Raw genomic sequence first — 57,467 nt, forward strand, 5'->3', positions numbered from 1 at the left:
CTTGGCAGGGTACTGGGCCTCGACCGCGGCGATCACCTCATTCACCTGCTCCGGGCGCAGCAGGGCGACCACGCAGCCGCCGAAGCCGCCGCCGGTCATGCGTACGCCACCCTGGGTGCCGATCTGTGCCTTGATGATCTCCACCAGGCCGTCGATGGCGGGCACCGTGATCTCGAAGTCGTCGCGCATGGCGACATGGGATTGACCCATCAGCTCGCCGAGGCGAACCAGATCGCCGCAGGCCAGCGCATCGGCGGCGGCCAGGGTGCGGGCGTTTTCCCCCACCACGTGGCGGGCACGGCGATAGCAGGCTTCATCCAGCCCGGCCTTGCCGGCCTCCAGTGCGGCCAGATCCAGATCCCGCAGCGCCTTGACCCCATAGTGGCGGGCGGCGGTCTCACACTGCTGGCGGCGGGTGTTGTATTCGCTGTCCACCAGGCCGCGGCGCACGTTGGAGTTGACGATCAGCACCGCCAGATCGGCGGGCATGGGGATGAGGCGGGTCTCCAGCGAGCGGCAGTCCAGCAGCAGGGCGTGATCCGTCTTGCCGCTGGCGGAGATCATCTGATCCATGATGCCGCAGTTGCAGCCGACAAACTGGTTCTCCGCCTGCTGGCCATTGAGGGCGATCTCGGCCTGGCTGATGTGAAGCCCCAGCGCCTCCTTGAAGGCCTGGCCTATGGCCACCTCCAGCGAGGCGGAGGAGGAGAGGCCCGTGCCCTGCGGCACGTTGCCGGAGACCACCAGATTGAGGCCGCGCAGCACATGGCCGCGGGCCTGCAGGTGCTTCACCACGCCGCGGATGTAGTCGCTCCAGCGCTGGTCGGCATGGTGTTCGATGGGCTGCGCGAGATCGAACAGATCGCGCTGGTTGTCGTAGTCGGCGGCGATCACCTGCACCAGGTTGTCGTCGCGCAGGCCGATGGCGACACAGGTCTCGTAGTCGATGGCGCAGGGCAGCACGAAGCCGTCATTGTAATCTGTGTGTTCGCCGATGAGGTTGACGCGACCGGGGGCGCGCACCAGCAGCTCGGGCGGCTGCTCAAACTGCTCGGCATAGACGGCGCTGACGCGTTGGCTGGGGGTCATACTGCTTCCTCTTTGGCTTGGTTGTAGTGAATGGGGCTGAGCGCGCGCAGCCGCTCGGCGGCTTGCTCCGGGGTCAGATCGCGCTGGGTCTCGGCCAGCATCTCGAAGCCCACCATGAACTTGCGCACGGTGGCGGAGCGCAGCAGGGGCGGGTAGAAGTGGGCGTGCAACTGCCAGGCGTCGGGGCAATCCGAGTTGGGCGGCGCAAAGTGCCAGCCCATGGAGTAGGGGAAGCTGCACTCGAACAGGTTGTCGTAGCGGCTGGTGAGCTCCTTGAGCGCCACCGCCAGATCCTGTTGCTGCTCGGGGCTGAGGCTCAGCAGAGAGGGCACATGGGCCTTGGGCAGCAGCAGGGTCTCGAACGGCCAGGCCGCCCAGAAGGGGACCACCGCCAGCCAGTGCTCGGTTTCCACCACGATGCGGGAGCGATCATTCAGTTCCCGCTCCACGTAGTCGACCAGCAGCGGGCGGCCATGCTCGGCCAGCCAGTCGCGCTGGTGCTGCTCTTCGCGGGCGATCTCGTTGGGCAGGAAGTCGCTGCCCCACAGCTGGCCATGGGGGTGCGGGTTGGAGCAGCCCATGACGGCGCCTTTGTTTTCAAATACTTGCACCCACTCCCATTGAGCGGAGAGCTCACTCACCTGATCCCGCCAGGTCTGGATCACCGCCTCGATGGCGGGCAGCGTCAGCTCGGGCAGGGTCTTGCCGTGATCCGGCGAGAAGCAGATGACCCGGCTGGTGCCACGGGCGGCTTCCAGTCGCAGCAGGGGATCCTGGGCGTCGCTGGCGGCCGGGGTGTCCTGCATCAGGGCGGCGAAGTCGTTGGTGAAGACGAAGGTCTCCTGATAGTCGGGGTTCTGGTCGCCGGTGACCCGGCGATTGCCCGCGCAGAGGAAACAGTCGGGGTCGTGGGCCTGGCTCGGGGCCTGGCTTATCTTCTCAACCTGACCCTGCCAGGGGCGCTTGGCCCTGTGGGGGGAGACCAGCACATACTGGCCGGTCAGCGGGTTGAAACGACGGTGGGGGTGATCAACCGGGTTGAACATCATCACTCCTCAATGCCTGGTGAAATGAAAAGGGTAGCCGCCGCAGGGGCGTTAATGGGGAAGGAGTGTGCCATCACGACTCATACCCCTGTGGATTGGTGGATTGCCAGCGCCAGCTGTCGGCGCACATGGCGGCGAGATCCCGGCTGGCGTGCCAGCCCAGCTCGCGCTCGGCCTTGGCCGGATCGGCCCAGCACTCGGCGATGTCGCCAGGGCGTCTCGGCTCGATGCGATAGGGCAGGGGGTGACCGCAGGCCGCCTCGAACGCCGCGACCATCTGCAACACGCTCTGGCCCAGGCCGGTACCCAGGTTGTAGGGGTGGACGCCACCCTTATGGGTGCAGTGCTGCAGCGCCTTGACGTGCCCCTCGGCGAGATCCACCACATGGATGTAATCGCGCACACCGGTGCCGTCCAGGGTGTTGTAATCGTTTCCAAAGACGGAGAGGCAGTCGCGACGGCCGATGGCGACCTGGGTCAGGAAGGGCATCAAATTGTTGGGAATGCCCTGGGGATCCTCCCCCATGGTGCCGGATTCGTGGGCGCCGACCGGGTTGAAGTAGCGCAGCAGCGTCATGCTCCAGTGGGGCTCGGCGGCCTGCAGATCCTCGAGGATCTGCTCGATGATCAGCTTGGATCGACCGTAGGGGTTGGTGGCGCTGCGCGGGAAATCTTCCCGGATGGGGGTGCTTGCCGGGTCACCATAGACGGTGGCCGAGGAGCTGAACACCAGGTTGTGGACGCCGGCGCGCTTCATGGCCTGCAGCAGGACCAGGGTGCCGCTCAGGTTGTTCTGGTAGTAGTCGAGGGGGATGCGGGTCGACTCGCCGACCGCCTTGAGGGCGGCGAAGTGGATCACCGCCTCGATCTCCTGCTCGGCGAAGATGCGATCCAGCAGGGCCTCGTCACGAATATCGCCCCGATAGAACAGGGGTTCACGCCCGCTGATAGCGGCGATCCGCGCCAGCACGCCGGGCTTGCTGTTGCACAGATTGTCTACCACCACGGGTTCCATGCCTGCGGCCTGCAAGGCAAGGCAGGTATGGCTGCCAATGTAACCACAGCCGCCGGTGACCAGTACTTTCATCCTCTTCTCCACTATCCGTTCCCCACATAGGAAAGCCTGAGCAGGAGTCTAGCCGAGGCACTCCCCCTCAAACTGTGAGCGGGCTAACATATTTGTGTAAACGATTACACAAAATTGTTGAGGGAAAAATGAACGACCTCGGCTTTTCCCCTGTCATCAGTGGGATTGCTCGGTATAATGGCCCCGTCCAAAACCGTGAAATAAGTGAAAACAGCATGAGTACCATCAAGGATGTCGCCCGTTTGGCCAACGTATCGGTGGCAACGGTTTCACGGGTGATGAACAACTCACCCAAGGCCAGCGCCGCCTCCCGCGAGGTGGTGCGCAAAGCCATGGCCGAGCTGGGCTACACCCCCAATGCCAACGCCCGGGCGCTGGTCAACCAGACCTGTGACACCATGGGTGTGGTGGTCGGCGATGTGGCGGATCCCTTCTTCGGAGCCCTGGTCAAGGGGGTGGCTGCGGTGGCGGTGGAACAGGGGTTACACCTGCTGATGGGTAACGGTTTTCACAGGGCACAGCAGGAGCGGGAGTCCATCGAGCTGTTGATCGGCAAACGCTGCGAGGCGCTGGTGGTACACAGTAAGGCGCTGAGCGATGAGGAGTTGATCGACTATGCCCTGCGGGTACCCGGCATGGTGTTGATCAATCGAGATATTCCGGCCCTGAGGGGGCGCTGCATCGCCCTCAACAACCGGCAGGGGGCCGCCACCGCGACCCGCCATCTGCTGGAGCTGGGTCATCGTCACATCGCCTTCGTCAGCTCGGATCATGCCATCGAGGATGCCCAGCAGCGCCTGCAGGGCTATCAGGATGCCCTGCTCGAGGCGGGTCTGAGTGCGGATCCCGAACTGGTCGAGAGCGGCATGCCCAATGAGGAGGGGGGGGAGCGCGCCATGCTCAACCTGCTGGCCAAGGGGCTCAGCATCACGGCCGTGGTGGCTTACAACGACGCCATGGCGGCGGGGGCCATCTCGGTGCTGGCCGACAATGGTCTCAAGGTGCCGGAAGAGGTCTCCGTGGTCGGCTTCGATGACATCATCTACGCCAGATACCTGAGGCCCAAGCTTTCCACCATGCGCTACCCCATAGAGCTGATGGCGGCGCAGGCGGCCAAGCTGGCGTTGCAACTCGCCGCGGGCGAGAGCGAGGTGGTGCAGAGCCGCGTCTACACCCCGACCCTGATCAATCGTCACTCGGTAGCTCCGGTCAGGGCCTGATTCTGCTTCTATGACGATTGAGCAGGAGATGACGGCCCGTCTGCACGCCAAGGCTGCTGCTCAATCGTCACTCCATGATTCCCGTCAGACCCTGATCCTGCCTCGATGACGATTGAGCGGGAGATGGCGGCCCCTTTACATGCACCCTGGTTGCTGTTCACTCCTCATTCTGTGATCCCGCCAGGCTCTGATCGTGCCTCAATAGCCACTCCATGACCCAAATGTGAGCCTGAACGAATCCCGCCATTCCGTTTTATCGTCGCCGTGAGTCCACTCATGGCGACGCTCGCCGTTTTTTACTCATCTTTAATCATTTTTACCCTGTTTTACTTAACATCTCCTGTGTAATCGTTTACACCTGTGTGAGCGAGATCGCCGTTTCGGGTGTGAAACTCTCCTACACTGCTGACGTGTTCAACGCTCATACAGGAAGAGAGAGGATGATCAGGGAGATCTTGGCCCGTCAGGACTGGCAGACCCAGGCCATTACCGCCGTCAACCGGCTGCCAGCCCATACCCAGCTGTCCAGCTGGCGCAGCGAGGCCGATGCGCGGAGCGGGCTCGCCTCGCCGTCACGGTTGTTGCTCGATGGCGACTGGCAGTTCTCCTTCTTCGCGGCGCCCGAACAGGTGCCCGATGCCTGGTTGCATCAGGATCTGCCGGAGGCGGCGACCGTCGCTGTGCCGGGCAACTGGCAGTTGCAGGGCTTCGATCGCCCCATCTACACCAATATCAAGTATCCCTTCCCCTGCGATCCGCCCAGGGTGCCGGCGGCCAATCCGACCGGCTGCTACTCCCGTGAGTTCGACCTGCCTGCCGACTGGCTGGCAGAGGGCCAGACCCGGATCATCTTCGGTGGGGTCGACAGCGCCTTCTATCTGTTCTGCAACGGTCGCTGGGTCGGTTACTCCCAGGACAGCCGGCTGCCCGCCGAATTCGATCTCAGCCCCTTCCTGCAGGCCGGTCCCAACCGACTGGCGGCGCTGGTGCTGCGCTGGTCCGATGGCTCCTATCTGGAGGATCAGGACATGTGGCGCCTCAGCGGCATCTTCCGCTCCGTCAGCCTGCTCCACAAACCCGAGCGCCATTTGCTGGACGTGCGGGTCACGCCGCTGCTGGATGCCTGCTACCGGGATGCCCGCCTCAAGGTGGCGCTGCAGGTCAACGATGGCAGCGGGCTGGCGGTGGAGGCGAGTCTCTATCATGGCGACGAGTTGATCACCCGCCGACGCCAGCCGCTCGGCACCGGGGCCATCGACGAGAAGGGAGCCTTCGGGGATCGCGCCGAGCTGTGGCTGGAGGTCGTCGCGCCCCATAAGTGGAGCGCCGAGACCCCTCATCTCTATCGCCTGACCCTGACGCTGCTGGACGAGCAGGGCCTGCCCATCGAGAGCGAGGCCCATGACGTGGGCTTTCGGGCGGTGGAGATCCGTGGCGGTCTGCTGCGGGTCAACGGCCAGCCCCTGCTGATCCTCGGCGCCAATCGCCACGAGCACGATCCCGCCCTGGGCCATGTGGTGACCCCGGCCGCCATGGAGCAGGATCTGCGGCTGATGAAGCAGCACAACTTCAACGCGGTGCGCTGCTCCCACTACCCCAATCACCCCGAGTTTTATCGACTGTGTGACCGGCTTGGCCTCTATGTGGTGGACGAGGCGAATCTGGAGACCCACGGCATGACCCCCATGGGGCGGCTGGCGCAGGATCCCGCCTGGAGCGGCGCCTTCCTGGAGCGGGTCACCCGCATGGTGGCGCGGGACTTCAACCATCCCAGCATCATCATCTGGTCCCTGGGCAACGAGTCCGGCTATGGCCCCGCCCACGATGCCATGTACCAGTGGGTCAAGCGCGCCGATCCGAGCCGCCCGGTCCAGTACGAGGGGGGCGGGGCCGATACCCCGGCCACCGACATCATCTGCCCCATGTATGCCCGCACCCACCAGGATCAACCCTTCCCGGCGGTGCCCAAGTGGGCGCTGGCCAAGTGGATCGGGCTTCCAGACGAGACCCGACCGCTGATCCTGTGCGAGTACGCCCATGCCATGGGCAACAGCCTGGGGGGCTTTGCCCACTACTGGCAGGCGTTTCGCGATCATCCCCGCCTGCAGGGCGGCTTTGTCTGGGACTGGGTCGATCAGGGGCTCGACAAGGCGACCGACGATGGCCGCCACTACTGGGCCTACGGCGGCGACTTCGGCGACATGCCCAACGATCGCCAATTCTGCTGCAACGGCCTGCTGTTCCCGGACAGGACCCCTCATCCCGCCCTGTTCGAGGCCAAGCGTGCCCAGCAGCCCTTCGTGTTGGCGCTGAAAAGCCAACGGCCGCTGGAGGTCGAGATCACCAGCGACTACCTGTTCCGCGCCACGGACAACGAGCTGCTGCGCTGGCGGCTGTGTGAGGATGGCGCCGTGCTGGCGCAGGGGGAATGCCCGCTCGGCCTGGCACCCCAGGCCAGCCTGAGCCTGGCTCTGCTGGAGCAGCTGCCGAGCTTCGCCGCGGGCTCTCTGGCCTGGTTGGAGCTGGCCATAGTGCAGCAGGGCGCCACGGCCTGGGCCGAGGCGGGTCACGAGGTAGCTCGCCAGCAATTTATGCTGCCAACACCGATGGCGATACCGGCGGCGTTTAACCCCGCCACGATAAAGGAGCAGCCGGATCATTGGCTCGTCTGTGCGGCTGGCAGCGAGTGGCAACTGGACAAGACCAGCGGCCGCATCCGCAGCTGGCAAAAGCAGGGGCAGGAGAGGCTGAGAGATGCCATCGCCGATCACTTCTACCGCGCGCCGCTGGACAACGACATAGGCGCCAGCGAGGCGGATCACATAGATCCCAACGCCTGGATCGCCCGCTGGCAGGAGGCTGGACTCAATGACCTGCAGCATCGCTGCCTGGGGCTGACGGTGAACCCGGACCAGGGGACAGCGCTGGTCCGGCACGGTTACTTCGTCGGAGAAGAGCTCAAGCTGCTGACCCACTGGCGCCACAGCTTCGGTGCCGATGGCGCCATGGCGCTTGCCATCGAGGTGGAGGTCGCCGCCTCCCTGCCGTCGCTACCCCGCATCGGGGCCAGGCTCTGGCTGGTTGACGAGATCGACGAAGTGAGCTGGCTGGGGCGAGGCCCCCATGAGAACTACCCGGATCGCCTGCTCGCCGCCGATCTCGGTCGCTGGCAACTGCCGCTCGATGCCCTGCATACCCCCTATGTGTTCCCGACCGACAACGGACTGCGTTGCGATACCCGCCGGCTGCAGCTGGGGGAGATCACCATCGCTGGCAAGTTCCACTTCAGCGTCAGCCGTTACAGCCAGCCGCAACTCGCCCTGGCCCGCCATCAGACCGATCTGGTGGCGGAGGGTGGGCTGCACCTCTGTCTCGATGGCTTCCACATGGGGGTTGGAGGTGATGACTCCTGGAGCCAGAGCGTGCGGCCAGAATATTGGCTGCGGCCAGGGAGCTACTATTGGAACTGTGTTCTACGCTGAATCTGACTCCCCCATGAACGCCAAAACGAATCGATTGAGTCTTGGTTGTGTTTAAGTGGTTAATATTTAACGAATTTGTTGCTGTGTAACAGAGTGTAAACGTTTTCATTTTGTCGTCAGGATCACAGAACTCCAGACAACAAACTGATTACATTAGGCTCGCGCCAGTTCACATGGTGTACAGCATTCCCTACAAAAACAGATATTAGAGATCGGAGCATAACAATGAAAAAACTCACGACAGTTGCCGCCCTGCTGATGGGACTGACGGCCGGTGCCACCGCCCACGCTGAAACCCGTATCGGTGTGACCGTCTACAAGTACGACGACAACTTCATGGCCGTGGTACGCAAGGCAATTGAGAAGGAAGCAGTGGCGAACCCAGGTGTCGAGCTGCTGATGAATGACTCCCAGAATGACCAGTCCAAGCAGAACGACCAGATCGACGTGCTGCTGGCCAAGGGTGTGAAGGCGCTGGCGATCAACCTGGTTGATCCTGCGGCGGCCCCTGTCGTGATTGAGAAAGCCCGTGGCGAAGATGTACCCGTGGTGTTCTACAACAAGGAACCGAGTGCGGCCGATCTCGCCAGCTATGACAAGGCTTACTACGTGGGTACCGACTCCAAGGAGTCAGGCATCATCCAGGGTCAGCTGATCGCCAAACATTGGAAAGCCCATCCGGAATGGGATCTGAACAAGGATGGCGTCATCCAGTTCGTGCTGCTCAAGGGTGAGCCTGGCCACCCGGATGCCGAAGCCCGCACCACCTATGTCGTCAAGACCCTGAATGATGGCGGCCTCAAGACCCAGCAGCTGCACATGGATACCGGTATGTGGGATACCGCCATGGCTAAAGACAAGATGGATGCCTGGATCTCCGGCCCCAACGCCAACAAGATTGAAGTGGTGATCGCCAATAACGATGGCATGGCAATGGGCGCTGTTGAATCCCTCAAGGCCCAAGGCAAGACCGCCATTCCGGTGTTCGGTGTCGATGCGTTGCCCGAGGCGCTGGCCATGGTCAAGAGCGGTGCCATGGCGGGTACAGTGCTGAACGATGCGGCCAACCAGGCGAAAGCCACCTTCGAGCTGACCAAGAACCTGGCTGAAGGCAAACCGGCCGGTGAAGGCACCAAGTGGAAGATCGACAACAAGGTCGTCCGCGTTGCCTACGTGGGCGTAGACAAAGACAACCTGGCTCAATTCGAGTAATTCCCTCCTCCTGGGCAAGGTGACCCCTTGCCCTCTATTTCAACCCGATGTGATGGCTGATATGACAACACGGCAACAATCAGAATGGCTGTTGGAGATGATTGACGTCAGTAAGAGCTTTCCCGGCGTCAAGGCACTCGATAATGTCAATTTACGGGTCCGTCCTCATTCTGTGCATGCGTTGATGGGCGAGAATGGCGCGGGTAAATCCACGCTGCTCAAGTGCTTGTTCGGCATTTATGAGAAGGATGAGGGCAAGATCTTCTTCAAGGGCGAGGAGGTCAACTTCACCTCGTCCAAAGAGGCGCTGGAGAACGGCGTCTCCATGGTGCACCAGGAGTTGAACCTGGTCTTGCAGCGCACCGTGATGGACAACATGTGGCTCGGCCGCTATCCCACCAAGGGCTGGTTCGTCGACCACGGCAAGATGTACCACGACACCAAACATATCTTCGACGAACTGGATATTGATATCGATCCTCGGGTCAAGGTGGGCACGCTCTCCGTGTCCCAGATGCAGATGATCGAGATCGCCAAGGCGTTCTCTTATGATGCCAAGATTGTCATCATGGACGAGCCCACCTCCTCCTTGACCGAGAAAGAGGTCAATCACCTCTTCAAGATCATCAACAAGCTGAAAGAGAAGGGCTGCGGCATCGTCTACATCTCCCACAAGATGGAAGAGATCTTCCAGCTGTGTGACGAGATCACCATATTGCGGGATGGGCAGTGGGTGGCGACTCAGCCGCTCAAGGGCATGACCATGGATCAGATTATCGGCATGATGGTCGGTCGTGAGTTGACCCAGCGCTTCCCGGAGAAAACCAATCAGCCGAAAGAGGTCATCCTGGAGGTTGAGCATCTGACGGCGAAGAACCAGCCATCCATTCAGGACGTCACCTTCGACCTGCACAAGGGTGAGATCCTCGGTATCGCCGGCTTGGTGGGCGCCAAGCGCACCGACATCGTCGAGACCCTGTTTGGCATCCGCGATCGCAGCGGCGGCGCCATCAAGCTGCATGGCAAAGAGGTGGCCAATCACAATGCCCACGAGGCGATCCAGAACGGCTTCGCCCTGGTCACCGAGGAGCGGCGCTCCACCGGTATCTACTCCCGTCTCGACATCGCGTTCAACTCCCTGATCGCCAACATGGACAGCTACAAGAGTTCCATGGGGCTGCTCAGCAACAACAAGATGAAGAGCGACACCCAGTGGGTCATCGACTCCATGCGGGTCAAGACCCCGACCCAGCAGACACAGATTGGCTCCCTGTCCGGTGGCAACCAGCAGAAGGTCATCATCGGCCGCTGGCTGCTGACCCAACCTGAGATCCTGATGCTGGATGAACCGACCCGGGGTATCGACGTCGGCGCCAAGTTCGAGATCTACCAGCTCATCCTGGAGCTGGCCAAGAAGGACAAGGGCATCATCATCATCTCCTCAGAGATGCCGGAGCTGCTCGGGATCACGGATCGCATCATGGTCATGAGCAATGGCCGGGTCGCCGGGATCGTCAACACCAAAGAAACTGACCAGAGCGAGATCCTACGCCTGGCATCTCTGTACCTATAGACAGGAAGATATTTATGGAGTCGGCTAAAAATTTCAATCTGATGCAGGCGCTCAAAGAGAACGGCATCTATGTGGTGCTGCTGGTGTTGCTCATGGTCATAGTGATCAAGGAGCCCTCCTTCCTGAGCCTCACCAACTTCAGCAACATCCTGACCCAGTCCTCGGTGCGGGTCATCATCGCACTCGGGGTGGCGGGCATCATCATCACCCAGGGCACCGACCTGTCGGCCGGTCGTCAGGTTGGCCTGGCCGCCCTGATCGCCGCCACCATGTTGCAGGCGCTGACCAACGTCAACAAGGTGTTCCCCAGCCTGGGTGAAGTGCCCATTCCTGTGGTGATCCTGCTGGTCTGTGCCGTGGGGGCCCTGATTGGTCTGCTCAACGGTCTGATCGTGGCCTATCTCAATGTGACCCCGTTTATTACCACCCTGGGTACCATGATCATCGTCTACGGCATCAACTCGCTGTACTTCGATTCCGTGGGTGCCTCGCCGGTAGCCGGCTTCGATCCTCGCTTCTCGAGCTTCGCGCAGGGGTTCATCAAGCTGGGGGGGTTCAAGCTATCCTATCTCACCTTCTACGCCGCCATTGCCAGCGTGTTCGTCTGGGTGCTGTGGAACAAGACCCGCTTCGGCAAGAACATCTTCGCCATCGGTGGCAACCCCGAGGCCGCCAAGGTGTCCGGCGTCAACGTCGCCGTCAACCTGGTGGTGATCTATGCCCTGGCCGGGGTGTTCTACGCCTTCGGTGGCATGCTGGAGGCGGGCCGTATCGGCAGTGCCACCAACAACCTCGGCTTCATGTATGAGCTCGACGCCATCGCGGCCTGCGTGGTGGGCGGGGTCTCCTTCGCCGGTGGTGTGGGTACAGTGGCCGGTGTCATCACCGGGGTGCTCATCTTCACCCTGATCAACTACGGTCTGACCTATATCGGTGTCAGCCCCTACTGGCAGTTCATCATCAAGGGCGGCATCATCATACTGGCGGTCGCGCTGGACTCCATGAAGTACGCCAAGAAGAAGTAAGCATTGGCAGAGAGGGCCGGGAGATACCGGCCCTCTCTCTTTGGAGGGATCCATTCCATGCCATTTAAAGTCAAGTTCAACGTCCTCCTGCTGCTCGCCATCCTGGTCACCATCGGCACCGCCTGGCTCAGCGTCAATCACTTCATCAGCGGCTACATCCGCACCCAGGCCACCCAGAACATCAACGAGCAGATCACCCTGGTCAAAGAGAAGCTGGCGGGGGACATCAATCAGAAGGTGCTGCTGGCGGCCAATCTCAACCTCGGGGTGACCAGCGTCAAGAAGGCCCTGCAGGAGACCGGATTCCACAACATCGTCAAGCTGATCGGTGACATGGCGTTCGATGTGAACGGGGTCATCAATGACCCGGCCAGGGTCGAGGCGCTGCGCAAGCTGATCCCCGCCGCCAACAACCAGATCACCGTCAGCCCGCTGCAGCAGCTGGATGGCAAGCCCGTCATCTCCATCCTGGTGCCCAGGGGCGCCGACTCCGCCTACCTCTATTACCTCGACATGAGCGAGTTCAAGCAGTTGCTGGCCAAGGTGAGCGGCGAAGGGCGCTACTTCTCGCTGGCCGACAGTCAGGGCAAGGTGCTCTACGACAGCAAGCCGCAAGGGGAGAGTGAGGCCCGCCCCAACCAGCTGGATATCCGGGGCAGCCAGTGGACGCTGACCGGTTACGTGGATCTCGACTATATCCAGACCATGACCCAGGCGCTCAATGGCAAGATCACCCTGGCCCTGTTCGGGGTCGCGGCGCTGGTGTTGCTGCTGTCCATGGTGGCGCTCAATCTGGCCTATCGCCCCATCCTCTCCCTGCGCGACCTGGTGCTGGAGCTGTCGCAAGGCAATGGTGACCTGACCCGCCGCCTGACGGTGACCGGCAAGGACGACCTCAGCCAGATCTCGGCCGGTATCAACCGCTTCATCGAGCGTCTGCAGGAGATGATGGGGGAGGTGAGGGAGGCCAGCGGCCAGCTCAATGACGGCATCGCCGGCCTGGCCAGACAGACCGGCTCGGCTCAAGGGTTGCTGGCCGAGCATGTGCGCGAGACGGAGCAGGTCGTCACCGCCATCAACGAGATGAGCCGCACCGCAGTGTCGGTATCCGAGAGTGCGGCCAGCACGGCCCAGTTGACCGGCCAGAGCCAGCAGCTGGCGAGCCAGTCGCGCCTGGTGGTCGATCAGGCCATGGCCAGCGTGACCGCGCTGGTGGCTGAGGTGGAGAGCACGGCCCGGTCCATCGCCGCCATGCAGCAGGATGTGCAGCAGATAGGATCCATTCTCGGGGTCATCGGCAGCATCGCCGAGCAGACCAACCTGCTGGCGCTCAACGCGGCCATCGAGGCCGCCCGGGCCGGCGAGCAGGGCCGCGGTTTTGCCGTAGTGGCCGATGAGGTGCGCTCCCTGGCGGGGCGTACCCAGCAGAGCACTGCCGAGATCCAGACCATGCTGAGCAGGCTGCAGCGGGGCACCCAAACCGTGGTGGAGGCCATGGGCAATACCCGGCAGAGCTGCCAGGATGCGGCCGAGAACACGAACAGGGTGAATGCGTCACTGGATCTGATGGCGGGAGAGGTGGTGGAGATCAACGATCTCATCAGCCACATCGCCACCGCTGCCGAGCAGCAGAGCGCCGTCGCCGAAGAGATCAACCGCAACATCAGCGCCATCGCTGAGGTGATCACCCAGCTCAAGACCAATGGTGAGCAGACGGTGGGCAGCTCGGTGTCCATGCGGCACACCTATGACAGGTTGAATGACATCGTAGGGAGTTTCAGGCTGGAGTAGTAGCCGGTGGCCGAGGCAAAAAATGGCCAAAAAGATGGGGGCGACTCGCGTCGCCCCCGGTAGTCTTATCGCTCAGATCCTTGAACGAAGTTGCTCCCTGCAATCCCTGACTGTTTACCTCTTCCTTTAGGTTTCCCCTTCCCAATCCTTTGGGGTGTCCTTTAGCCATCTTGGCCTGACGAGTCATCCATTCCCGTCGCACTTTCTCCGTCCTGGGAGGTGTCCTTTACCACATCCTGTGGTGAGTCCATTTGCCTAACCCTGGCAGCCTGTCTTCCTGACCGACTTCTACTGCGTCCGTGCAGGAGTAACTATAAGGATTTCATGGCGGACGACAACGGCATGCTGAAAAACGTTTTTACACAACTCGTTTCTCAGGAAACCGTAATGCAACTTTATTGTTATAAATCATCGCATTGAAATTTATGTGTGCAGGTTTTTTGATCCTATCTTCCGACTATGGCGGGAATTTTATGGGCGTTTCACTTACGCCAGCTATGGCGAATGTCTCACGCTTCGTTTAACTGAGGTTCAGAAAAGTCACAGAGACCAGAGCCGTTCGCAGATGCCGGGCGCTCGCCACGCAAGATCGGCAGGCATGAATGGTCCTGCCACATCGACTTGGCGGCCGGCGTCGCGAGCCCGGAGCGGATGAATGTTCGCAAGGCTGCCTGTCTAGCTCCATGGGGCGTGAGGGAGAGATAAAGGGAGCAAGGGTCAGGCGCCGGCTATCGACGTCTCATCAATGAGCCTGCGGGTGGAGGAAGCGAGGTACATATAGTAGAGGGGTGGACCGCCTGGTGATGGTGCCTGCCGGCCTAGCCAAGAGGAGGAGGCCTCCCCTTGGGCTTCGGCTTCAGTCGTACTGCTCGCCGCCATACTGCTGGCACAGATACTCGGGGACCAGCATCTGGGGTGCCTGGTCGACGTGGCACACCACCTCGGGCACGGCGGGAGCCCCCTCGGCGCTGACCAATGCCGGGCTCATGGACAGAGCCAGGGCGATGAGCAGCAATTTGATCTTCATGGATATCTCCTTGGTGACAGGATTCGGTGTGATCCGGATCACTTTTTGAGTTAAGTCGAGTCGTCTTGCGACGCAAGGCGCCCGGATAAATTCAACTAATGAAAAAAGATTAAAACCGGGAGGAGGTGACAACGCGGCGGGAGGCGTGACCAAGATGCGCTAGGAATGCATATCCATATAAAAGAGATAGCCTCATCGCTGTCATCCGAGGCCTATCCCAGGCGGGCTGGCGTCAATGCCATGATCTGGGACAAGAGATGGATTATTCAGCCAGGATTGTGATTGTGACTATTTATGTGGCCATTCTCCCCCACACCAGCGCGGAGAAATTCACTCTACTGCATATTAAATTCAATTTAAACTTGATGTTTTTATATCTTATTAATTTTAAACACTATTTAAGTTTTGCATTATCCCTTTGTAGATAGGGTAAATGAATGGAATTGGTCATTTTTTGAAATAAAACCATGGGTTTTTGATTATTAATGCGTCTATAGGAAATGGCTAAATGTCATTTATGTAAGCCCTATCAAAAATTAAGTCATGAATTTATTCAGTTGAAGTTGAATGTGATCAATGTCTGGTTTTAGCGTCATATGCAGGTCTAACCTCGGTCTCGAAAGGCAAGGGCAGGATAGAACACAAGCTGAGTACCCTACATAAAGAATATCCCGCCTTAGCCACGAGCATGAATAGAAGGAATCTATTCAATCACTCGCAGGGACCACTGCTAGACGGAATATAATCATGAGCAAATTTTATGTAGGTTCTGAAGTTGGCCAATTGCGCCGTGTCATGTTGCACCGCCCCAACCTCAGCCTGAAGCGTCTGACGCCTTCCAACTGCCAGGACCTGCTGTTCGATGACGTCTTGTCGGTTGAACGCGCCGGTCAGGAGCACGACAAATTCGCTCAAGTGCTGCGCGATCAGAATGTCGAAGTCTTCCTGCTGACCAACCTGCTGGCCGAAACCCTGGATGTGCCGGAAGCCAAAGCCTGGCTGCTGCAACATCAGGTCTCCGATTACCGCCTCGGCACCGCACTGGCCAACGACGTGCGCTGCTTCCTTGCCGACATGCCACACCGCGAGCTGGCCCGCATCCTCTCTGGCGGCCTGACCTACTCCGAGATGCCGTTCAGCGGCGTCAACATGGTAGTGGGCATGCACGCCCCGACCGATTTCATCATAGAGCCGCTGCCCAACCACCTCTTCACCCGTGACACCTCCTGCTGGGTTTACGGTGGCGTCTCCATCAACCCCATGGCCAAGGCCGCCCGTCGCCGTGAGACCAACCATGTGAAGGCCATCTACCGCTGGCACCCGCAGTTTGCCGGTCAAGACTTCATCAAGTACTTCGGTGACGAGGATCGTGACTACGACAACTCCACCATCGAAGGGGGCGACGTTTTGGTCATCGGCCGCGGCGCCGTGCTCATCGGCATGTCCGAGCGCACCACGCCGCAAGGGGTCGAGCACCTGGCACGCAGCCTGTTCAAACACGGCCAGGCCAAGCAAGTCATCGCCATGCAACTGCCGAAACACCGCAGTTGCATGCACCTCGACACCGTCATGACCCACATGGACATAGACACCTTCTCCGTCTATCCGGAAGTCATCCGCAAGGATGTGAACTGCTGGAGCCTGACCCCGGGCGGTGCCACCGGCATGAACATCAAGGAAGAGGGTTACTTCGTGACCGCCATCGAGAAGGCGCTGGGTGTGGATCAGCTCAAGCTCATCACCACCGGCGGCGACAGCTTCGAGGCCGAGCGCGAGCAGTGGAACGACGCCAACAACGTGCTGACCGTGCGTCCCGGCGTGGTCGTGGGCTACGAGCGCAACACCTACACCAACGAGAAGTACGACAAGGCCGGCATCACAGTGCTGTCCATCCCAGGTGAAGAACTGGGCCGTGGCCGCGGCGGCGCCCGCTGCATGAGCTGCCCGATGGAACGTGACGGCATCTAACAAGACGGCGTGGCGCCGGCAGAGGCTGGCGCCACACAGACCCCGAATCGAGATCAACCACTATGAAAAAACCAACTGTCGTCGTCGCCCTGGGGGGCAATGCCCTGCTCCGTCGCGGTGAGCCGCTTGAAGCGGATATCCAGCGCAAGAACATCGCCACCGCCGCCAAGACCATCGCCCAGATCGCCCAGGAATACAACGTGGTGCTGGTGCACGGCAACGGCCCGCAGGTCGGTCTGCTGGCCCTGCAAAACAGCGCCTATACCAAGGTGTCCCCCTATCCGCTGGATGTGCTGGGCGCCGAGACCCAGGGCATGATCGGCTACATGCTGATCCAGGAGCTGAAGAACCTGATGCCGAGCAGCAACGTCACCGCGCTGCTGACCCAGGTGCAGGTCGACCCCAAGGATCCTGCCTTCGCCAATCCGACCAAGTTCATCGGTCCCGTCTATGAAGAGGCCGAAGCCCGCGCCCTGGCCGAAGAGAAGCAGTGGAGCGTCAAGGCCGACGGCAAGTTCTTCCGCCGCGTGGTGCCGTCCCCGCTGCCCCAGCGCATCGTCGAAGGCGATGCCATCGAGACCCTGATTGCCCAGGGACACCTCATCATCTGTACCGGTGGTGGTGGCATTCCGGTGACCTGGGATGGCCTGCGTCTGACCGGCATCGAAGCCGTCATCGACAAGGACATGTCTGCCGCCTACCTGGCCAAGCAGATCAAGGCCGACGCCCTGCTGATCCTGACCGACGCCGATGCCGTCTACCTGGATTGGGGCAAGCCGACCCAGCACCCGCTGCGGGTCACCAGCCCGGCCGAGCTGGCTGGCGTCCAGTTCGATGCAGGCTCCATGGGGCCGAAGATCGAGGCGTCCTGTGAATTTGTCAAAGCGACCGGCGGCATGGTCGGGATCGGCTCCCTGGAAGATGGTCTGGCCATCCTCAGGGGCGAGGCTGGCACCAATATCGTCGCCACCCATACCGTGAATGCCTGAGTAACCGAGCAACTTTGTACTGTGTATGCGTAGTCAATAACACTGCCCAAATTGGTCTGAACAAATATAGAGAGAACTCATCATGGCTTTTAATCTGCGTAACCGTAACTTCCTGAAACTGCTGGACTTCACCCCGCGCGAAATCCAATACATGATCGACCTGGCCATCGACCTGAAGAAGGCCAAATACGGTGGCTATGAGCGCAAGCATCTGGGCGGCAAGAACATTGCCCTGATCTTCGAGAAGACCTCCACCCGCACCCGTTGTGCCTTCGAAGTCGCGGCCTTCGACCAGGGCGCCCAGGTCTCCTACCTCGGCCCAAGCGGTTCCCAGATTGGCCACAAGGAGTCCATGAAGGACACCGCCCGTGTGCTGGGCCGCATGTATGACGGCATCGAATACCGTGGCTATGGCCAGGAGATAGTGGAAGAGCTGGGTGCCTATGCCGGTGTGCCGGTCTGGAACGGCCTGACCAACGAATTCCACCCGACCCAGATCCTGGCCGACTTCATGACCATGCTGGAGCACGGCAAGGGCAAGCGCCTGGACCAGATCAAGTTCGCCTACCTGGGTGATGCCCGCAACAACATGGGCAACTCCCTGATGGTCGGTGCCGCCAAGATGGGCATGGACATTCGCCTGGTTGCTCCCAAGGCCTTCTGGCCGGAAGAAGAGCTGGTTGCCAAGTGCCGCCAGATCGCCGAAGAGACCGGTGCGCGCATTCACCTGACCGAAGACGTGAAAGAGGGTGTGCTGGGTACCGACTTCCTCTACACCGATGTCTGGGTTTCCATGGGTGAAGCGAAAGAAGCCTGGGATCAACGGGTGAAACTGATGACTCCCTATCAGATCAACATGGACGTCATCAACGCCACCAAGAACCCGGATGTGAAGTTCATGCACTGCCTGCCGGCGTTCCACAACGATGAGACCACCATGGGCAAGGAAGTGGCCGACAAATATGGCATGAAGGGTCTGGAAGTGACCGAGGACGTGTTCGAATCCGAGCACAGCATAGTATTCGACGAGGCCGAAAACCGGATGCACACCATCAAGGCAGTGATGGTTGCTACGCTGGGCGACTAAGGTCGCAGTAGTGGTGCCGGGGGGTAACCCCCGGCTTTTCGACCATGTGACGGCGGCATAATACCTCGAACCCTACGACCCGCAGCTTGCATGGATACCGCAGAAGGAAGCTGGACCATGACTAAATTCAAGTTCCCATCAGCCTACACGATATTGTTTGTGCTGATCGCCCTGGTGGCCGCCCTGAGCTGGGTAGTGCCGGCCGGCAAATACGACATGATAATGAACGACGCCCTCGGCAAGGAAGTGCCGGTGGCGGGGACCTACAAGCTGGTGGATGGCAATCCCCAGGGGATAGTCGACGTGCTGCTGGCACCCATTGATGGTCTCTACAACCACGACACCTATGAGGCAGGCGCCATCGACGTCTCCCTCTTCATCCTGATCATCGGTGGCTTCCTTGGCATAGTGACCAAGACCGGCGCCATCGATGCCGGTATCGAGCGCGTCACCGATCGGCTGCGTGGCCGCGAGGAGTGGATGATCCCGATCCTGATGGCGCTGTTCGCCGCAGGGGGCACCATCTATGGCATGGCCGAAGAGTCGCTGCCGTTCTACACCCTGCTGGTGCCGGTGATGATGGCCGCCCGCTTCGACCCCGTGGTCGCCGCCGCGACCGTGCTGCTCGGCGCCGGTATCGGTACTCTGGGCTCCACCATCAACCCGTTCGCTACCGTGATCGCCGCCAACGCCGCCGGCATCTCCTTCACCGACGGTATCTGGCTGCGGGTCGCCATGCTGGTGGCCGGCTGGCTGCTGTGCGTGGCTTATGTGATGCGTTACGCCAAGATGGTGCGCAACGACCCCAGCAAATCTCTGGTGGCCGACAAGTGGGAAGAGAACCGTGCCCACTTCCTCGGCAACAAGAGCGATGAGATGCTGGAGTTCACCCTGACCCGTAAAATCGTGCTCGGCATCTTCGTCGCCGCCTTCGCCGTGATGATCTACGGTGTGGCCGTGCTCGGCTGGTGGATGGCGCAGATCTCCGGCGTCTTCCTGGCCGCGGCCATCATAGTCGGCGTCATCTCCCGCATGAGCGAGGAGGAGCTGACCACCAACTTCATCGACGGTGCCCGTGACCTGCTCGGCGTGGCCCTGATCATCGGTATCGCCCGCGGTATCGTGGTGGTGATGGACAACGGCATGATCACCCACACCATCTTGCACAGCGCAGAAGGGATAGTGACCGGCCTCTCCACAGTGGTGTTCATCAACGTGATGTTCGTGCTGGAAGTGGTGCTCTCCTTCCTGGTGCCGTCCTCCTCCGGCCTTGCGGTGCTGACCATGCCGATCATGGCGCCCCTTGCCGACTTCGCCAACGTGGGTCGCGAACTGGTGGTCACCGCCTACCAGTCTGCCTCCGGCCTGGTGAACCTGGTGACCCCGACCTCCGCCGTGGTCATGGGTGGCCTGGCCATCGCCAAGGTACCCTATGTCCGCTGGTTGAAGTGGGTCGCCCCGCTGCTGGGTATCCTGACCCTGCTGATCGTGGTCTGCCTGAGTCTGGGAGCCATGCTCTCCTGAGTGAAGTAGCACGAGAAGACGAGTCGAATGAAACGGGAGCCTGCGGGCTCCCGTTTTTTATGGTGAGGGCAGTCAGAGCGTGGCCGCCGCGCTTGGTGGTCGGAGCGGTACTCGCCCTGAGGCAGAGGTGAAACAGCGTGGGCAAGCAAGACAGACAGTAAAAAGGCGACCCCGGGGTCGCCTTCTGTATTTGGGGGAGGGCAGTCAGCGCGCCTGCGCCAGGGTGCGCACCACGGCGGCGTGGGCCAGGCGGGTGCGGCTGATATGGCGGGGGGCGACCAGCACCACGTCGTTGCCGGCCACGGCGCCCAGGATCTCGGGATCGGCGTTGCGATCCAGCAGGCGGGCCACCACGGTCGCGGCGCCAGGGGTGGTGTGCACCAGCACCATCTGCTGGTTATGGACCACTCCGCGCACCATGTCGTGGATGGAGCGGGTGCTGCCGGCGGGCTCCAGCTGGTCGTCCACTAGCGTGTAGACCTTTTTGCCGTTGGCGTTCTGGGCCTTGGCCACGCCGAGGCGGCGAAGCAGGCGGGAGATGGTGGATTGGCTGATGTCGGCGAAGCCCCGTTCGGCCAGCTCACGGCGGATCTCTTCCTGGGTGCTGTAGCAGTGTTGGCCGATGATCTGGCGACAGGCATCCAGCTGGGCCAGGTCCGATTCTTGTTCAACGGGACGACTGGGGGTCTTGACCACGATGGCTTCCTTTGACTATGACCAATGGCTATCGAACGAAACCTGCCATCAGTGCTTTTAATAGCAAAAAACTCTGACTGTAAGGTGAGAGGCAGGGAATGAACGATGTCTAGCCGTTGCGGGATGGCAAATTATAACCAAAAGGGGAATGAGTGATGTGACAGGGGTCAAAAATGGGCCCCAGAGGGCCCAGCTGAATATCAATAACGTTCGCTGACGATGTCCTGGGTGAAGGACTTCTCGCAGTATTTGCACTTCATGCGTACCACTCCCTTCACCTCGCGCACCCGGAAGTAGCTGTCCACCGGTTCGTTGTGGGAGATGCAGTTGGAGTTGGGGCAGTGGAACACGCCCGTGATGAACTCCGGCAGCTCCAGCTGGTGCTTCTTCACCACGGCGAAGTCTTCGATGATGTTGACGGTCGCCTTGGGGGCGAACAGCGCCAGCTGGTTGGCCTGCTCTGCGGTCAAGCGGGTGTTCTCGATCTTGATCAGATCCTTCTTGCCGAGCGCGCCGGATTTCAGGTTGAAACCGACGGTGATGCGCTCCTGGGTCTCGATCAGCTGGAACAGCTTGAGGATCTTGATGCCCTGGCCGGCGGGGACGTGGTCGATGACGGAGCCGTGACGGATGGCTTCGACTTGCAGTTGGTTCTTGTCAGACATGATATTCCCCTCAGACAGTTTCATTCAGTACCAGTGCCAGCAGTGCCTGGCGCGCGTAGACCCCGTTTTCTGCCTGCTGGAAGTAGTAGGCATGGGGGGTCTTGTCGACCGCCACCTCGATCTCGTCGACGCGGGGCAGGGGATGCAGGATCTTCATGCTGGGCTTGGCCCCTTCCAGGGTCGCCAGCTCCAGCACGAACTTGGCGGCCATGTGCTTGTACTCGGTCTCGTCGAAGCGCTCTTTCTGGACCCGGGTCATGTAGAGGATGTCGAGCTCCGGCATCACCTCTTCCATGGTCTCGTGCACGCTGAACTGGATGCCCTTCTCTTCCAGCTCTTCGCACAGGTAGTCCGGCATCGCCAGCGCCTCCGGGGAGATGAAGAAGAAGCGGCAGTTGAACAGGCTCAGGGCTTGGGCCAGGGAGTGGACGGTGCGGCCGTACTTGAGGTCACCGACGAAGGCGACGTTGAGGCCGTCCAGCTTGCCCTGGGTCTCGTGGATGGAGAAGAGATCGAGCAGGGTCTGGGTCGGATGCTGGTTGGAGCCATCGCCGCCGTTGATGACCGGCACGCGGGAGAACTCGGAGGCGAGGCGGGCGGCGCCCTCCTTCGGGTGGCGCATCACCACGGCATCGGAGTAGGAGCCGATGATCTTGATGGAGTCGGCCAGGGTCTCACCCTTCTTGGCGCTGGTATTGCCGCCGTCGGCGAAGCCGATGATGTTGCCGCCAAGGCGCTGGACCGCGGTCTCGAACGAGAGGCGGGTGCGGGTGGAGGCTTCGAAGAAACAGCTGGCGACCAGCTTGTCTTTCAACAGGCGGGTGTCGGGTTCGGCCTTCAACCGCTGGGCGGTTGCGACCACCAGTTCCATGTCGGACCGGGTCAGATCCGAGATGGAGATGACGTGTTTGTTATAGAGTGGATTGGCCATCGTCTGCATTCCCTTTGACATCAATGAAGGTTTTTCGGGCACAAAAAAAAGCCCCTGAAACAGGGGCTCTTTTTAAAAATAATTGGGGATCTGTGGGTCGGGAACCGAAAACAACGGGGCCGCTCTGGTGCGCTCCACCCGTCTGCAAGGCTGTTTTCTTGTTCAAAAACTGCATCGTCATGTCCCGACCTTTTTCAAAACCGGACAGATTATAGAGTCGCTTTTCGAATTGTCAAAAATTTATTTCAAAGGCAAGATTTGCCCGTAAAAACGTTTAAGTGTCGTGAACGGGTCGGCAAACCCAGAGCTGGTGTCGATCCGACAGCGCCAAGCCATCTTCGGCCATGCTGCGCAGATAACCTAGCCTGTGATGCCCTTCCAGCAGGCAATAGGGTTGTGGCAGTGGCCGCCCGTCCGGGTAGCAGGCGTCCGCGGCGGGGGCGAGCACTATGATGGGCTCGGACCAGGTGCCCCGGCTCAGCATGTCCTCGCCGAGCCAGGAGCGGCGCACGTAGCGATTGTGGCGCAACATCTCGCCCCAGCGCTCGATCACCTCCATGTGGCGGGAGCTGATGTGGGTCACGACCTGCTCCGTGCTCCAGGATTCACACTCGAAGCGGTGGCGGGCGAGATCGATAAAGCTCCAGTTGGACTCAAAACCGCGCCAATGGCGGTAAATCCACTGGGTCAGTACGTTCTGGGGAATGAAGGGCACCAGCGGGGCGACCCGGTCTAGATAATCGGGCAGAGACTCGGTTTTGCGCTCATCCCTGAAGTTGAGTGGCGCAAGTTGTTGAAGTAGGCGGTAATTGAGCATGAGCATCCTCCTCTTGCCAACATCCACCCTACCCCCATTCGGGCGCCTTTCCTACCCAGGCAAGGCTGTAAATACAGCGAGTTACCCGGCCAGAACGGGCAAATTGGCGCGAGTTGCTCGTCATTTGTTCGATCGCATCGAAACTGAGAAAAAAAGCCTTTACCTTTGATCCCGGCTTTGTATAATTCGCCTCGTTTGTTGCAGGGGCGTAGTTCCAATTGGTAGAACAGCGGTCTCCAAAACCGATGGTTGCGGGTTCGAGTCCTGCCGCCCCTGCCATTTTTAGAGAGGCCAGCTCATTGAGCTGGCCTTTCGCATTTCTGCCTTTCCGGTTTTCTGCGGCGACCCCGCTCCGCTTCTCCTCCTGACGCCTTGGCTTCCCCTGCCTTTCAAGGGCTTGGCCCAGTTGCCCTTCGCTAGTCGCTATTGCCGCTTTCTGCCCTGTCGTTTCTGGCAGTCGTGCCGTCCGCATCCCTGTGCTACACCACATGAGCTGTGCCACGCGCTGCCTAGGGCGCGCGTGGCGGTTCGTCAGCATGGATGCTCAAGCTGTGGATTCTGGGCGTGGAGACAATGCGAGGAGATGAGTCATGAACAAGGCCGTTGAAACCCGATTGAACAAGTCCCGCCCCGGTGGCTGGGTGCCACAGGATCAGGCCCACATCACACGCTGGATCAAACGGCTCCAGCTGTATGTGGCGCAGCAACCGCGGCCGCTGGTGGCCCCCATCGCCCAGCTGCAGGATCTGGTCAGGTCGGATCCCCTGCTGCACGCCCAGGCCGACGCCATGTTCAGGGAGGCCTGGCGTCACGAGCACTTGACGCCGCTCGGACAGATCGAGCTGAAGAGCTTCGACGACTTCCTGATCCTGCTCAACGGCATCATGACCACGGCGCCCGAGGCCTATCAGGATATCCCGAGCCAGTCCCCCTCCGGGCTCATCGGCTTCCCCATCAACGCCCTGCTCGACTGGCCAATGGCGACCCGCTCCGGCTACCTGTTCTTTGCCAACGCCCTGATCAATCAACAATTCAAGAAGATCCTCGGCTACTGGGCGCAGTTTCTGCAAAGCCCGGCCTCGCGCTACGTGCTGACCGAGCCGGTCAGCCGGCTGGACAGGGAGACCCTGATAGTGCCCTGGCTCGGCAAGCTGGCCCAGGGCGAGATGATGCAGGTGGCCCGCTCCGCCCTGGGGGAGGGTGCCAACCCGACCCCGGACAGCTTCGATGCCATCTTCCAGTGCGATCCGGCGGCCGAATACCATGGCTTCGGCTGCTGGGATGAGTTCTTCACCCGCACCTTCCGCCCCGGCGTGCGGCCGGTGTCGGCGCCGGAGGACGACAATGTCATCGTCAGTGCCTGCGAGTCGGCCCCGCTGCAGGTGAAGAGCGGGGTGAGCCGCAGCGATCGCTTCTGGCTCAAGGGTCAGCCCTATTCCCTCGACAACATGCTCGACTTCGACGACACGGCGCCGCTGTTCGACGACGGCACCGTCTATCAGGCCTTCCTCAGCGCCTTGAGCTACCACCGCTGGCACAGCCCGGTGAGCGGCACCATCCGCAAGGTGCGGGTGGTCAACGGCACCTACTACCTGGAAAACCAGTACGAGGGTTTCCTCGATGCCGACGGTGCCGATCCCAGCGCCCCCAACAACTCACAGCCCTTCCTCACCTCGGTGGCGACCCGGGCGCTGATCTTCATCGAGGCAGACAACCCGAAGATCGGCCTGATGTGCGTGGTGCCGGTGGGGATGGCCGAGGTGTCGAGCTGCGACATCACGGTGAAGGTGGGGGACAGGGTGAAGAAGGGGGATCAGCTCGGCATGTTCCACTTCGGCGGCTCGACCCATTGCCTGGTGTTTCGCAAGGGGGTGGAGCTGACGTTCGACTTCCATGGCCAGAGCCCGAGCCTGGAGGCCACCAACCTGCGGCTCAACACCGCCATCGCACGGGTGAAGTGAGGATCATTCATATGGAAACAGGCCGCCTGCGGGCGGCCTGTTTGTTACCCTGCGATCAGGCCAGCGTCTTGGCCAGCAGGTCCAGATAGGCGCCTTCGATCAACTGGGACGGCTCCACACCGAGGCGCGCCATGATGTCATGGGCCTCCTGTATCCCCGCCTCGAGCGGTTCCTCATCCTCCAGCACTACCTCCAGCTCGAGAAAGTGGCCTAGCCCCTCCACCCGATCGAGATGGATCCGGGTCCTGCCGATCAGAAACAGGGTGCGCGTCTTCTGCACCCGGCCTATCTGGCCACAGGCCAGGCTGAGGGTCTCCCGCAGGCTGTCCGGCTCGCTCGTCGGAGTGACCTGATAGAAGCTCTCCTTGGGGCCTTGCCGATCGGCTCGGCGGTAGAAGATGAGCTGGCCGGCGGAGGGCGACAGGGTGCGCAGCTTGAGTCGGCCTGACTCGCAGCGAAAGAAAGTATCATCCTGCGCTATCTCGACGGGACCCTGATCGGCGATGGCGGCCGCCTTGGGGAGGAGGGCGTCGATCCGTGCGATCCTGGCCTTGATCTCGATATTTCGGGGCATGGTATGAGGGTCTCCTTGGGAACTACTGGAGTGCCAACCTATCACAGATACAGCTTGCCGGCGCAGGTGCCAGCAGGCTGAACCCCAAAACCGCCATAGCGCGGGTGGGCTAGCCTTAGCGCCCGTGCGACCCCGGGCGATCTGCTTCATTGCGCTCCGTTCTCCTCTGGGCCTGGCGGTGCTAACCGCTTGTTGACCTATCAAAAATTAAGCAATGGCCGTTCATGGTCGGGTATTTCTGGTCGATATAGTCCACACGAGGTGTGCAGGCTTTATTTGACGCCACTTATATCGCTATGAGGACATTCCATGAACCTTTCCCTTCGCGGCAAATTGCTCGCAACCAGCCTGGGCGTGGTGTTGATCACCGTCTGCCTGCTCGGCATGACCGCCTTCTATACCCTGAAGAGCCAGACCCTGAGTGCCATCGACAGCGAGGCGCGCAACTATGCCAGCGCCTACGCGGAGGGGATCGGCAAGTGGATGCAGGACAGGCGCGAGAGCCTGACCGCCCAGGTCGAGGTGATCGCCAACCACCCGGCGTCCGAGCTGGTGCCCCATCTGCAGCAGACCCTGCGCTCCGGCGGCTTCGGGCTGGCCTATTACGGCTCGGCGGAGGGGGTCATGACCCGCAACGATCCCTCCCTCAACAAGGGCAACTATGACCCGCGCGAGCGCCCCTGGTACCAGGATGCCGCCAAGGCGGGCCGGCTCATCATCACCGAGCCCTACGTCAGCGTGACCATGCAGCAGCTGGTGGTGACCCTGGCCGAGCCGGTGCTGCAGCAAGGGCGCCTGATGGGGGTGGTGGGAGCCAATCTGGCGCTGGATCAGCTCATTCAGGACGTGCTGGCGATGCGGGTGCAGGGGGACGGCTACGCCATGCTGCTGGACAAGAGCGGCCTCATCGTCGCCCACCCGAACAAGGAGCTGGCGCTCAAGAAGAGCCAGGATCTGGCCCCCGAGCTGGATGCCGGCCGACTGGTGAGCATGAGCCAGCAGGGTGGCCTGCAGGCGGTGCAGATCGGCGGGCGCGACAGCCAGATGCTGGTGCTGCCTATCCCCAACACCGACTGGCTGCTGGCCATGGTGATGCACGAGGATGTGCTGATGGCACCGTTGCAGCGCTTGCTCGGCGAGCTGGCACTCATCAGCGCTGGCCTGATCCTGGTGTTCGGCCTGGTGCTGACCAGCACCTTCAAGTTCCTGTTCCAGGATCTAGGCCGGGTGGCTGGTGCGCTGCACGACATCGCCCACGGCGAGGGGGATCTTACCGTTCACATCGACACCCGCAGCAAGGATGAGGTGGGCCAGCTGGCCCAGAGCTTCAACCAGTTCGTGGCCCGGCTGCACGGCATCGTCAGCCGCCTGCGGGACGTGACCGGCGAGCTGGCGGCCCAGTCCCGGGTCCAGGCGCAGGGCGCAGAGGCCCGCAGTCAGCGGGTGCGCCAGCAGCAGGACGAGATCGTCATGGTGGCGACCGCGGTGACCGAGATGGCCTCCGCCACCCAGGAGATCGCCGGCAACGCCGAATTCGCCGCCACCACCTCGGGGGAGGCGGTCAAGCTGGCCGTCGCCGGTCAGTCCCAGGTCGGTCAGAGCCAGCGCAGCATCACGGGTCTCGCGGACGAGGTGGCCGATGCCAGCCAGACCATCCATGAGCTGGATGCCCATGCCCAGAAGATCAGCGGCATCCTGGCCACCATCAGCGGCATCGCCGAGCAGACCAACCTGCTGGCGCTGAACGCCGCCATCGAGGCGGCCCGTGCCGGCGAGCAGGGGCGCGGCTTCGCGGTGGTGGCGGACGAGGTGCGGGTGCTGTCCAGGCGCACCCACGACTCCACCGACGAGATCCAGCAGATGATCGAGACCCTGCAGCAGACCACCAGGCGGGCCGTCACCGGCATGGAGACCAGCCGTCAGCTGGCGGGCACCAGCGTGGAGGATGCGGAGGCCGCCAACCAGAGCCTGGCCCGGATCAACGAGGCCATCGGCTCCATCAGCGACATGGCGACCCAGATAGCGGCGGCGGCGGAGGAGCAGACCTCGGTCACAGGCGAGATCAGCCGCAACACCGAGAACATCCGCCACGTCTCCCAGGAGCTGGCCGAGCAGGCGCAGGGGGAGGCGACCCAGGCGGTGGAGCTCAAGGCGCTGACCGAGCGGTTGGAGCAGGAGATAGGCCGCTTCCGGCTCTGACCCTGTTGCCAGAAAAAAGGGCAGCCCGCGGGCTGCCCTTTTGCATTCCTGTGAGTCTCAGGGGCTCTGTTTGACCCAGATGAGCCGGTCGGTGGCAAAGCCCAGTCCCTTGGCCTTGGCGATCAGTGCATCCACCTTGGCTTTGGGCGGGTTGGGGGCGCGGGAGAGGATCCACAGATAGTCGTGGTTGTAGCTGGTCACCAGGGAGAGCTGGTAGTCGGGGTCCAGATCGATGACGTTGTAGCCGCCGTAGAAGGGGCCGAAGAAGCTCACCTTGAGCCGCGCCTCGGTAGGCTTGTCCACGAAGTAGGCCTTGCCCTCGGCCTCGCGCCAGCGGCCATCACTCTGGAGGCCTCTGTTTAGTACCTTGACGCCACCGTCGTCACGCAGGCTGTAAGTGGCGCTCACCTGCTCCAGCCCCCGCTCGAAGCTGTGGTCGAGGCGTGCTATCTCGTACCAGGTACCGAGGTAGCGGTCGAGCTGGAAGCCGGTGACGGGGCGGATGCCGTCGGCGAGGCCGGTACAGGCCGTCAGCAGCCAAACGGTGAGCAGACAAAGCAGTGAACGCATGGGGGATCCCTCTCTTTTAGCCTTCGATGATGCGCAGCTGGCCGTCCCGGAAGCGGGAGGCCTGATCCGTCGGCGTGCTGCCGAAGAAGCGCTTGTACTCCCGGCTGAACTGGGAGTTGCTCTCGTAGCCGACCCTGGCCGCCGCCGCCCCCGCCTTGATGCCGTCGTGCAGCATCATCATGCGCGCCTTGTGCAGGCGAAACGACTTGATGTATTGCAGCGGTGAGGTGGAGGTGACCGCCTTGAAGTGGTGATGGAAGGCAGAGACGCTCATGTTCACCTCCCGCGCCAGCTCCTCCATGGTCAGGGTGTCGGCGTAGCGCTGCTCGATGAGGCGCAGCACGCGGGCTATCTGACCCATGTGGTTGTGGCGGTTGGCGAGTGCCTGCAGCGCCGGCCCGCCCGCCTCATGGAGGGCGTAGAACAGCATCTCCCGCACCGTCTGCGGCCCCAGCACCCTGGCGTGCTGGGGCTTGTCCATCAGCTCGATCAGCCGCTCGGCGGCGCAGAACATCTGCTCGGAGAGCGGCACCGCCAGCACGCCGCTCTGCTGGGGCGGAGGGGCGGGCAGGCTGTCTCCCAGCTCCAGCAGCAGCTCCTGCAGGGTGGCGACGTTGATCTCGATGGAGAAGCCGATGAGCGGCTGCTCGGGGGAGGCGAAGCACTCGCACTCGCACGGCAGCGACAGCGTCATCAGCAGGTAGTGGTTGGGATCGTAGCGAAACACCTGATCCGCCAGATAGCCCACCTTGTGCCCCTGCAGTATCACTATCATCCGCGGCTGGTAGAGCACAGGAGTGCGCCCGTGATATTCGGTGGTGTAGATGAGGTTCACCTGCTCCACCGGGGAGGGGGTGATGCCGGGCGCAGCGACATGGCGGGTCAGCCTGGCGGCGAGTTCGGCGTAGCGATTGGGCATGGCGGCTCCGGTAAAATATGGTGTTTTGTAGAAATAGGCAAACAATGTGCAGAATGTTGCCTTGATGGTAGGTGTTGTCTGTAGAAAAATGCAATCAACATTTTGCGGCTCAGCCGCCTCGTCAGCATGAAGGTAATGTCGATGCACAATTTCACCCTGCACACCCCGACCAAGATCCTGTTCGGCAAGGGCCAGGTCGCCCAGCTGCGCGAACAGCTCCCCACCGATGCCCGCATCCTGATCACCTATGGCGGTGGCAGCGTGGTGCACAGCGGCCTGCTGGCGCAGATCCGCGGCGAGCTGGCGGGCATGTCCCTGTTCGAGTTCGGCGGCATCGAGCCCAACCCCACCTATGAGACCCTGATGGGGGCCGTGACCCTGGCTCGCGCTGAGCAGATCGACTTCCTGCTGGCGGTCGGTGGTGGCTCGGTGCTGGATGGCACCAAGTTTATCGCCGCCGCCGCCCACTACGATCCGGCCAGGGATCCCTGGCACATCCTCGAGACCGTCGGTGGCGAGGTGGCCTCCGCCATTCCGCTTGGCGCCGTGCTGACCCTGCCGGCCACCGGCTCCGAGATGAACATGGGGGCCGTCATCACCCGCAAGAGCAGCGGTGACAAGCAGCACTTCTTCTCGCCGTTCGTGATGCCGCGCTTCGCCGTGCTGGATCCGGTGCTGACCTACACCCTGCCCGCTCGTCAGGTGGCGAACGGCGTGGTGGATGCCTTCATCCACACCCTGGAGCAGTACCTCACCTACCCGGTCAACGCCAAGGTGCAGGATCGCTTCGCCGAGGGGTTGCTGCTGACCCTGGTCGAGGAGGGCCCCAAGGCGCTGGTGGAGCCGGAGAATTACGACGTGCGCGCCAACATCATGTGGAGTGCCACCATGGCGCTCAACGGCCTGATCGGGGCCGGCGTGCCCCAGGACTGGGCGACCCACATGCTGGGCCACGAGCTGACCGCCCTGCACGGCCTCGACCATGCCCAAACCCTGGCGGTGGTGCTGCCGGCCCTGCTGCAGGCCAAGCGTGAGCAGAAACACGCCAAGCTGCTGCAATACGCCGAGCGGGTGTGGGACCTGCGCAGCGGCAGCGAGGACGATCGCATCGACGGCGCCATCGCCGCCACCCGCGACTTCTTCGAGCGGATGGGGCTCAAGACCCGGCTGCGGGACTATGGCATGGCCGACGCCGGCATCGACACCCTGCTGGCCAAGCTGGCGGAGCACGGCATGACCGCCCTCGGCGAGCACGGCGACATCGATCTGGTGCAGAGTCAGCATATTTATGAGGCGGCCTGGTAAGCGGCCGGCGCCGTATCCGGTCGACAGCAGTACCGAATCGAGGGGGCCCGAACCTGCCGCATGGCGGGGGAGCGGCCCCCTGGTCGTTACAAAAAGGTTACTTTTTTCCTTTTCGGCTCGCGAGGTGAGCCGGGAATAGATTTCGTAAGAACAAAAAACGCTAAGATAGAGGGCCGGCAAAACATTTTTTTTGACTGGTTGGATCACTTTTTCCAGCGTATTTTGCTGGTATAAGTCGCTAATTTGGTTTGTTTTTTTAAATACCCTCTCGGGATGGGCTGAATTCTGTACCGGCGCCGCCCGGGCTGCGGTTGTAATAAAACTCCAAAATTTGATACTAATCACCTTCGCGCCTGAAAAGTGGGGGCCTGACCATGACAGGAGGTTGAGGTGAAGCCTGCTGATTTTCATAACAAAGGGCCCGTGACCTGTACTTTGGTCATGCCTTGTCGGCTCAGACATGAGAGACTGGGCAATGATTGTTTATTAACCATCAGGGAATAGTCATGCAGATTGGAATACCGAGAGAGAGTCTCGCCGGTGAGACCCGGGTCGCAGCGACCCCGGCCACCGTTGAGCAGCTGAAAAAGCTCGGCTTCGAGGTCGCCATCGAGGCCGGTGCTGGCTCGTTGGCCAGCTTCGATGATGCCGCCTTCGAGGCTGCCGGTGCCAGCGTGGTGCCGAGCGTCTGGCAAGCCGACCTTATTTTCAAGGTCAATGCGCCGACCGATGCCGAGATCACACAGATTAAAGATGGTGCCACCCTGGTGAGCTTCATCTGGCCTGCCCAGAACCCTGAGTTGGTCAAGAAGCTGTCCGAGCGCAACATCAATGTGATGGCGATGGACATGGTGCCGCGGATCTCCCGTGCCCAGTCCCTCGATGCCCTCTCCTCCATGGCCAACATCGGTGGCTATCGCGCCGTGGTCGAAGCCGCCCACCAGTTCGGTCGCTTCTTCACCGGTCAGATCACCGCCGCCGGCAAGGTTCCCCCTGCCAAGGTACTGGTGATCGGTGCCGGCGTGGCCGGTCTGGCCGCCATCGGGACCGCCGGTTCCCTCGGCGCCATAGTGCGTGCCTTCGATACCCGTCTGGAAGTGGCCGAGCAGATCGAATCCATGGGGGGGGAATTCCTCAAGCTGGACTTCGGCAATGAAGATGGCGCCTCCAGCGATGGTTATGCCAAGGTCATGTCCGATGAGTTCATCAAGGCCGAGATGGAGCTGTTTGCCCAGCAGGCCAAGGAAGTGGACATCATCATCACCACCGCCCTGATCCCTGGCCGTCCCGCTCCCAAGCTGATCACCAAGGAGATGGTCGACAGCATGAAGCCGGGTTCGGTGATCGTGGATCTGGCGGCGGCGACCGGCGGCAACTGTGAATACACCAAGCCGACCGAGCTGTTCGTGACCCCCAACGGCGTCAAGGTGATCGGTTACACCGACCTGCCTGGCCGCCTGCCCGCCCAATCCTCCCAGCTCTACGGTACCAACCTGGTCAACCTGATGAAGCTGATGTGCAAGGAGAAGGACGGCAACGTCGCCATCGACTTCGAAGACGTGGTCCAGCGCAACATGACGGTGATCCAGGCCGGTGAAGTCACCTTCCCGCCGCCCGCCATCGCCGTCTCCGCCGCCCCGCAGAAGCCAGCCGCCAAGGTTGCGCCCAAGCAGGCCGAAGAGAAGAAACCCTCCAACAAGAAGTTCGTGTTCGGTGCCCTCGGCATCGCCGCCTTCGGTTGGGTGGCTGCGGTAGCACCCGCCGAGTTCCTGTCCCACTTCACCGTCTTCATCCTGTCCTGCGTGGTCGGTTACTACGTGGTGTGGAACGTTTCTCACTCCCTGCACACGCCGCTGATGTCGGTCACCAATGCCATCTCCGGCATTATCGTGGTCGGTGCCCTGCTGCAGATTGGGCAAGGGTCGACCCTGGTCACCGTATTGGCCTTTATCGCCGTGCTGATTGCCAGTATCAACATCTTCGGTGGCTTCACCGTCACTCAGCGCATGCTGAAGATGTTCCGTAAGGATTAAGGGGGTTTAACGTGTCTCAAGGACTGGTAACAGCATCCTATATCGTTGCCGCCGTGCTCTTCATCCTCAGTCTCGCGGGACTGTCGAAGCAAGAAACGGCCAAACATGGCAACCTGTTCGGTATCGCGGGGATGGCCATAGCGCTTCTCGCGACCGTACTCAACCCGGAGACCAGTGGCGTGCACTGGATCATCCTGGCCATGATCATCGGTGGTGCCATCGGTGTGCGTCTGGCGCTCAAGGTCGAGATGACCGAGATGCCCGAGCTGGTGGCCATACTGCACAGCTTCGTGGGCATGGCGGCGGTGCTGGTGGGCTTCAACAGCTTCATCGATCTGCACCCCTCCGCGCCCGCTGAGGTAGTGGTCTCCGTCGGCTCCAACCTGGATGCAACCCTGGCCGCGGCCCGGGCGGCGTTCGAGCAGGCGGCCAGCGTCGCCCAGGTCGAGCACCTGTCCGGCGCCATGCTGAACATCCACCTGGTGGAAATCTTCCTCGGCGTCTTCATCGGTGCCGTGACCTTCACCGGCTCCATAGTGGCGTTCGGCAAACTGCGTGGCCTGATCTCTTCCAAGCCGCTGCAACTGCCCCATCGCCACAAGCTGAACCTGCTGGCCGTGGTGGTCTCCCTGGCGCTGATGATCCACTTCGTCAACGCCGGTGGCTCCACCTTCGCGCTGCTGCTGATGACCCTGATCGCCTTCGCCTTCGGCTGGCATCTGGTAGCCAGCATAGGTGGCGCCGACATGCCGGTCGTGGTCTCCATGCTGAACTCCTACTCCGGTTGGGCGGCGGCGGCGGCGGGCTTCATGCTCTCCAACGACCTGCTGATCGTGGTGGGTGCGCTGGTGGGTTCCTCCGGTGCGATCCTCTCCTACATCATGTGCAAGGCGATGAACCGCTCCTTCATCTCGGTGATCGCCGGTGGCTTCGGCTCCGACGGTGTCGCATCGACCGCCGATCAGGAGATGGGCGAGTACCGCGAGACCAACGCCGAAGATGTGGCCGACATGCTGAAGAACGCCAGCTCCGTCATCATCACCCCGGGCTACGGCATGGCGGTGGCGCAGGCGCAGTACCCGGTTGCCGAGATAACCCACAAGCTGCGTGAGCGCGGCGTCAAGGTGCGCTTCGGTATCCACCCGGTGGCCGGTCGTCTGCCTGGCCACATGAACGTGTTGCTGGCGGAAGCGAAAGTCCCGTATGACATAGTTCTGGAAATGGACGAGATCAACGACGACTTCAACGACACCGACGTGGTGCTGGTGATCGGTGCCAATGACACCGTCAACCCGGCCGCGATGGAAGATCCGGGCAGCCCGATCGCCGGCATGCCGGTGCTGGAAGTGTGGAAGGCGCAGAACGTCATCGGCTTCAAGCGCTCCATGAACACAGGTTACGCCGGGGTACAGAACCCGCTGTTCTTCAAGGAGAACACCCAGATGCTGTTTGGCGATGCCAAGGCCAGCGTCGAGGCCATCCTGAAGGCGCTGTAAGCCTTGACCGGATGAGACAAGAGGAGGCTTCGGCCTCCTTTTTTATTGCGATTTTTTCACGCCACGGAGCCAAGCCATTGATGGCAAAGGCACTGTCGGGTAGCGAGGTGGAGGGGGCAGGGACCCAGGCGGGCGGCGGGTCGTGATCGGGATCGCAATCCGGTGACGTTGCCCCTGCTGGAAGGCATAATGGCGGCGAAAAGCGAGCTGGCTCAATTTTATTTGAGTCCGGCGTCACTAAGATCAAATAAATTTACAGAGGGGAGGGCCTGCCAGGCTGGCGCCCTCCTCCCGTTCACCATCAGGGTGGATCCGATCCGATCATGCAGTATGTGCCCAGCGGCATAGCGAACCAGAGAAACCACAGATGAAAGCACAATGGACCGATTTCATAACCCTGCTCAAGCGTGAAGTGGTGCCGGCCCTTGGCTGCACCGAGCCCATGTCGGTGGCGCTGGCGGCGGCCAACTGCCGCAAGCTGCTGGGCCAGGTACCGACCCGCATCAGCATCTGGGTCAGTGGCAACCTGTTCAAGAACGGCATGGGGGTCGGCGTGCCCGGCACCGGCATGATAGGCCTGCCGGTCGCCGCCGCGGTCGGCATCACCGGGGGCAACCCGGACGCCGGACTGGAGGTGCTCAAGGGCCTCACCCCGGCCCAGGTGGAGGCCGCCAAGGCGCTGCTGCCCGTCATCCGGGTGGATGTGAAGGACGTGCCGGACGTGCTCTACGCCGAGGTATTGGCCGAGGCCGACGGTCACAGCGCCCGGGTGGTGATCTGCACCGATCACACCCGCATCGTGCTGCTGGAGAAGGATGGTGAGGTGCTGATGGAGCAGGCCAGCGCCCCCGGCGTGCAGATCCAGCCCGCCAAGTCCGACAAGCCCGGCATGACCTTGCGCGAGATAGTGGCGTTCGCCCTGGAGGTGCCGCTGGCCGAGATCGCGTTCATCCGCGAGGCGGCCAGCATGAACCAGGCGCTGGCGGACGAGGGGCTGCAGGGCTATGGCCTGAGCATCGGCAAGATCCTGACCGAACAGGTGGAGCGCAAGCTGCTGTCCGACGATCTGATGACGCTGGCCATGCGCCTGTCGTCGGCCGCGTCGGATGCGCGCATGGACGGCGCCATGCTGCCCGCCATGTCCAACTCGGGCTCGGGCAACCAGGGCATCGCTGCCACCATGCCGGTGGTGGCCGCCGCCCGCTTCCTCAAGGCCGACGAGGAGCAGCTGACCCGGGCGCTGGTGATGAGCCATCTGGTCGCCATCTACATCAAGATGTACCAGAACAAGCTGTCGGCCCTGTGCGCCGCCAGCACCGCCGCCATGGGCTCGGGGGCCGCCATCACCTGGCTGCTGGGGGGTCAGTTCGAGCAGATCAGTCACTGCATCAACAACATGATCGGCGATGTTTCCGGTATCATCTGCGACGGTGCGGGCAGCGCCTGCTCCATGAAGGTGTCGACCTCCACCTCGGCGGCGGTCAAGTCGTCGCTGATGGCGATCAACAACCTGCACGTGCCCCAGAGCGAGGGCATAGTCTCCGATGACGTGGATCAGACCATCGCCAATCTGGGGCGCCTCTCCAAGCGGGGGATGCTGGACACCGACATCGAGATCATCAACATCATGCGGGCCAAACAGCAGGGCAAGGGGAACTGATGACGAGGGTGGCGCAGGCCACCCTCGGTGTTTGCATGCATTGACGTCACCCCGGCATACCGGGGGACGGACCGCCACGATGCGGTCAGTTTCAGGGCGAGGCGCACGAGGCGCCCGTCCGTCAATCTCGGGCCTCGCCCGTTTATTTTTTGGGGAATATCATGACACTTAGCGTTATCGGTAATCTGGCCATCCTGGTCATGTTGTTGCTGTTTCTCTACCGGTTGCAGCAGACCCATGTCAGCTTCACCCGCCGGGTCTTCTCGGGGCTGGGGTTGGGCATCTTGTTCGGCGGAGCGCTGCAACTGCTGCACGGGGTCGGCTCCGAGGTACTGGTGCAGACCAATGACTATCTGGACATCGTCGGCAGCGGCTACGTGAAGCTGCTGCAGATGATCATAGTGCCGCTCATCATGGTCTCCATCATAGGCGCCATCCTCAAGCTGAGCGGCGGCAGCTCGCTCGGCAAGATCAGCGCCCTGACCATAGGGGTGCTGATCTTCACCACCATGATCGCCGCCGGGGCGGGCATACTGATGTCCAACCTGTTCGGCCTGACCGCCGAGGGGCTGGTCGCCGGCGCCGCCGAGACCGCCCGTGGCGCGGCCCTGCAGACCAGCCTCGGCAGTGTCGAGAGCATGTCCTTCGCCAAGATGGTGCTGGAGTTCATCCCGGCCAACCCCTTCCTCGACATGACGGGGGCGCGCAAGACCTCCACCATAGCCGTGGTGATCTTCTCCATCTTCATCGGCCTGTCCGCCACCGGCATCGCCCGCAAGAAACCGGAGATCTTCGCGAGCTTCGAACGCTTCATGCTGGTGGCCCACGCCATAGTGATGCGGATGGTGACCCTGGTGCTGCGCCTCACCCCCTATGGCGTGCTGGCGCTGATGGCCAAGGTGGTCTCCGGCTCCAACTACGCCGACATCATCAACCTGCTGAACTTCGTGCTGGCCTCCTACGGCGCCATCGCCATCATGTTTGGCGTGCACCTGCTGCTGGTGAGCCTGGTGGGCATCAACCCGGCCCGCTTCCTGAAGAAGATCATGCCGGTGCTGGCGTTCGCCTTCACCTCGCGCACCAGCGCGGGCTCGATCCCGATGAACGTGCAGACCCAGACCAAGGCGCTCGGCGTGCCTGAAGGGATCGCGAACTTCGCCGCCTCCTTCGGCGCCACCATAGGCCAGAACGGCTGCGCCGGCATCTACCCGGCCATGCTGGCGGTGATGATAGCCCCGACCGTCGGCGTCAACCCGATGGATCCCGGCTTCATCATGACGCTGATCGCCATCATCACCGTCAGCTCGTTCGGGGTGGCCGGGGTCGGTGGCGGCGCCACCTTCGCGGCGCTGATCGTGCTGTCGGCACTGGACTTCCCGGTGGCGCTGGCGGGCCTGCTCATCTCCATCGAGCCGCTCATCGACATGGGCCGCACCGCCCTCAACGTCTCCGGCTCCATCACTGCGGGCACCATCACCGGCCGCCTGATGGGGCAGACCGACATGGCGGTCTTCAACAGCGATGCCGAGGTCAGCCTGGACGGCGAAGAGTCTGCGGTCTGACCCATCCACGGGGGCCCGTTCCCAGCTAATAGATCAATCAGGGGAGGCGATGCCTCCCCTGTCGTAACAGGAGTCAAGCAATGCGTATTGTGATCATAGGTGGCGAAGCCGCCGGCATGAGTGCGGCCGCCAAGGCCCGCCGTCTGGCCAAGGATGCCGAGATTGTGGTGTATGAGGCCTCCGAGGTGATCTCCTTCGGGGCCTGCGGGCTGCCCTACTTCGTCGGCGACGACTTCCAGGAGCCCGGTTACATGGCCGAGTTCACCCCGGCGCAGTTCGCCGCCAAGGGGATCGAGGTCAAGACCGGTCACCGGGTGCTGGCGCTGGATGCCAAGAACCAGACCCTGAGGGTCGAGCACAACGGCGACAGCTTCAGCGACCATTACGATCGCCTGATGATCGCCACCGGCGCCCGCGAGCAGATGCCGCCGATCCCCGGCCTGCAGCAGGAGGGGGTGTTCGGTCTGCGCCGTCTGGCCGATGGCCTGGCGCTCAAGGCCGTGGTGCAGGATGGCAGCAAGCGCAAGGCCGTCGTCATCGGCTCCGGCTTCATCGGGCTGGAGGTGGTGGAGGCATTGGTGCATCAGGGCAAGGAGGTGCGCCTCATCGAGTTGGCGGAGCGGGTCATCCCCGATGCCTTCGATTCAGAGATCACTCTGCACATCGAGACCGAGCTACGCGAACAGGGCGTCTCTCTGCACCTGGGAGAGCGGGTGGAGGCGCTGCTGGGGGAGGGCAGGGTCAGTGGCGTGCGCACCGACCAGGGCTGCTACGAGGCCGATATAGTGGTGGTCTGCACCGGGGTCAGGCCCAACACCGAGTTTCTGGCCGATACCGGCATCAAACGACTGGCCAACGGCGCCATCGAGGTGGATCGGCAGGGCCGTAGCTCGCTGCCCAACGTCTGGTCGGCGGGGGACTGTGCCAGCGTCTGGCACAGCGTGAAGCAGCAACAGGTCTATGTGCCGCTCGCCACCATCGCCAACAAGCTGGGGCGCATGGTGGGTGAGAACCTGGCCGGTGCCGGCCAGGAATTCCCAGGCACGTTAGGCTCTGCGGCGCTCAAGGTGCTGGGGCTGGAGGCGGGCCGTACCGGCCTGTCCGAGCGGGAGGCGCAGGCGCTGGGCATCGACTATCGCACCGTGCTGATCAAGGACAAGTGCCACACCAACTACTGCCCGGGTCAGTCCGACATCCACGTCAAGCTGGTGTATGAGGCGGGCAGCAAGCGCCTGCTGGGGGGCCAGATCCTGGGGCGCAAAGGGGCCGTGCACCGCATCGACGCGCTGGTGGTGGCCATCACCATGGGGGTCACCACCGAGCAGCTCGGCATGCTGGACTTCGCCTACGCGCCGCCCTTCTCCCGCACCTGGGATGTGCTCAACGTAGCGGGCAATGTCGCCAAGTAGAGCAGGCATCCGGACGCAGCACTGGTCACGCCCGGATCGCGCCCATAAAAAAACCGATGCCTAGGCATCGGTTTTTTGTTCCGGTCTCACTCAGCCGCGGCCGAGGCGATTGTCCGGGTAGTTCTTGGCCAGCACCTCGCGGGCGTGCTGGGCCAGGGTCGGCATCTTCAGGGTATCGTAGGCGTTGACCATGATCTCCAGTGCCTTCTCGGTCTCGACGGTGTCGGGATAGGTCTCGACTACCATCTTGGCGCGGTTGGCGGCGGCGATCAGCGCATCACGCTTCACGTAATACTCGGCCACCCCCAGATCGTAGCGGGCGAGACGGGTCTTCAGGCCTATCATGCGGGCACGGGCATCGGCGGCGAAGCTGCTGTTGGGGTAGTTCTGCAGCAGTGTCTTGAAGTCCTGGAAGGCCTGACGGGCGTAGGAGGGGTCCTTGTCGTCCCGATCTATCCCCAGGAAGTCCTGGAAGAAGTTGTAATCCGCCGCCATGTTGGTCAGGCCACGCATGTAGAACACATAATCTATGTTCTTGTGGGCAGGATTGAGGCGGATGAACCGGTCGATATTGGCGATGGCCTGGGCGGTATCATCCTGTTTGTAGTAGGCGTAGATCAGGTCAAGCTGAACCTGACTGGAGTAGGCACCGAAGGGGTAGCGTGAGTCCAATGCTTCCAGTAACTCGATGGCATTCAGGTAGTTACCTGTATCCAGCTTGAGGCGAGCCTGTTGGTACAGGACTTCCGGCGGTTCGTCGGGAACCTTGGGTTTGGTGCTGGAACAGCCAGTGATCAGGGTAGCGATCAAGGCGAGCGACATCAGCAGGTGAGACTTCTTTCCCATCAACAACATCCGGTCCATTTCCACGAAATTGGCAAAGTATCCGTTATGCTTGGCTAAAAGAAAAGCTAGAATACCCGGATTATTTCGAATTGATACCCCCGCTCAAGAGACCATACATGAGCCAGCATATTGAACTGACAGGCGAATTTCAGGATCACCAATTCGGGCAGCGACTCGACCAGGCCCTGGCTGAATTGTTTCCAGACTACTCCAGAACCCGCATCAAGGAGTGGATTTTACAGGACAGAGTGACCCTGGACGGTCAGGTTGCCAACACCCCGCGCGAGAAAGTGCTGGCAGGGCAACAGGTACATGTAGATGTCGAGTTGGAAGATGACACCCGTTGGGATGCTCAGGATATCGAACTCAACATCATCTATGAAGATGAACACATCCTGGTGATCGACAAGCCGGCCGGCCTGGTGGTTCACCCGGGCGCCGGCACACCGGATGGCACCATCCTCAACGCCCTGCTGCACCGCTACCCCGGCATTGCCGAGGTACCCCGTGCCGGCATAGTGCACCGTCTGGATAAGGACACCACCGGTCTGATGGTGGTCGCCAAGACGGTACCGGCCCAGACCCATCTGGTGGAGGCGCTGCAGGCGCGCCAGATCACCCGTGAGTATGAAGCCATCGCCATCGGTCACATGACCGCAGGCGGCACCGTGGACGCCCCCATCGGCCGTCACCCGACCCAGCGTACCCACATGGCTGTGGTGCCCAATGGCCGTCCTTCCGTGACCCACTTCCGGGTACACGAGAAGTTCCGTGGCCACACCCGACTGCGTCTGCGGTTGGAGACGGGGCGTACCCACCAGATCCGCGTGCACATGGCTCATATCAAGCACCCACTGGTGGGGGATCCCGCCTACGGTGGCCGTATGCGCCTGCTGCGCAACGCGACTCCGGAGCTGACCCAGGCGCTGCGCGGCTTCCACCGCCAGGCGCTGCATGCCACCATGCTGAAGCTGGCGCACCCCATCACCGGCGAAGTCATGGAGTGGCACTCTGCCACGCCGCAAGACATGCTGGATCTGATGGAAGTGTTGCGTGCCGATACCCTGGCCAACCCGGACGATCTGGTCTGGGGCTGATCGATCGAGGCCTGCGTCGGCTTCTGCCGTAACCAGGCCCGGATAGCAGGCCAAACGGGGCTCCTTAGCTGATGACAGATAAGGAGCCCCTTTTTTATTTGTTGAAAATGAAGGAGAGAAGATGAAGTGGATCGTACCTGACTGGCCGGCCCCGGCCTCAGTGCGGGCGTTGTCGACCACCCGGGATGGCGGTGTCAGCGAGGGGGTCTTTCGCGGCCTGAACCTGGGGGCCCATGTGGGCGACGAGGCGGCCAGGGTCGAGGCCAACCGCGCCGCCTTGCAGCAGGCGGCCGGGATCCCGGGTCGGCTCAACTGGCTCGATCAGGTACACGGCACCCTAGTCCACCCGGTCAGCAACGCGATCGGCGCCACGCCGCAGGCCGATGCGGCCTGCGCCCACGAGGCCGGCCTGGCCTGCATAGTGATGACTGCCGACTGTCTGCCGGTGTTGCTCTGCGACCGGGCAGGCACCCGGGTGGCCGCCGCTCACGCCGGCTGGCGCGGGCTGCAGGGTGGCGCGCTGGAGGCCAGCATCGCGGCCATGGGTTGCGATCCAGCCGATATTCTCGCCTGGCTTGGGCCGGCCATAGGCCCCCGGGCGTTCGAGGTGGGGGGCGAGGTGCGCGACGCCTTCCTGGCCGAGCAGGCCGAGGCGGCCGCCGCCTTCGTGCCCTCTGCCAACGAGGGCAAGTGGCTGGCGGACATCTACCAGCTGGCCCGGCTGCGGCTGGCCCGCGCCGGGGTGAGCGCCGTCTATGGCGGTGAGCACTGCACCTTCAGCGACGGCGAGCGGTTCTACTCCTATCGCCGCGACGGCCAGACCGGCCGCATGGCCTCGATCATCTGGCTAGCGGACTGAATCGGGGCGTCCTCGATGCCTGTTTCTGCCGTGATGGCCGGATCGATCTGATGGCCGCCCCGCGCCGGCGGGCTGAGTGAGCCGTGCCGCCCTTGCCGGGTAGGGGCGGCTCCCTCTGATCCCCATGTTGAGGGAAAAATAAACAGCCCTTCCCCTTGAAATCGCGGCCCTTGACCTCATCTTCCTTGTCAGAAAGTTCTGTTGTTGCCGCCCAGGGCGGCGTCTGTTTCAAAGGGGGGAGTGCAATGCGCCTCGATCGCCTGACCAGTAAATTCCAAGTAGCTATCTCCGATGCCCAGTCACTCGCACTGGGTCGTGATCATCAATTTATCGAACCCGCGCACCTGATGACCGCCCTGGTCAACCAGGATGGCGGTTCTATTCGTCCGCTCTTGACCCTGTGCGGGATGGACATCAATGCCCTGCGCTCGCGCCTCGGCGAGGAGCTCGACCGCCTGCCCAGAGTGAGCGGCGTCGAGGGGGACGTGCAGCTCTCCAATGGCCTGGGCCGGCTGCTCAACGTCTGCGACAAGCTGGCCCAGCAGCGCAAGGATCAGTTCATCTCGTCCGAACTTTTCGTGCTGGCGGCCCTCGACGAGAAGGGCAACCTGGGGGAGCTGCTGCGCGCCCAGGGCCTGACCAAGGAGAAACTCGAGCAGGCCATCGACAAGGTCCGTGGCGGCAAGAAGATCGATGACGCCAACGCCGAGGAGAACCGTCAGGCGCTGGAGAAGTACACCGTCGATCTCACCGAGCGGGCCGAACTCGGCAAGCTCGATCCCGTCATCGGGCGGGATGAAGAGATCCGCCGCACCATCCAGGTGCTGCAGCGCCGTACCAAGAACAACCCCGTGCTGATTGGGGCCCCCGGTGTCGGCAAGACCGCCATCGTCGAGGGGCTGGCCCAGCGCATCATCAACGGCGAGGTGCCGGAAGGGCTCAAGAACAAGCGGGTGCTCTCCCTGGACATGGGGGCCCTGGTGGCCGGTGCCAAGTATCGCGGCGAGTTCGAGGAGCGGCTGAAAGCCGTGCTCAGCGATCTCGCCAAGGAGGAGGGCAACGTCATCCTCTTCGTCGACGAGCTGCACACCATGGTCGGCGCCGGCAAGGGCGAGGGAGCCATGGACGCGGGTAACATGCTCAAACCGGCCCTGGCGCGCGGTGAGCTGCACTGCGTCGGTGCCACCACCCTGGATGAATATCGCCAGTACGTGGAAAAAGATGCCGCCCTGGAGCGCCGCTTCCAGAAGGTGCTGGTGGAGGAGCCCTCGGTGGAGGACACCATCGCTATACTGCGTGGCCTGAAGGAACGTTATGAGCTGCACCACCACGTGCAGATCACGGATCCGGCCATAGTCGCGGCGGCCCAGCTATCGCACCGCTACATCGCCGATCGCCAGCTGCCGGACAAGGCCATCGACCTGATCGACGAGGCGGCGGCCAGCATCCGGCTGCAGATCGACTCCAAGCCGGAATCCCTGGATCGGCTGGAGCGGCGCATCATCCAGCTCAAACTGGAGCAGCAGGCGCTGCTGAAAGAGGATGACGACGCCAGCCGCAAGCGGCTCGATCTGCTCAATCAGGAGCTGAGTGAGAAGGAGCGTGAATACAACGAGCTGGAAGAAGTGTGGAAGGCCGAGAAGGCGGCGCTGGCCGGTACCCAGCACATCAAGGCCGCGCTGGAGCAGGCCCGTCAGGATCTCGAGGTGGCACGCCGCGCGGGGGATCTGGCCCGCATGTCCGAGCTGCAGTACGGCCGCATCCCCGAGCTGGAGAAGCAGCTCGATCTCGCCACCCAGGCCGAGATGCAGGAGACCAGCCTGCTGCGCAACCGGGTCACCGACGTGGAGATCGCTGATGTACTGGCGCGCTGGACCGGCATCCCGGTGGCGCGGATGCTGGAAGGGGAGCGGGACAAGCTGCTGCGGATGGAAGATCAGTTGCACAGCCGGGTGATCGGCCAGGAAGAGGCGGTGGAAGCCGTCTCCAACGCCATTCGCCGCTCCCGGGCCGGGCTGTCCGATCCGAACCGCCCCATCGGCTCCTTCCTGTTCCTCGGCCCGACCGGGGTGGGCAAGACCGAGCTGTGCAAGGCGCTGGCCGAGTTCCTGTTCGATACCCAGGACGCCATGGTGCGCATCGACATGTCCGAGTTCATGGAGAAGCACAGCGTGGCGCGGCTGGTGGGGGCGCCTCCCGGCTATGTGGGCTACGAGGAGGGGGGTTACCTGACCGAGGCGGTACGCCGTCGCCCCTACTCGGTGATCCTGCTGGACGAGGTGGAGAAGGCGCACCCGGATGTGTTCAACATCCTGCTGCAGGTGCTGGACGATGGTCGTCTGACCGATGGTCAGGGCCGTACCGTCGATTTCCGCAATACGGTGGTGATCATGACCTCCAACCTCGGCTCGGATCTGATCCAGGAGCACTATGCCGAGAAGGACTATGAGGAGATGAAGGCCCTGTTGATGGAGCTGCTGACCCGCAGCTTCCGACCGGAGTTCATCAACCGGATCGACGAGACTGTGGTGTTCCACCCGCTCGGCGAGGATCACATCAAGTCCATCGCCCGCATTCAGCTCAAGAGCCTGATGGGCCGTCTGGAGTCCCAGGGCTTCGAAGTGGAGGTGAGCGAGGAGCTGCTGACCAAGCTGGTGCATGCCGGTTTCGATCCCGTCTACGGGGCGCGTCCCCTCAAGCGGGCGATCCAGCAGAAGGTGGAGAACCCGCTGGCCCAGGCGCTGCTCAGCGGTCGGGTCATCCCCGGCAAGAAATTGCTGCTGGGGGCTGACAGCAGCGGCCTCACCATGACCCAGTGATGGGGTTATCGATCAAGACGCAGGCTTCGTGCCTGCGTTTTGCTTTCAAGGAGATAGCATGCTGAAGTTTTCGGTGTTGGTGGATGACGAGGTGCACAGCCCAGGTTGTCTGCCGGAGCGAGGGCTGTCGATGGTGCTGGAGTGCGATGGCCTCAAGGTGCTGTTCGATAGCGGCAGAGGGCGGGCCTTGCGCCATAACGCCGAGGTGATGGGCATGGATCTCGGCTCCCTCACCCACGTCGTGCTGTCCCACGGTCATTACGACCATGTGGGTGGCATCGGCTCCCTGCCTGTTTACCCCGATCCCATCCCGCTGATCGCCTGCCCGGATGTGTTCAATGAGCGCGGCTACTTCCTGCCGCTGCTGTCCCGGCGCTACAACCTCTACCGCCTCTCGGGCGAGCTGGATCCGCCGCAACTGGCGGCCAGGGGACTGATCCCCCACTGCTCGGCCGAGCCGGTCTGGCTATCCGAGCGGCTGGTATTCCTGGGCTCCATACTGCGGCGCGATCGGGCCGCCCCCTCCCTGCTCGGCTATATGCTGCGTGGCGGCCGAGTGGAGAAGGATCTCATCAGCGATGACTCGGCGCTGGCCTACAAGGGTGAGCAGGGCCTTATCATCTTCATCGGCTGCGGTCATGCCGGGGTCGAGAACATAGTGCAGCGGGCCAAGGAAGTGTGCGGTGACGAGCGGATCCAGGCCGTCATCGGCGGCCTGCACCTCAAGTTTTCCGGTCCGCGGCGGGCGGAGGCGCTGGGACTCTATCTGCAACGGGAAGGGGTGGACAGTCTGTTCGCCTGCCACTGCACCGGCAAGCGGAAGGCCGGGCTGCCGGGGCAGACCCAGATCGGGGCGGGCTTTGAACATGTGTTCCGGCCATAAAAAAAGCGGCAATCCGAGGATTGCCGAGAGGAATGTATTCGATGCGACCTGACGTGGGTTGAGCGGGCCGCAGGGGCAAGCCCCGGTTTCGAAGAGAACCGCAAACCGCGGTCACCCTCCTTACAGCCTGCCCGGGATGCGCTCTCCATCCCGGGTGGCCACACTTCGCGTTGCACCCGACCGATCTGCTGCCTGAGCAGCCTCCAGCCAGGTGCAAGGTATCAATCTGCTTACAACATGCCCGGTACAGCGGCCTTCATCTCGGCCGACCAGACGCCGACCTGGACCTGACCTATGTGCTCCTTTTGCAGCAGCAACATGGCCAGACGGGATTGGCCTATGCCGCCCCCTATGGTCTGCGGCATCTCTCCTGCCAGCAGTGCCTGGTGCCAGTCGTACTGCAGGCGATCCTCATCCCCTGTGGTGGCGAGCTGGCGACGCAGCGCCTCGGCATCGACCCGGATCCCCATGGAGGAGATCTCGAAGCTGTCTTCCAGCACCGGGTTCCACACCAGGATGTCGCCGTTCAGCCCCGCCAGACCCTGGCCGAGATCGTTCTCGCTGCTCCAGTCGTCGTAGTCCGGGGCACGCACGTCGTGGCGCTCGCCGTGGGACAGGGCGCCGCCGATGCCGATGAGGAACACGGCCCCCAGCTCCTTGGCGATGGCGCGCTCACGGCCCTTGGCATCCAGATCCGGGTAACGGCTCAGCAGCTCTTCGCTGTGCAGGAACTGGATCTCGCTCGGCAGGAAGGGGGTCAGCTCGTGCTCTGCACAGACGGCGCGCTCGGTGGCCTTGATGGCGGCCCAGATGCCGCGCACCGTCTCCTGCAGGTAGGCCAGATCCCGGCGCTCGCTCGGCATCACCTTCTCCCAGTCCCACTGATCCACATAGACGGAGTGGATGGGGGTGAGCCTGTCTTCGTCCGGGCGCAGCGCCTTCATGTGGGTGTAGATGCCTTCACCCGGGCCGAAGCCGAAGCGGCCAAGGGTCTGGCGCTTCCATTTGGCCAGGGAGTGCACCACCTCGTAGCTGTGCTCCGGCAGGGTCTTCACCTTGACCTGCACCGCATGCTCACAGCCGGAGAGGTTGTCCTGAGTGCCATCACCGACCCGGCTCAGTATGGGGGCTTGCACCTCCATCAGACCGAGCTGCTGGGCGAGCTGGCGGGAGAACATCTCTTTGACGAAGCTGATCTGTTGTTGGCTGCGAATGTAGTGCTGTTTCATGGGAAATACCTGTTTCAAACCCGTTGGATGTAGCGATTCTTCAACAGATGGCGTACTAAATTCAATATTCGACAATAGAAATAGGCTTTACGTATTTTTTTGTTCAAAATGTTCGGGGTATTACTGAGATATCGTTAACGGGAGTGCAAAAAAGTGCCAGAAAATTATCGGATCGATAATCTCGATCAGGCCATCCTCACCGCCCTGATGGACAATGCGCGCATTCCTTATGCCGAGCTGGCCAAACAGCTGCTGGTCAGCCCGGGCACCATCCATGTGCGGGTGGAGAAGATGAAGCAGGCGGGGATCATCGAGGGCACCAGGGTGCAGGTGAATGCGAAGAAGCTGGGCTACGACGTCTGCTGCTTCATCGGCATCAATCTCAAGAGTGCGAAAGATTACCCCTCGGCGCTGGCCAAGCTGCAGGCGCTGGACGAGGTGGTGGAGGCCTATTACACCACGGGCCACTACAGCATCTTCATGAAGGTGATGACCCGCTCCATCGACGAGCTGCAGACGGTGCTGATCCACAAGATCCAGACCATAGACGAGATCCAGTCCACCGAGACCCTGATCTCGTTGCAGAACCCTATCCTGCGGGATGTTAAACCCTGATCACCTCTGTGGCCGAGGATCAGGGTTCGAGATAGGGGATGCCGTATCTGTCGTAGAGGGCCTTGAGGCGACCGTCCTGCTTCATGCGCAGCAGTTCGGCGTCGTAGGCCGCCATCAGGGCCGGGGTCTGCTCATCGGCGCGGGCCTTGCACCAGACATGGTAGTAGGGGTTGGTCTTGAGCGGCTTCGGCAGGTAGCCGAGTTTGTCTTCCAGGTGCTCCTTCCTGATCTGGCCGAAGGCGGTCACCAGTGACATGGGCACCAGATCGATGCGGCCGGCGACCAGCTTGCGCAGCTGCAACTGGTTGAGGGGGATCTGCTGGAAGTGGTAGTCGGGATCCTGCTCGGCGGCGCTCAGCTCAGGGGTGTAGGCGTAATCCTTGGTGATGCCGATGCGCCAGGGCTTGAGGTCTGCCAGGGTCTCGTAGTGGATCTTGTCCAGGTCGGCCTTGCGCGCGAAGAAGTGCCAGCTGTGGCGGATATGGGCCTGTTTGGGGTAGATCAGATAGCTCTCCCGCTCCGGTTTGTGGGAGAGGCTCATCAACAGATCATACTCACCCATCTTGGCGTTGCGGGTGAGCCTGGCCCCCGAATCGGTCAGCTCTATCCTGATGGGCACCTTGAGGGCGCCGAAGATGGCGGTCACCAGATCCACATCCAGGCCATAGGGCCTGGCGGCGGCATCCAGCGACTTCAGCGGTGCTTCCAGGGTGCCGCCGATGACCAGCTCCTTGGCCGACAGCCAACAGGGCAGCAACAGGCAGAGCAGAAGCAAGCTGCGCAAATCACATCTCCTACGCATGGGGCGGGTTCACCTGCATTTGGGTATATTGGCCGGCAGATAGGCAACAGAGGCGACCCCGGATGGCAAATCCTGAAGTAGAAAGTGAACTGGACCTGATCGACAAATGTTCGGTCTGTCTCTATCGTCTCGGCTTGAGTCTGGCAGCTTTGCTGCTGTTGTGTCGAGGGGGGAGCCTGCTGATCGGGCAGGATTTTTTACCTCAACGCCTCTGGCTGACGGCGCTGGTGGTGGCGAGCGGCCTGTGCGGGTTCTGCCTGCACATCTATGACAAGCGAGTCCGTTTCCTGCTGCAGGGATTGGGCTGGGGCGGGTTGATGCTGGCGGCCTGCGGCGCACCTGATGCGCTGGTGCTGGGGGCCGGGCTGGCAACGCTCTCCGGCTTGGCGTTCAAGGAGCAGTTCTGCTTCGCCATCCCCGGCATCAAGGCGGTGCCCCTGTTGCTGCCGCTGCTATGGCTGCTGGAGTGGATCCGGCTCGACTGGGCCGCCGCCCTGGTGGCCCTGACGTGCGGCCTGCTGCTCTGTCTGCTCAGCCTGGCCAAGTGGCGGATGCCCCTGCACTTCGATATCGGTGACAGGGGGCGCTATCAGCTCTAGGTGGCCTGACAGCTCTTCATCTGCCGGTTGAGTGCCTGCAGCACCAGTGGGCGGCTGATGATGCCGATCACCTTGCCTTGCTGCAACACGGGGTAGATCTTGGGCTTGGAGCCCGTCATCTGGCGCGCGAGATCCAGGATGCTGTCATCCGGTGCGACCGAGAGCGGCGTGTGGCTCATCAGATCCTCCACCCGGGTGCGGCTGTCACAGTGATAGCTGCCGGTGAGCAGGCTGGGAATGCAGTCCTGCTCGGAGAGAAAACCGATCAGCTGCTGGCGCTCGTCGAGCACCGGCAGCCCGCTCAATCCGGCCTGGTGCAAGCGGTCCAGCGCCTCGGCCAGGCCGAGTTGGGGGCTGAGTGAGTGGGTCAGGCGCTGCATATGATCGCGAACTTGTAGCATGATGGTGGCTCCATAAGATTCAATGAGGCCACTATGCCCTTGCCCCCGACGACGCGGCCAATGGGTTCTGCCTCGGGCATTGATAGGCAAATGACAGCAGCATCATCTTGCCCGAGAAAGGTTGGCCAGGATGGTTAATGACACAAGGAGAGGCTATGCGTGCATTGGTGACGGGCTGTGGCCGCCGACTGGGTTTCTACCTGTGCGAGCAACTGGTGGCTGCGGGTTGGCAGGTGACGGGCAGTTATCGCAGCGAGCGCCCCGAGCTGGCCCATCTGCGGGCCTTGGGGGTGGAGTTGGTGCAGGCGGACTTTGCGCAGGCAGCGGAGGTCGAGCGGATGATCGGGGCGATCAGCGCCCATGACGATCTGGCGCTGATCATCCACAATGCCTCGGCGTTTGAACCAGAGGCCAGCGAGCCGGCGGCGCAGCTCGCCCAGTTCGAGCTGTTCTACCGGGTGCACATGGCGGCGCCATTCCAGCTCAACCGCGCGCTGGCGCCCCGGCTGGCCCGCCATGACAACGCCAGCATCATCCACATCACCGATATCTATATTCATGCCCCTGCGCCGCAGTTTGCCGCCTATGTGGCCACCAAGGCGGGGGCTCATTCGCTCGCCATGAGCTTTGCCCGCGAGCTGGCCCCGGCCGTGCGGGTCAACACCATAGAGCCGGGCCCCATAATGTTTCTCGATGAACACGGCGACGCCTGGCGCCAGCAGGTGCTGTCCAGGACGCCGCTGGCCAGGGAGGGGGGCCTTGAGCCCATCTGGCAGGCGGTCACACTGCTGATGACCAATGACTATATGACGGGGGCCAGTATCAGAGTGGACGGTGGCCGGGCCCTGGCCGTCATCTAGGCGCTCAGGCTAGTGATGACGGGTGGCGACATGGCGGGGATCGGCGTCCGGGTGGACGATGACCTGGCCCTGCTCACGCTCTGGTTGCCAGAGATCGACGGGGGCCTGACCAAAGCGCTGCTCCACAAACACCTTGCTGCTGTGCAGGCGCAGCACCACCTTGGGATCCTGCACCTGACCGCCGCCATGGCACTCGGCCAGCAACTCGCAAAGGTAGGCATCCACCTGGCTGCCGGCGAAGTCCGCCACCGGGCCGCTGGCCAGGATGTCGATATCCAGCGGTCGGTCCGTCACCTTGCAGTGGGGATTGCTGCGATCCCGGCCGTGGGCCAGCTCCATGCTGACGAATTCGGCCTTCAGTTGGGGCGGCGACAGCTCGCTCTCGACGATGAACAGACAGTTGAGGAAGTCGTGGCGCGAGCGCATGCCCACCGGCTTGGTCTGGATCACCGAACTCAGGCGCAGGTGACCGAAGCGCGCCAGCAGCTCCCCCACGGCCAGGCTGACGTGATGGGCGGGGTCAAGATTTGAGCCAATACTGCACAGGTAGAACATGCTTGCCATTCCTTTGGTTGGTCTCGTCTGAAATATATACGCAGCTCACGGTTATCAGATTTACTATGAATTAACATAGTTTTATCTGTTGTGATCCAACTCTGATTGGCAGAAAGGAGGTTTGCATGAGTGTTGAGCTGAAATGGGCGCTGTTGACCGCCTCCGGGGCCCTGGCAGTGATCCTGATCATCTGTGTGGCATCCGTCGGACTGGCGTGAGCGCCGTCCCCGCATTGCATCAAACCGGCCACTCGGCCGGTTTTGCTTTTTGATGCAGTGCGGATATGCTGGGCCCCCCATGAAGAGTCGAGACAGCACAAGATGACCAAGGTACGCCCCCGTTCCCTGCTACAGGTGGTATTGATGGGCTTCGTCCTGGTCCTGATGCCCCTGGGGGGCATGATCTGGCACGACAGCCAGGCCTTATCTCACCTGAGTCAGCTGACCAGTGACGAGCTGGAGCGGGCGGTGCGCGATACCCGCCGGGCGACCCTGCTCACGACCCAGGCCGTCGATCTGGAGCGCACCCTGCGGCGTTACGCGGTGCTGGGGGATGATCGCATCCTCGCCAGCTACCAGCAGCAGCTGGCGAACTACCGCGAGCTGCTCGCCACCCATCAGCAATCCATCCCGGATGTGGCCGCCTATGCCGGCCTCGAGACCTCGCTGGCCTGGCTGGATGACTTGCAGGACTTGCGCAAGGCGAAGAGCGATGCGACCAGCCCCAAGTTCGATCAATTCAACCAGCTCAGCCAGCAACTGGAGGTGATCACCCGCAGCCAGGTCGATGAACACGTGGTGCGCATGCGAACCGCCATCGCCGATCTGAGGACCGAGATCTGGTGGGCCAGCGGCTTCGTGGCCGTGCTGAGTCTGCTGCTGGTGCTGCTGTTTACCTATCTGATCATCCACCCGGTACGTCAGATTGAGTCGCGGATCCTGAGCCTGGGGGCCGGCGTGGAGCCGGACAAGCGCCCGGTCGACGGCCCGGCCGAACTGGTGCTGCTGGGGGAGCGGATCGGCTGGTTGCACGATAGGCTTAAAGAGCTGGAGCAACAGAAGTATCAGTTCCTGCGCCACGTCTCCCACGAGCTGAAGACGCCGCTCGCGGTGCTGCGGGAGGGGGCGGATCTGCTGTCAGAACAGCTGGTGGGTCCGCTCAACCCGGATCAGCAGGAGATCTGCCAGATGCTGGAGGAGAACAGCCGCCGGCTGCAGACCCTGATCGAGCGGCTGCTCGACTTCAACCGCCTCAGCCAGCAGGAGGTCTTCAGCCTGACGCCGGTGCCGTTGACCCCCTTGCTGAATGAACTGTTGACAGAATACCGGTTGGCACTGGAATCCAAACAAATCAGTGTACACTTGCCGGCCGAGCCCATCAGCCTGCAGGCCGAACCCTATCGCCTGCGACTCATCCTCGATAACCTGTTCTCCAACGCGGTCAGCTATGGCGCCAAGGGCGGCCAGATCTGGATCCGGGCGGGGGCAGACGCCAGCGGTGGCTGGCTGGAGGTGGCCAACGAAGGGCCCGTCATCCCGCAGGCCGAGCAGGAGCGGATCTTCGAGCCGTTCGAGCAGGGCAGCACGGTGCGGCAAGGACTGCTGAAGGGGTCTGGCATGGGCCTCTCCATCGCCCGCGAGTCGGCGATGAGCCTGGGGGGAGAGCTTAAATTGATTGAAGATGAACAGGCTGATGTCTGTTTCCGGTTGGATCTGAAGTGAAGTTCAAAATGAAACGATTTGTTGTTCCCGCATTGATGATGAGCCTGCTCTCGGGTTGTTCCCTGCTGCCGTCGTCCAGTCTGACGGCGCCGTCGGAGCAGGCCCTCGCCAAGCGGATGGAATTTGCCAATAAAGAGATGCAGGTCCGCCTGCAATACTCGGACTGGCTGCTGGCCAGCCACCCTCAGCAACGGGTGCAGGAGCGCCAGCGCCTGACCGGTGCCACCGACCTCGAGAGCCGGGTCAACCTGGCCATGGTCAACACCCATCCCTCCGAGTCGGTGGCGAGCCGCCGGGCCGGGCTGGATCAGCTCAAGTCCCTGCTGCCCGAACTCGGCCTGGACGCCCAGGCCTTCCTGCGCAGCTGGATTGCCCTCGGCGAGGAGCTGCTGGCCCGTGACAGCCGCCGCGACGATCAGAGTCAGGAGGTGCAGCGCCTGCGTCGCCAGATCGAGCAGCTCAGCGCCATCGATGAGCAGCTGAACCAGCGCAAACTCAATGGCGGGACCCAGCCATGAGCCGCATCCTGCTGGTCGATGACGACGCCAGCCTGCTCAAGCTGATGAGTATGCGGCTGCGCAGCCAGGGCTATGAGGTGGATACCGCCGACAGCGCCGAAGGGGCGCTGGACAGGCTGCGCCAGCAGCGCGCCGATCTGGTGCTGAGCGACTTGCGGATGGGGGGCATGGATGGACTGGCGCTGTTCGAGCGGATCCAGTCCCAGTGGCTCGGCATGCCGGTCATCATCATGACCGCCCACGGCACCATTCCCGACGCCATTCAGGCGACCCGCTCCGGGGTGTTCAGCTTTCTCACCAAGCCCATCGACAAGGATGAGCTGCTCGCCACCATAGAGCATGCCCTCAGCCTGACCCGACCGAAGCAGCAGCGGGAGTGGCAGTCCCTTATCCAGACCCGCAATCCGCAGATGGAGCAGTTGCTGATCCAGGCGAGCAGCATCGCCACCATGGAGGTGCCTGTGTTGATCCTGGGCCCTTCCGGCTCCGGCAAGGGGGTGATGACCCAGGCCTTGCACCAGGCCAGCAACCGCCACGACAAGCCGCTGCACGCCATCAACTGTGCGGCCCTGCCCTGGCCAGCGCTGGATCTGCAGCTGTTCGGGGAAGATGGTCAGTCCGGTCTGTTCGCCCAGGCCAAGGGCGCGACCCTGTTCCTGGATGAGATTGGCAACCTGTCCGAGTCACTGCAGGCCAAGCTGCTACAGGTGCTGGCGGAGTATGGCCAGGGCACCCCCGAGGTGCGGGTCATCAGCTCAAGCCACCAGGATCTGGTCACGGCGATGGAGGAGGGGCGCTTTCGGGAGGATCTCTTCTACCGGCTCAACGTGGCCAACATCACCCTGCCGCCCCTCAGCGCCCGCAGCGAGGACATCCCGTTGCTGGCCCGTCAGGCGCTGGATGAATACCGCAGCCGCCACGACAGCTGCGCCGCGCTCGGCTTCTCGCCGGAGGCGCTGGCCCTGCTGGCGGCGGCGGCCTGGCCCGGCAACGTACGCCAGCTCTATGGGGTGGTGGAACAGCTCGCCAGCCTCTGCTGCAGCCCGGTGATCGGGGCCGCCATGGTCGAGTCGGCCCTGAGTGGCGGGGTGGGTGGCATCCCCTCGTTCAACGAGGCGCGTGCCGAGTTCGAGAAGGAGTACCTGATCCGCCTGCTGCGCACCACAGAGGGCAACGTGACCCTGGCGGCCAATATGGCGGGCCGCAACCGTACCGATTTCTACAAGCTATTGAATCGACACGGTATTGAGGCGGCGAACTTCAAGTCGAAGGGGTAACGTCAGGCGCTTTGGCCACGCGGGTCGTGGCCTGGGTACGGCGTGACAGCCAGAGCCCGCTCGCCTTCATCGGATAACCGGGCGGAACGCCGATCACCAGGCACCGGGCCAGGATCAGGCCGGATCGACCACGTTAGATGTGACCTGGGTGTGGCGTGACAGCCAGAGGCCGCGCGCCTTCATCGGATAACCGGGCGGAACGCCGATCACTAGGCGTCGGGCCAGGATCAGGCCGGATCGACCACGCTGCTCGTGGCCTGGGCCTTCTGGGTTTTGTGGGAGAGCCAGAGGCCGCTCGCCTTCATCAGATAGCCGAAAAGGGCGCCGATCACCAGAGATGGCAAGATAAGGCGCCACTCCCCGGCCGCCCCGAAGGTGGCGCAGCAACCGGCGAAGGTGCCGGGAATGTAGCCGAGCCACTGCTGCTTGGCCTGGGCGCACATCAGGGTCGCCACCACCCCCGTCATCAGATAGCCCGCCATGCCGGCCCCCCACCAGCTCTCCCCGTGGATCAGCACCAGTGCCCACAGCATGCCGCTGGCATTGCACAGCAGGGTCTGCAGCAGCGCCTTGTAGCCGCCGCTTGAGGCGAAGTAGCTGGTGCAACCGAGGAAGCCGACCCAGGAGATGAGGCCGAGGGCGGCGGCCAGTCCGCCCCAGACGGCGGAGAGGATTCCGGTCGTGATGGCGATGGCGATCAATGGGCTCATGGCATGACTCTCAGTGGTTGAATCCGGAAAAGGAGGCAGCCTACCCTTCGGCTGAGAGGCGGCAAGCAGGGGCCGGATTGTGTGTGATCTGAGTCACCTTTTTCAACTCGGGAATACGCTTGCGCTCGCGAAAAAAATTCATTGGTGGCTTCTTGGGGGCTGCACCATAGTTAGAGGCCCTGTCCTGCTCATGGAGTGAGTCTGATGGTGCCAAACGTGATCGTTCCTCTGCTGGTGTTCATAGTGCTGTTTCTGGCCGGTACCATGGCCAAGGCACTGCCTCTGTATCAGATGATGTAAAGCTGTGAAATAAAACCTCGCCGGGGCCGGTCTAATGAATGTCGTCTCATAGCCCCGGGAGTTTTTCATGTTTATCAAGCACTCGAACCCTCTTCACCCCACCGAGCGGGATGTCACCCCGGAAGCCGTCTATCAGGATCGCCGCCTCATCCTCAAGGGATTGGGGCTGGGCACCGCCAGCCTGGCCTTCCCGGTCAAGGCCAGTCTGCTCGATCTCTTCTCCAGCGAGACCCCGGCCCCGGCCGCCGCCACCAAGGCCATCCAGTACAAGGCCGCGACCCGGCCTGAGGGGCTGACCCTGACCCCGCTGGAGAAGGCGACCAGCCACAACAACTTCTACGAGCTGGGGACCGACAAGGGGGATCCGGCCCGCAATGCTCACTATCTCAAACCCGAGCCCTGGACGCTGAAGGTGGAGGGGGAGGTGGCCAAGCCCTTCACCCTGGACGTGTGGGATCTCATCAACAAGCGCGAGCTGGAGGAGCGGATCTACCGGCTGCGCTGCGTGGAGGCCTGGTCCATGGTGCTGCCCTGGAGCGGCATTCCCCTTGCGGAGATAATCCGCCGCGCCGAGCCGACCAGCCGCGCCAAGTTCGTGGCGTTCGAGACGCTCTATGATCCGGCGCAGTTGCCGGGGCAGGCGTCCAGCGGCCTGGGGGGCGGCATCGATTATCCCTATGTGGAGGGGCTGCGGATGGACGAGGCGATGCACCCGCTCTCCTTCCTGGCGATGGGGCTCTACGGCAAGACGCTGCCCGCCCAGAACGGGGCGCCGATCCGGCTGGTGGTACCCTGGAAGTACGGCTTCAAGAGCATCAAGAGCATCGTCTCCATCCGCTTGGTGGAAGAGATGCCCCCCACCACCTGGAATCTGCTGGCACCGAACGAATATGGCTTCTACGCCAACGTCAATCCGCAGGTGGATCACCCGCGCTGGAGCCAGGCCAGCGAACGCTTCATCGGGGAGGGCAGCATCTTCGGCGCCAAGCGCCAGCCCACCCTGCTGTTCAACGGCTACGGTGACGAGGTGGCCTCCCTCTATCAGGGCATGGATCTGCGCAAATGGTACTGACACCGAGACTGACCGGCCGTCACATCGGCCTGCTGCGGGCCCTGGTGCATCTGGCGTCCCTTGGCTTCTTGCTCTGGCTGGGCTATGCGGTGCCGGCCGGCTTGCTGGGAGGGGATCCGGTGCAGGGGCTGACCCATTACCTCGGCAAGGGCGCCCTGCACCTGCTGCTGCTGACCCTGCTGATCTCGCCGCTCGCCAAACGCTGGCGGCAGGGGCAGCTCGTCAAGCTGCGCCGGCCACTCGGACTCTGGTGTGCGGCCTGGGCAGTATTGCACTTCATGGTGTGGCTGGGGCTGGATCTGCAGTTCGACTGGAGGCTCATCGGCGGCGAGCTGGTGAAGCGCAGCTACATCATGGTGGGGGCGGTGGCGCTGCTGCTGCTGCTGGCCCTGAGCATCACCTCGATCCCGGCCCTGCTGCGGGCCATGGGCCCGAGCTGGCAGCGGCTGCACAACTGGATCTATGCGGTGGCCCTGCTGGTACCGGTGCATTACTGGTGGTCGGTCAAGAGCGGTTGGCAGGAGCCGCTCATCTATCTGCTGCTGGCCTGCGCCCTGTTGGTGCCACGGCGCGAGAAGTTGCTGCGTCCTTGGCGCCAGCGCCAGAGGCTGCGGCAACGCCAGAAACTGGAGGAGGCGTGATCCCCTCCCCCCATCCAGACGCACATAGCAAAAGAGGCCTAATCGGCCTCTTTCTGTTGGGTGATCTTGCCGCTGTGGGCATCGACGCTGAGTCGCACCTTCTGCTCCCTGGCGTCCAGGGTACTGACGTCAAATGTGTCACCTTCCAGCTCGACTTCCCGAATGTCGTGGTACCCTTGTGCCAGCAGCAGCTTGACCAGGGCAGGCATGTCGAGACGCGTCTGGGCCGCCCAGCCAAGGGTGGAAAAGAGGCAAAGGATCAGCAGGATACTGCGTGGGATCATATTCATTCCGGATTCATGGCTGGCACACTATAAACGGCATTATGTTAGGTTTTGGGAGATGAATCATCCATGAATAGAGCCCTGTCCCTGCTTGGGCTGTTGCTGCCGGCACTGGTGCAGGCGGCCCAGCCGAACGAGGCCCTGCTGCAACAGGCGGTCAGCGAGGGGCGGATCAGACCTTTTCATGAGCTGATGGAGGTCGCCTCCCGCCTGCCGGTGCGCGTGCTGCGCGTCGATCTGGGGGAGGAGAATGGCGTCTGGCTCTATGAGCTTCGGCTCATCGACAGCGAAAACAGCGTCATCAAGGTGGGCTACCGCGCCGACAATCTGGAGATGGTGTGGCTCAAGGGCCACCATCTGGAACGCCTGTTCGAGCCCCGCCCCCCATTGGAAGAAGAGTGACCCCGAGACCGTCTTGCAAAGCTGCCGCCGGACAGGGTAGGCGATGCGGCGTCGGCGCCG

Annotated in this window: 50 protein-coding genes and 1 tRNA gene (1 of these 51 running past the window's edge); 33 read left to right on the forward strand and 18 right to left on the reverse strand. The window is 62.3% G+C overall.

Annotated features, from left to right (window positions below):
* The 3 genes from galK to galE form a co-directional block, all read right to left on the reverse strand.
* Positions 1-1,089, reverse strand: the 5' portion of a protein-coding gene (gene galK, locus EL255_RS00845) for a galactokinase (protein WP_042654382.1). 63 nt of this gene lie to the left of the window's left edge; the window shows 1,089 of its 1,152 coding nt (coding positions 1-1,089); it begins with the start codon at positions 1,087-1,089; the stop codon falls past the left edge of the window.
* Positions 1,086-2,135 (reverse strand): UDP-glucose--hexose-1-phosphate uridylyltransferase, encoded by a 1,050-nt coding sequence (locus EL255_RS00850; protein ID WP_042654473.1) that lies wholly within the window; start codon positions 2,133-2,135, stop codon positions 1,086-1,088. Before EL255_RS00850 ends, galK begins: the two co-directional genes overlap by 4 nt.
* A 73-nt stretch (positions 2,136-2,208) precedes the next feature.
* Positions 2,209-3,222 carry a UDP-glucose 4-epimerase GalE gene (galE, locus tag EL255_RS00855; protein WP_042654381.1) on the reverse strand — a complete coding sequence of 338 codons (1,014 nt, stop codon included), beginning with the start codon at positions 3,220-3,222 and terminating at the stop codon, positions 2,209-2,211.
* Positions 3,223-3,437: 215 nt separating this feature from the next.
* Here galE and EL255_RS00860 point away from each other — a divergent pair, with 215 nt between their 5' ends.
* The 6 genes from EL255_RS00860 to EL255_RS00885 all read left to right on the forward strand — a co-directional run bounded on the left by EL255_RS00860 (position 3,438) and on the right by EL255_RS00885 (position 13,525).
* A complete protein-coding gene (locus EL255_RS00860) occupies positions 3,438-4,442 on the forward strand; it encodes a substrate-binding domain-containing protein (protein WP_042654380.1) in 1,005 nt (334 codons plus the stop codon).
* Between the two features lie 440 nt (positions 4,443-4,882).
* Positions 4,883-7,924, forward strand: a complete 3,042-nt coding sequence (locus EL255_RS00865; protein WP_042654379.1) for a beta-galactosidase — start codon at positions 4,883-4,885, stop codon at positions 7,922-7,924.
* A 225-nt stretch (positions 7,925-8,149) separates the two neighbouring features.
* Positions 8,150-9,136, forward strand: a complete 987-nt coding sequence (mglB, locus tag EL255_RS00870) for a galactose/glucose ABC transporter substrate-binding protein MglB (protein ID WP_042654378.1) — start codon at positions 8,150-8,152, stop codon at positions 9,134-9,136.
* A 52-nt stretch (positions 9,137-9,188) separates the two neighbouring features.
* Positions 9,189-10,709, forward strand: coding sequence for a galactose/methyl galactoside ABC transporter ATP-binding protein MglA (mglA, locus tag EL255_RS00875; protein WP_042654377.1), 1,521 nt, complete (start codon positions 9,189-9,191; stop codon positions 10,707-10,709).
* A 14-nt stretch (positions 10,710-10,723) separates the two neighbouring features.
* Entirely contained in the window at positions 10,724-11,734 is a 1,011-nt protein-coding gene (mglC, locus tag EL255_RS00880; RefSeq protein WP_042654376.1) for a galactose/methyl galactoside ABC transporter permease MglC, read from the forward strand.
* A gap of 57 nt (positions 11,735-11,791) precedes the next feature.
* The gene (locus EL255_RS00885) at positions 11,792-13,525 is read left to right on the forward strand and encodes a methyl-accepting chemotaxis protein (protein ID WP_042654375.1); all 1,734 of its coding nucleotides are present in this window, start codon (positions 11,792-11,794) and stop codon (positions 13,523-13,525) included.
* Positions 13,526-14,381: 856 nt separating this feature from the next.
* Here the strand turns inward: EL255_RS00885 and EL255_RS00890 are convergent.
* Positions 14,382-14,552, reverse strand: coding sequence for a hypothetical protein (locus EL255_RS00890; protein ID WP_170175984.1), 171 nt, complete (start codon positions 14,550-14,552; stop codon positions 14,382-14,384).
* 747 nt (positions 14,553-15,299) lie between these two features.
* On the opposite strand from EL255_RS00890, the gene arcA reads away from it, so the two are divergent.
* The 4 genes from arcA (at position 15,300) to EL255_RS00910 (ending at position 20,120) form a co-directional block, all read left to right on the forward strand.
* A complete protein-coding gene (gene arcA / locus EL255_RS00895) occupies positions 15,300-16,520 on the forward strand; it encodes an arginine deiminase (protein ID WP_042644523.1) in 1,221 nt (406 codons plus the stop codon).
* Positions 16,521-16,582: 62 nt separating this feature from the next.
* Complete coding sequence (gene arcC, locus EL255_RS00900) at positions 16,583-17,509, forward strand: carbamate kinase (protein WP_042654373.1); 927 nt, start codon at positions 16,583-16,585, stop codon at positions 17,507-17,509.
* A gap of 82 nt (positions 17,510-17,591) precedes the next feature.
* A complete protein-coding gene (argF, locus tag EL255_RS00905) occupies positions 17,592-18,596 on the forward strand; it encodes an ornithine carbamoyltransferase (protein ID WP_042654372.1) in 1,005 nt (334 codons plus the stop codon).
* 117 nt (positions 18,597-18,713) lie between these two features.
* Positions 18,714-20,120: a YfcC family protein gene (locus EL255_RS00910; protein WP_042654371.1), complete on the forward strand. Its 1,407-nt coding sequence runs from the start codon at positions 18,714-18,716 to the stop codon at positions 20,118-20,120.
* Positions 20,121-20,324: 204 nt separating this feature from the next.
* On the opposite strand, the gene EL255_RS00915 is transcribed toward EL255_RS00910, so the two are convergent.
* The 4 genes from EL255_RS00915 to EL255_RS00930 form a co-directional block, all read right to left on the reverse strand.
* Complete coding sequence (locus EL255_RS00915; RefSeq protein ID WP_042042602.1) at positions 20,325-20,816, reverse strand: arginine repressor; 492 nt, start codon at positions 20,814-20,816, stop codon at positions 20,325-20,327.
* Positions 20,817-21,016: 200 nt separating this feature from the next.
* Complete coding sequence (pyrI, locus tag EL255_RS00920; RefSeq protein WP_042654370.1) at positions 21,017-21,481, reverse strand: aspartate carbamoyltransferase regulatory subunit; 465 nt, start codon at positions 21,479-21,481, stop codon at positions 21,017-21,019.
* Between the two features lie 10 nt (positions 21,482-21,491).
* The gene (pyrB, locus tag EL255_RS00925; protein ID WP_042654472.1) at positions 21,492-22,412 is read right to left on the reverse strand and encodes an aspartate carbamoyltransferase; all 921 of its coding nucleotides are present in this window, start codon (positions 22,410-22,412) and stop codon (positions 21,492-21,494) included.
* A gap of 274 nt (positions 22,413-22,686) precedes the next feature.
* Positions 22,687-23,229 carry a hypothetical protein gene (locus EL255_RS00930; RefSeq protein WP_042654369.1) on the reverse strand — a complete coding sequence of 181 codons (543 nt, stop codon included), beginning with the start codon at positions 23,227-23,229 and terminating at the stop codon, positions 22,687-22,689.
* 202 nt (positions 23,230-23,431) lie between these two features.
* On the opposite strand from EL255_RS00930, the gene EL255_RS00935 reads away from it, so the two are divergent.
* Both EL255_RS00935 and EL255_RS00940 read left to right on the forward strand, forming a co-directional pair.
* A tRNA-Trp gene (locus tag EL255_RS00935) sits at positions 23,432-23,508 on the forward strand.
* A 311-nt stretch (positions 23,509-23,819) separates the two neighbouring features.
* Positions 23,820-25,190, forward strand: a complete 1,371-nt coding sequence (locus EL255_RS00940) for a phosphatidylserine decarboxylase family protein (RefSeq protein WP_042654368.1) — start codon at positions 23,820-23,822, stop codon at positions 25,188-25,190.
* Positions 25,191-25,245: 55 nt separating this feature from the next.
* Here the strand turns inward: EL255_RS00940 and EL255_RS00945 are convergent, their stop codons facing one another.
* Positions 25,246-25,764 (reverse strand): class IV adenylate cyclase, encoded by a 519-nt coding sequence (locus EL255_RS00945; protein ID WP_042654367.1) that lies wholly within the window; start codon positions 25,762-25,764, stop codon positions 25,246-25,248.
* Positions 25,765-26,073: 309 nt separating this feature from the next.
* Here EL255_RS00945 and EL255_RS00950 point away from each other — a divergent pair, with 309 nt between their 5' ends.
* Positions 26,074-27,963, forward strand: coding sequence for a methyl-accepting chemotaxis protein (locus tag EL255_RS00950; protein WP_042654366.1), 1,890 nt, complete (start codon positions 26,074-26,076; stop codon positions 27,961-27,963).
* Positions 27,964-28,020: 57 nt separating this feature from the next.
* Here the strand turns inward: EL255_RS00950 and EL255_RS00955 are convergent, their stop codons facing one another.
* Together EL255_RS00955 and EL255_RS00960 are read right to left on the reverse strand one after the other, a co-directional pair.
* Positions 28,021-28,533, reverse strand: coding sequence for a lipocalin family protein (locus EL255_RS00955; protein WP_042654365.1), 513 nt, complete (start codon positions 28,531-28,533; stop codon positions 28,021-28,023).
* 16 nt (positions 28,534-28,549) lie between these two features.
* A complete protein-coding gene (locus EL255_RS00960) occupies positions 28,550-29,452 on the reverse strand; it encodes an AraC family transcriptional regulator (protein ID WP_042654364.1) in 903 nt (300 codons plus the stop codon).
* 141 nt (positions 29,453-29,593) lie between these two features.
* Here EL255_RS00960 and yqhD point away from each other — a divergent pair, with 141 nt between their 5' ends.
* The 6 genes from yqhD to EL255_RS00990 all read left to right on the forward strand — a co-directional run bounded on the left by yqhD (position 29,594) and on the right by EL255_RS00990 (position 38,917).
* Positions 29,594-30,757 carry an alcohol dehydrogenase gene (yqhD, locus tag EL255_RS00965; protein WP_042654363.1) on the forward strand — a complete coding sequence of 388 codons (1,164 nt, stop codon included), beginning with the start codon at positions 29,594-29,596 and terminating at the stop codon, positions 30,755-30,757.
* A 506-nt stretch (positions 30,758-31,263) separates the two neighbouring features.
* On the forward strand, positions 31,264-32,790 hold the full coding sequence (locus EL255_RS00970; protein WP_042654362.1) for a Re/Si-specific NAD(P)(+) transhydrogenase subunit alpha: 1,527 nt from the start codon (positions 31,264-31,266) through the stop codon (positions 32,788-32,790).
* Positions 32,791-32,801: 11 nt separating this feature from the next.
* Positions 32,802-34,286, forward strand: coding sequence for a Re/Si-specific NAD(P)(+) transhydrogenase subunit beta (gene pntB / locus EL255_RS00975; protein WP_042654361.1), 1,485 nt, complete (start codon positions 32,802-32,804; stop codon positions 34,284-34,286).
* A 367-nt stretch (positions 34,287-34,653) separates the two neighbouring features.
* On the forward strand, positions 34,654-35,946 hold the full coding sequence (locus tag EL255_RS00980; RefSeq protein ID WP_042654360.1) for an L-cysteine desulfidase family protein: 1,293 nt from the start codon (positions 34,654-34,656) through the stop codon (positions 35,944-35,946).
* A 161-nt stretch (positions 35,947-36,107) separates the two neighbouring features.
* Entirely contained in the window at positions 36,108-37,508 is a 1,401-nt protein-coding gene (locus tag EL255_RS00985) for an L-cystine transporter (protein ID WP_042654359.1), read from the forward strand.
* An 80-nt stretch (positions 37,509-37,588) separates the two neighbouring features.
* Positions 37,589-38,917 carry a CoA-disulfide reductase gene (locus tag EL255_RS00990; RefSeq protein WP_042654358.1) on the forward strand — a complete coding sequence of 443 codons (1,329 nt, stop codon included), beginning with the start codon at positions 37,589-37,591 and terminating at the stop codon, positions 38,915-38,917.
* A 90-nt stretch (positions 38,918-39,007) separates the two neighbouring features.
* On the opposite strand, the gene EL255_RS00995 is transcribed toward EL255_RS00990, so the two are convergent.
* Positions 39,008-39,763 (reverse strand): outer membrane protein assembly factor BamD, encoded by a 756-nt coding sequence (locus EL255_RS00995; protein WP_042654471.1) that lies wholly within the window; start codon positions 39,761-39,763, stop codon positions 39,008-39,010.
* 116 nt (positions 39,764-39,879) lie between these two features.
* Here EL255_RS00995 and rluD point away from each other — a divergent pair, with 116 nt between their 5' ends.
* From rluD to EL255_RS01015, 4 genes are all read left to right on the forward strand, one after another.
* The gene (rluD, locus tag EL255_RS01000) at positions 39,880-40,860 is read left to right on the forward strand and encodes a 23S rRNA pseudouridine(1911/1915/1917) synthase RluD (protein WP_042654357.1); all 981 of its coding nucleotides are present in this window, start codon (positions 39,880-39,882) and stop codon (positions 40,858-40,860) included.
* 121 nt (positions 40,861-40,981) lie between these two features.
* Positions 40,982-41,719: a peptidoglycan editing factor PgeF gene (gene pgeF, locus EL255_RS01005; RefSeq protein ID WP_042654356.1), complete on the forward strand. Its 738-nt coding sequence runs from the start codon at positions 40,982-40,984 to the stop codon at positions 41,717-41,719.
* Between the two features lie 245 nt (positions 41,720-41,964).
* On the forward strand, positions 41,965-44,538 hold the full coding sequence (clpB, locus tag EL255_RS01010; RefSeq protein WP_042654355.1) for an ATP-dependent chaperone ClpB: 2,574 nt from the start codon (positions 41,965-41,967) through the stop codon (positions 44,536-44,538).
* Between the two features lie 58 nt (positions 44,539-44,596).
* Complete coding sequence (locus EL255_RS01015) at positions 44,597-45,421, forward strand: MBL fold metallo-hydrolase (protein WP_042654354.1); 825 nt, start codon at positions 44,597-44,599, stop codon at positions 45,419-45,421.
* 230 nt (positions 45,422-45,651) lie between these two features.
* On the opposite strand, the gene asnA is transcribed toward EL255_RS01015, so the two are convergent.
* Positions 45,652-46,650, reverse strand: a complete 999-nt coding sequence (asnA, locus tag EL255_RS01020) for an aspartate--ammonia ligase (protein ID WP_042654353.1) — start codon at positions 46,648-46,650, stop codon at positions 45,652-45,654.
* A gap of 153 nt (positions 46,651-46,803) precedes the next feature.
* On the opposite strand from asnA, the gene asnC reads away from it, so the two are divergent.
* Positions 46,804-47,265, forward strand: coding sequence for a transcriptional regulator AsnC (asnC, locus tag EL255_RS01025; RefSeq protein WP_042654352.1), 462 nt, complete (start codon positions 46,804-46,806; stop codon positions 47,263-47,265).
* Between the two features lie 19 nt (positions 47,266-47,284).
* Here asnC and EL255_RS01030 read toward each other — a convergent pair whose 3' ends face one another.
* Positions 47,285-48,049 (reverse strand): substrate-binding periplasmic protein, encoded by a 765-nt coding sequence (locus EL255_RS01030; RefSeq protein ID WP_042654351.1) that lies wholly within the window; start codon positions 48,047-48,049, stop codon positions 47,285-47,287.
* A gap of 80 nt (positions 48,050-48,129) precedes the next feature.
* On the opposite strand from EL255_RS01030, the gene EL255_RS01035 reads away from it, so the two are divergent.
* Entirely contained in the window at positions 48,130-48,666 is a 537-nt protein-coding gene (locus EL255_RS01035; RefSeq protein WP_042654350.1) for a DUF2301 domain-containing membrane protein, read from the forward strand.
* On the opposite strand, the gene EL255_RS01040 is transcribed toward EL255_RS01035, so the two are convergent.
* Positions 48,663-49,067, reverse strand: coding sequence for a CBS domain-containing protein (locus EL255_RS01040; protein ID WP_042654349.1), 405 nt, complete (start codon positions 49,065-49,067; stop codon positions 48,663-48,665). The genes EL255_RS01035 and EL255_RS01040 overlap by 4 nt on opposite strands.
* A gap of 155 nt (positions 49,068-49,222) precedes the next feature.
* Here EL255_RS01040 and EL255_RS01045 point away from each other — a divergent pair, with 155 nt between their 5' ends.
* A complete protein-coding gene (locus EL255_RS01045) occupies positions 49,223-49,927 on the forward strand; it encodes an SDR family oxidoreductase (protein ID WP_042654348.1) in 705 nt (234 codons plus the stop codon).
* Positions 49,928-49,936: 9 nt separating this feature from the next.
* Here EL255_RS01045 and EL255_RS01050 read toward each other — a convergent pair whose 3' ends face one another.
* Entirely contained in the window at positions 49,937-50,482 is a 546-nt protein-coding gene (locus tag EL255_RS01050) for a 2-amino-4-hydroxy-6-hydroxymethyldihydropteridine diphosphokinase (RefSeq protein WP_042654347.1), read from the reverse strand.
* Between the two features lie 125 nt (positions 50,483-50,607).
* On the opposite strand from EL255_RS01050, the gene cydH reads away from it, so the two are divergent.
* The 4 genes from cydH (at position 50,608) to EL255_RS01070 (ending at position 53,998) form a co-directional block, all read left to right on the forward strand.
* Positions 50,608-50,700, forward strand: coding sequence for a cytochrome bd-I oxidase subunit CydH (cydH, locus tag EL255_RS01055; protein WP_126623226.1), 93 nt, complete (start codon positions 50,608-50,610; stop codon positions 50,698-50,700).
* Positions 50,701-50,802: 102 nt separating this feature from the next.
* The gene (locus EL255_RS01060; protein ID WP_042654346.1) at positions 50,803-52,203 is read left to right on the forward strand and encodes a sensor histidine kinase; all 1,401 of its coding nucleotides are present in this window, start codon (positions 50,803-50,805) and stop codon (positions 52,201-52,203) included.
* Positions 52,204-52,211: 8 nt separating this feature from the next.
* Positions 52,212-52,721 carry a hypothetical protein gene (locus EL255_RS01065; protein WP_042654345.1) on the forward strand — a complete coding sequence of 170 codons (510 nt, stop codon included), beginning with the start codon at positions 52,212-52,214 and terminating at the stop codon, positions 52,719-52,721.
* Positions 52,718-53,998, forward strand: coding sequence for a sigma 54-interacting transcriptional regulator (locus EL255_RS01070; RefSeq protein ID WP_042654344.1), 1,281 nt, complete (start codon positions 52,718-52,720; stop codon positions 53,996-53,998). Before EL255_RS01065 ends, EL255_RS01070 begins: the two co-directional genes overlap by 4 nt.
* 227 nt (positions 53,999-54,225) lie before the next feature.
* Here the strand turns inward: EL255_RS01070 and EL255_RS01075 are convergent, their stop codons facing one another.
* Complete coding sequence (locus tag EL255_RS01075) at positions 54,226-54,708, reverse strand: DUF1097 domain-containing protein (RefSeq protein WP_042654343.1); 483 nt, start codon at positions 54,706-54,708, stop codon at positions 54,226-54,228.
* A 367-nt stretch (positions 54,709-55,075) separates the two neighbouring features.
* Between EL255_RS01075 and msrP the strand changes: the two genes are divergently transcribed.
* Together msrP and msrQ are read left to right on the forward strand one after the other, a co-directional pair.
* On the forward strand, positions 55,076-56,080 hold the full coding sequence (gene msrP, locus EL255_RS01085; protein WP_042654342.1) for a protein-methionine-sulfoxide reductase catalytic subunit MsrP: 1,005 nt from the start codon (positions 55,076-55,078) through the stop codon (positions 56,078-56,080).
* On the forward strand, positions 56,077-56,721 hold the full coding sequence (gene msrQ, locus EL255_RS01090; protein ID WP_126623445.1) for a protein-methionine-sulfoxide reductase heme-binding subunit MsrQ: 645 nt from the start codon (positions 56,077-56,079) through the stop codon (positions 56,719-56,721). Before msrP ends, msrQ begins: the two co-directional genes overlap by 4 nt.
* A gap of 38 nt (positions 56,722-56,759) precedes the next feature.
* Here msrQ and EL255_RS01095 read toward each other — a convergent pair whose 3' ends face one another.
* Positions 56,760-57,011, reverse strand: coding sequence for a PepSY domain-containing protein (locus EL255_RS01095; RefSeq protein ID WP_042654340.1), 252 nt, complete (start codon positions 57,009-57,011; stop codon positions 56,760-56,762).
* 63 nt (positions 57,012-57,074) lie between these two features.
* Between EL255_RS01095 and EL255_RS01100 the strand changes: the two genes are divergently transcribed.
* Complete coding sequence (locus EL255_RS01100) at positions 57,075-57,407, forward strand: PepSY domain-containing protein (RefSeq protein WP_042654339.1); 333 nt, start codon at positions 57,075-57,077, stop codon at positions 57,405-57,407.
* The last annotated feature ends 60 nt before the right edge of the window (positions 57,408-57,467 follow it).

It is taken from the genome of Aeromonas encheleia (assembly GCF_900637545.1).
Classification (GTDB): domain Bacteria; phylum Pseudomonadota; class Gammaproteobacteria; order Enterobacterales; family Aeromonadaceae; genus Aeromonas; species Aeromonas encheleia.

Coding starts and splice junctions, on each gene's coding strand:
- EL255_RS00850 (WP_042654473.1), bottom strand. CDS start 2,135: ATGTTCAACCCGGTTGATCACCCCCACCGTCGTTTCAACCCGCTGACC.
- galE (WP_042654381.1), bottom strand. CDS start 3,222: ATGAAAGTACTGGTCACCGGCGGCTGTGGTTACATTGGCAGCCATACC.
- EL255_RS00860 (WP_042654380.1), top strand. CDS start 3,438: ATGAGTACCATCAAGGATGTCGCCCGTTTGGCCAACGTATCGGTGGCA.
- EL255_RS00865 (WP_042654379.1), top strand. CDS start 4,883: ATGATCAGGGAGATCTTGGCCCGTCAGGACTGGCAGACCCAGGCCATT.
- mglB (WP_042654378.1), top strand. CDS start 8,150: ATGAAAAAACTCACGACAGTTGCCGCCCTGCTGATGGGACTGACGGCC.
- mglA (WP_042654377.1), top strand. CDS start 9,189: ATGGCTGATATGACAACACGGCAACAATCAGAATGGCTGTTGGAGATG.
- mglC (WP_042654376.1), top strand. CDS start 10,724: ATGGAGTCGGCTAAAAATTTCAATCTGATGCAGGCGCTCAAAGAGAAC.
- EL255_RS00885 (WP_042654375.1), top strand. CDS start 11,792: ATGCCATTTAAAGTCAAGTTCAACGTCCTCCTGCTGCTCGCCATCCTG.
- EL255_RS00890 (WP_170175984.1), bottom strand. CDS start 14,552: ATGAAGATCAAATTGCTGCTCATCGCCCTGGCTCTGTCCATGAGCCCG.
- arcA (WP_042644523.1), top strand. CDS start 15,300: ATGAGCAAATTTTATGTAGGTTCTGAAGTTGGCCAATTGCGCCGTGTC.
- arcC (WP_042654373.1), top strand. CDS start 16,583: ATGAAAAAACCAACTGTCGTCGTCGCCCTGGGGGGCAATGCCCTGCTC.
- argF (WP_042654372.1), top strand. CDS start 17,592: ATGGCTTTTAATCTGCGTAACCGTAACTTCCTGAAACTGCTGGACTTC.
- EL255_RS00910 (WP_042654371.1), top strand. CDS start 18,714: ATGACTAAATTCAAGTTCCCATCAGCCTACACGATATTGTTTGTGCTG.
- pyrI (WP_042654370.1), bottom strand. CDS start 21,481: ATGTCTGACAAGAACCAACTGCAAGTCGAAGCCATCCGTCACGGCTCC.
- pyrB (WP_042654472.1), bottom strand. CDS start 22,412: ATGGCCAATCCACTCTATAACAAACACGTCATCTCCATCTCGGATCTG.
- EL255_RS00930 (WP_042654369.1), bottom strand. CDS start 23,229: ATGCTCAATTACCGCCTACTTCAACAACTTGCGCCACTCAACTTCAGG.
- EL255_RS00940 (WP_042654368.1), top strand. CDS start 23,820: ATGAACAAGGCCGTTGAAACCCGATTGAACAAGTCCCGCCCCGGTGGC.
- EL255_RS00945 (WP_042654367.1), bottom strand. CDS start 25,764: ATGCCCCGAAATATCGAGATCAAGGCCAGGATCGCACGGATCGACGCC.
- EL255_RS00950 (WP_042654366.1), top strand. CDS start 26,074: ATGAACCTTTCCCTTCGCGGCAAATTGCTCGCAACCAGCCTGGGCGTG.
- EL255_RS00955 (WP_042654365.1), bottom strand. CDS start 28,533: ATGCGTTCACTGCTTTGTCTGCTCACCGTTTGGCTGCTGACGGCCTGT.
- EL255_RS00960 (WP_042654364.1), bottom strand. CDS start 29,452: ATGCCCAATCGCTACGCCGAACTCGCCGCCAGGCTGACCCGCCATGTC.
- yqhD (WP_042654363.1), top strand. CDS start 29,594: ATGCACAATTTCACCCTGCACACCCCGACCAAGATCCTGTTCGGCAAG.
- EL255_RS00970 (WP_042654362.1), top strand. CDS start 31,264: ATGCAGATTGGAATACCGAGAGAGAGTCTCGCCGGTGAGACCCGGGTC.
- EL255_RS00980 (WP_042654360.1), top strand. CDS start 34,654: ATGAAAGCACAATGGACCGATTTCATAACCCTGCTCAAGCGTGAAGTG.
- EL255_RS00985 (WP_042654359.1), top strand. CDS start 36,108: ATGACACTTAGCGTTATCGGTAATCTGGCCATCCTGGTCATGTTGTTG.
- EL255_RS00990 (WP_042654358.1), top strand. CDS start 37,589: ATGCGTATTGTGATCATAGGTGGCGAAGCCGCCGGCATGAGTGCGGCC.
- EL255_RS00995 (WP_042654471.1), bottom strand. CDS start 39,763: ATGGGAAAGAAGTCTCACCTGCTGATGTCGCTCGCCTTGATCGCTACC.
- rluD (WP_042654357.1), top strand. CDS start 39,880: ATGAGCCAGCATATTGAACTGACAGGCGAATTTCAGGATCACCAATTC.
- pgeF (WP_042654356.1), top strand. CDS start 40,982: ATGAAGTGGATCGTACCTGACTGGCCGGCCCCGGCCTCAGTGCGGGCG.
- clpB (WP_042654355.1), top strand. CDS start 41,965: ATGCGCCTCGATCGCCTGACCAGTAAATTCCAAGTAGCTATCTCCGAT.
- EL255_RS01015 (WP_042654354.1), top strand. CDS start 44,597: ATGCTGAAGTTTTCGGTGTTGGTGGATGACGAGGTGCACAGCCCAGGT.
- asnA (WP_042654353.1), bottom strand. CDS start 46,650: ATGAAACAGCACTACATTCGCAGCCAACAACAGATCAGCTTCGTCAAA.
- EL255_RS01035 (WP_042654350.1), top strand. CDS start 48,130: ATGGCAAATCCTGAAGTAGAAAGTGAACTGGACCTGATCGACAAATGT.
- EL255_RS01040 (WP_042654349.1), bottom strand. CDS start 49,067: ATGCTACAAGTTCGCGATCATATGCAGCGCCTGACCCACTCACTCAGC.
- EL255_RS01045 (WP_042654348.1), top strand. CDS start 49,223: ATGCGTGCATTGGTGACGGGCTGTGGCCGCCGACTGGGTTTCTACCTG.
- EL255_RS01050 (WP_042654347.1), bottom strand. CDS start 50,482: ATGTTCTACCTGTGCAGTATTGGCTCAAATCTTGACCCCGCCCATCAC.
- cydH (WP_126623226.1), top strand. CDS start 50,608: ATGAGTGTTGAGCTGAAATGGGCGCTGTTGACCGCCTCCGGGGCCCTG.
- EL255_RS01060 (WP_042654346.1), top strand. CDS start 50,803: ATGACCAAGGTACGCCCCCGTTCCCTGCTACAGGTGGTATTGATGGGC.
- EL255_RS01065 (WP_042654345.1), top strand. CDS start 52,212: ATGAAACGATTTGTTGTTCCCGCATTGATGATGAGCCTGCTCTCGGGT.
- EL255_RS01070 (WP_042654344.1), top strand. CDS start 52,718: ATGAGCCGCATCCTGCTGGTCGATGACGACGCCAGCCTGCTCAAGCTG.
- EL255_RS01075 (WP_042654343.1), bottom strand. CDS start 54,708: ATGAGCCCATTGATCGCCATCGCCATCACGACCGGAATCCTCTCCGCC.
- msrP (WP_042654342.1), top strand. CDS start 55,076: ATGTTTATCAAGCACTCGAACCCTCTTCACCCCACCGAGCGGGATGTC.
- EL255_RS01095 (WP_042654340.1), bottom strand. CDS start 57,011: ATGAATATGATCCCACGCAGTATCCTGCTGATCCTTTGCCTCTTTTCC.
- EL255_RS01100 (WP_042654339.1), top strand. CDS start 57,075: ATGAATAGAGCCCTGTCCCTGCTTGGGCTGTTGCTGCCGGCACTGGTG.